The organism is Candidatus Saccharimonadia bacterium, assembly GCA_035544015.1.
GTDB lineage: Bacteria > Patescibacteriota > Saccharimonadia > UBA4664 > UBA4664 > UBA5169.
In genome coordinates this window covers 275958-320396 of record DATKIP010000076.1, presented here as the reverse complement: position 1 = coordinate 320396, position 44439 = coordinate 275958, and the positions used below count along the sequence as shown (strand labels likewise).

The following is a 44439-nucleotide window of genomic DNA, read 5'->3' as shown; positions in this document are numbered from 1 at the left end:
TGTTTGGAACACCACCAAGCAAGCTGTAGCCAATATTCAGCGTTCTACCTTTGAAGACACAAAAAAGGCCTTTACCGGCTATATTGCCGGAAGGCTGTTTAAATATGGTTTATGACGGTTTTGTTTTGAGAGGGCTATAGCTCATGAGCTGGCTCATTGGCTGGCCTACCGCTGGATCGGCTCCCGGGCGGTGATCTATTTCGCCGGCTTTGGGGCTGTTACCGTGCCTCTCGACCCGGAACGGATTGAGTACCGGTCCGACTGGGAGCAGTTTGTGCTGTTTTTCTCGGGTTCGCTCACGAGCTTCGGGCTCGCGATAGGCGGATTGGCGTGGCAGGCCGGCCATGCGGGCGATGCCAACGGCAAGCTCTTTGCCGGGATGAACCTGGCGGTAGGTGCCTTCAACCTCATCCCGTTCGGGCGGTCGGACGGCGACAGGGCGCTAACGGCCGTCTGCGATGGCTTGAATGAGCGCGACGGTGCGCTCATGGCTGCGGCCGTTTGCGTCGCCGCCGTCTACGGTTTCGGCACGGTGGCGGCACATGCCCACCTTCCCACCATAGTAGTACGGCCCGTCCTCGCGGCACTTGTCATCATCGCCGCTTGGCGAATCATGAGGCCGAGGGACCCTGACGCCTGGCAGGACCCCTCGGTCATGAGTCGAGCCCGAGCGCTCGCTTGCGGCGTCGCCCTGGTGTTGCTTCTGGGGGCTAGCGGCGTCCTCAGCCGTTTCGTGTAAGTGAACGTCCCCTCATCCCTTCGACAAGGAGGTGCCCCCATCCGGGAACTCGAAGTCTGCGCTCGCGCGGCGGAGAGTCTCCCGGATGGGGCTTTCTGTTTTTTTGGGTAGCAGGGAACTGGCTATTTGTGGATCTGGTTGTACAGGTCCAGCGGCATGATGTGGTTGTCGTCGTAGAAGCCTTTTTTGGTGGAATCGGGAGCGTCGGCGGGGTCGGACTGAGTTTTGAAGACGCTCATGACCTCGCTCGCACCGGCCAGGGGGTCGGTCCCCTCTTGGACGTAGCCGGGGCTGGCAGTGACGAAGACGACATGATCGCCGGCATGTAGGTCTTGGGCGGACACGGCGTTACCCTGGCGGTAGAAGGTGGTGCCGGCGGTGAGAGCGAGGGATTTTTGGTTTAGCTGACCGCCCCAGGGGTAGTCGAACGTGACCGTGCTTCCGTCGATCGACTTGATGGTGCCGATGTGCGTATCGGCAGCTGCGGTAGCATGGTTTTGGCGGTAGAAATCCACCACGGCGTCGTACTCGCACTCGGCCAGCAGTTGATGCTGGAGCTGGTCTGCGGAAATGTGCGGGTCGTCCAAGATCTTAAACTGCACGTGGCTGCGGTCGGGACTGTCGACGCCTGGAGGCAGGCTGCCCTTGCATTGCGAGAGATCGACCGAGAAAACCGAGGCGGTTTGCTTAACGGTAACATCGCCGTTAAACCAGTTATTCAGCGCGTAGGCTCCGGTGGTGCCGGTGGCGATGATGGCCAAGGCTAGCACGGCGCCTGGGGCGGTGCGGAGGAATGTTACGGATTTCATGGAGAGGGGTTCCTTTAAGAAGGTTAGGAGTTGTTGCTTGGAGACGGCCCGCCGCTTGGCGGTAATGGCGTGGCGCACGATGCGGGCGGTAAAGTCGGCGCGGAGGGGGCGGCGGGGCTCCGAGAGCGGCGCCGTGCGGGTGTTGTGATGGCTCATGAGAGCACCTCCTTTAGTTGTTTTTTGGCGCGGCTCATCCAGCCCTTCACTGAGCCGACCGAGGTGCCCATATGGAGAGCGATCTCGCGGTAGGTTTTGCCCTGCCAGTAGTGCATGGAGACCACGGTGCGGTATTGCAGAGGCAGAGCGCCGACGGCGTCGTGGAGTTGCTGGTAGAAGGCCAGGTCTTCGGCGCCGGGGAGATCGCTCACTACTCGCTCGAGCTCGTCGTCGTCCAGGCGGACATCGCGGCGCTTGCGCAGGCGCATGAGGGCCAGGTTGGTGGCGATTTTGTAGAGCCAGGTGCTGAAGCGGAACCGAGAGTCGTAGCGGTCGAGATGGACAAAGGCTTCGATGAACGCTTCGTGAGCGACATCTTCGGCTTCATCCTCGTCGCGCATGAGTCGGAAACAGTGACGGTACAATCCTTCTTTGTAACGGTCGATGAGCGCCCCGTAGGCCTCTTCGTCGCCGTCCAATATGTGAGCGATGAGCTCTGGTTCGTTCTGTTTCATACTTGGTATATGCATGGGGGTGGCGAAAGGTTACGGGTTTATCATATAATGCTGGCGGATCGTGAGATTTACATTCTATGTAAACGATGGTATCGTAGCGCGGTTCACGTCCAGCTACGCCTCTGGAGGCAGCTATGATCGGCGCAGAAGGCGTCAAGGCAGAAGACGTCAAGGTTCTGCTTGCCAACCACATGTCCACGCCCCCTGCGGGCATGAACGTGGTGGAGGTCACTCGCGACTACCCGCCGGGCTACCGATCCGGCTCTGAGCCCTGCCCGACCCACTGGCTCGTGCGACACCGTGACTGGCCGTCGGACCGCGAGTCTTATGGCGTGGCGGTCAATCCCGACGCGACCGGAGTCCGGATCGACCACGCACTCCCATCCTGGGAGCTCCGTGACAAATTGGGATTGCCGCACTCAGACTGACACGATCGCACCCCGAGAGGACGTGAGGTAATGATCATGGCGAGGCCCGCAACGGTGAAGACGCTGAGCGCACGATGGATGCGCCGTTGCGTCGGCCTGGTGGTCGGCCCCGATGCTGATTTAGCGCCGCTGCTGGACGCCACCGCCGGCCGGCGCCTGAGCTACTCTCGCCTGAGGCAGGCGGCAACAACATTCGTTGAAGCCAACCCCGAAACGCCCGGCGCCTTGACCATCATGAACCTGATGGTGCCCATCTGGGCCCGACCCAAGCTGTGGTTTTTGAACTTTTGTGCCTGGCTGGGTACTCTAGTGGAGTAGCCGATCGGCGAAGTTCAACGGCCCATTCATGCCCTCGACTGACAGATAGGCCCCCGCCGGCCGCTGCGGTCGGGGGCCTATCCTTTTGTGGCTGAAAAAGGAAGGGCGCGATCGGTGGGCGGGTAGTTAGTGGTGGTCGCGGATCCGCTGGAGTTGGGTATGGAGCGCGATGCGCTCCTCGGAGGGCAGGGTTGTCACGTCGAGGACGCGGTAGGGTGACCAGGTGTCGCGGCCGGTGAGCCAACCTGCGATGGTCGACCTCAGATACGACCGGACCAGTATGCCATCTTCCGTGAGACCGGTGGCGTGAGCCATGAGGTCGGAGTCGAGGAGACTCCAGACCACCACGGGCTCGCCGGGGATGCCGTCGACCTGGCAAGGCCTTCCGGCGCGCGCGACCTCGTTCTGCACCTTCTTGAGATGCTCGGCCGTTTGGCGGGCGTCGGCGAGGAGGGCCTCTTGGGAGCTAACCTCCTGGGCCGCGTTCGCTGCCGCAATGCTGTCGCTAACGGTACTCATGACACTCCTTGATCGGGGTGGTGGTAATTCGTAGGGCAAATTACTAATACATAGTATATAATATACTATGAAATAAAGCAAGTTTTGGGGACCCTGAGTCTCAAAACCCCAGCCTCACTTCGGATGGCTCGGTGATTTTTGACATTTTTTGTCATTTTTTCCCTATGCATGCGAATGGGCTCGTCGGGGCGAGGAAAATTCCGGAAGTTTTGAAACTCAGGTTTGGGGGTCACGCCGGCGTATTGCGCAGCGACTCCCACAAATGCCAAGACGCCACCGTGCGATACGGCCGCCAGGCGTCGGCGAGGCGGTCGAGCTCGGCGCGGGGTGGGACGGCGGCGAGGCCGTAGAGGCGGACGATGGCGCGCTGGAGGCCGACGTCGTCGGGGGCGAAGACGTCGAGACGGCCGAGGGTGAACATGAGGAACATTTGGGCGGTCCAGACGCCGATGCCTTTGACGCCCACGAGTTCGTCTATTACGGCTTCGTCGGGCAGCTGGTCAAGGTGGTCGAAGACGGCGGCGTCGCGCACAAAGTGCTCGGCGAGGTCGTGGATGTAGCCGGCTTTGGAGCGCGAGAGGCCGAGCGCGCGGAGGTCGTCGGGACTCATCGCGATGACTCGGGCGGGGTCGAGGTCGGTGGCGGCTTGGATGCGGGCGAGGATGGAGGCGGAGGCGGCCACGGAGATTTGCTGGCTCACAATGGAGCGAACGAGGTTGCCGAAATAGGCGCCTGCGCGGAGGCGGTTGAGCGGGGCCTGCGTGGCGATGACGGCGCCGAGCACTGGATCGAGCCGCTGGAGCTCGGCCTCGGCGGCGGCGATTTGGGCGGGTGTGGTCATTTCAATCCCCGAATAATTTCGAGCAGCGCTCCAGGTGTTTCGGCCAGGGCGTCCGGCGCAAAAGACCGCAACGCCTCTGCGCCGTTATAGCCCCACCCAACGGCAATGCAGCTCATGCCGGCCTGGCGCGCGGCTTCGATGTCGCGAGTTTCGTCCCCTACGTAGACACAGTCGGCTCTATCGAGCGACGCTTGTTGGGGTAATTTTTTCAGACCCTTGGCCTTACCCATTAAGCCGATATTGCCATAAATCCGGTCGATATTATTACCTAGCTGATATTTCTTCAGGAAGGTAGCAATGTTTTCTTCACTATTGGTACTGAGAATATACAGGGAGTATTGCGACGATAGCTCCCGAAGAGCCTCCGGGAGGCCATCGAAGGCCTGCACCCGCTCCATTCTGGCGCTCATTTCACGTCGTCCCTTCAGCATGAGTCGTGGTATCTGCCAGGGTTTGATGCCGAGCTTTTTAATAACCTCTCGGGTGGAGGATTGGCGCAGGTCTTCGATTTGGGCTGCCGTTAGTGGTTGTGTGCGCCGTAACAGCACCATCATCACTTCTATAAACATATCGAAGCTATCGGCAATCGTTCCGTCAAAATCAAAGATGATGGCTTTCATCTTAGGAATATATACTTAATTGCTCTAAACGCAAAACCGTCCCGGCGCCGCGAAGGGTCGCGGCGCCGGGACGGGGTGGTTCAGAACTCCTGGCCGAACATCTGGCGCTCGTCGAAACGGCTGGGGCCGCCGTCGTCGATCTCGACGGTGTAGGGGCGGGCCGGCTGGAGCACCAGGTTGGGGTGTTGCGTGCTGGCCTTCTCGGCGATGCTGGCGAGCAAGCTCACGACCAGGCGCCGCAGGTCCTGCTCGGACGGGCGAGGCTTCATGGCGTCGAACGTGACCACGAGCTTGCGGGCCCCGCCCAGGACCAGGGTGTCGAGGGCCACGGCGCCCGGGCACCGCTTAGCGACCTTGGTGAGGTCGTCCTGGGCGCCGGCGAGCTCGATCTCCAGCGGGAGCTTGAGCTCGAAGGTGGGGACCTTGTAGTCGTTGCCGACACCGCAGTCCACCGGCACGAGCCGCTGGTGGTTGCGGACCGTGAACAGCGGCCGGCCCTCGCAGATGGCGAGGGCCCGGAGGATGAGGACTACCGGGCCCAGGATGAGGTCGATGGTCTCGTCCCCGAGGAAGGCGGGGTTGTCGATCGCGACGACGACCTCGACGCCTTCCAGCTTCACCTCGTAGACCCACTCCGGGTTGAGGCCCAGGATGAGGTTGCCGAGCTTGTCGGCGACCGTCTGGCGCAGACTGGCCTCGTGCTTGAGCCCGGGGGCGTAGAGGCTCAAACGAACCTCGTGGGCGCCACCGCTGGCAACAACCAGGATGATGCTGCAGGGGAATTCCCACTGCATCTGGTCGGGGGTGAGCACGAGGTGCCGCATCATGGCGGCGGGGACGGGTGGGGTGGTACGACGAGCGTCGATCATGGCATGACCTTTCGCTAGAACGGATAGGTATGTGAGTACTCAATGTTCGGGGTTGAACCGAGGCATATTATAACTTTTTGACCTCATTCTGTCAATTTCAGCGTCGGGCGCTGTCGAGCAATTTGATGGTGGCCGCGTTTGACTGGTATTGGACGGCGACGAAGCCGGCGGTTTTGGCAGCTTGGATGTTGGCCGGGCTGTCGTCGATGAAGAGAATCTGACTCGGCGTGTAGCTCAGACGGTAAGCTAGGGCGAGGTAGGCTTCGGGTTTGGTTTTGCCGTAGCCGATTTCGTCGGTGGTGATGATGTCGCGAAAAATGCCTTCGAGTGCCGGCGCAAACTCGGGCAGGGCGTGAAGGCCGCCGCTCGTGAAGAGGTAGGTCGGCACGTAGGCTGACAGCCCACGAAGGTACTCGAGCAGCTCGATGTTGAGGTAAAAATGCTCCCCTACCCGGTAGCCGGGCGTCGCTTCGAGCTCGGCGTGGTGGCGGTTGAGGCTCGCCACGTCGGCGGTTTTGGTGAAAATGAGGACTCGCGAGAAATCGATGACGAGAGCGATGATGTTCATGAGGGTATTATACTCGCATTGTATGTGAACAAAAGCCGAACTAGCGTGCTACAATGGTGCTCATGACACAGAGTGAGGCGTTGGCGATTTTGGAGTCTGGGCAATCGGCGCTGCTGACGGGCGCGGCGGGTACGGGCAAGACGTATGTGCTCAACGAGTTTATTCGGCGCGCCAAGCGGCGAGGATTGAGCGTGGCGGTGACGGCGACCACGGGGCTGGCGGCGACGCATTTGCACGGCACCACGATTCACGCGTGGTCGGGCATTGGGGTGCATGATTATTTTGACCGGCACATGGCGGGCAAATTGGCGCAGTCGCGGCAGGATTTGATGCGGCGGGCGGACGTGCTTGTGATCGACGAGATTAGTATGCTGCACGATTTTCGGCTGGATATGGTGGATGAGGCGCTGCGGACGGTGCGCGAAAGCGAGGCGCCGTTCGGGGGGTTGCAGGTGATTTTGTGTGGGGACTTTTTCCAGTTGCCGCCGGTGAATCGGCGCGATGGTCGGGAGGGCGGATTTGTGATTTTGTCGGAGGCGTGGCAGCGGGCCGGGTTTGCGGTGTGCTATCTGGAAAAACAATATCGGCAAACTGAAGACGAGGCGTACACGGCCATTTTGAACGGGATCCGGGCCGGCGTGCTCACACGCGGACAGCTCGATACGTTGCGGGCGCGCGACGGCAGCCACGACGCGGCCGCCGAGCAGACACGGCTACTGACGGTGAATGTGGATGTGGACAGCGTGAACGCGGCCGAGCTGCGCGGCCTGGCGGGCGAGGTGCACCGCTACGACATGGGGACGCACGGGGGCAAAAATTACGTGGAGCAGCTGCAACGGTCGTGCCTGGCGCCGGCGATACTGGAGCTCAAATTGGCGGCGCGGGTGATGTTCATTAAGAATGCGCAGGACCGGTCGTTTGCGAATGGGTCGCTGGGCACGGTGGTGGGTTTTGAAGAGCGCATGGATTATCCGGTGGTGGAGCTCGTGTCGGGGCGGACACTGACGGTGCGACCGGAAACCTGGGAGCTCATGGACGGCGACAAACGGCGGGCCAGCCTGGAGCAGCTGCCGCTGCGGCTGGCGTGGGCGATTACGGTGCACAAAAGCCAGGGCATGACGCTGGATGCGGCGCGGATTGATTTGAGTCGGGCGTTTGTTGAGGGCATGGGGTACGTGGCGCTGTCGCGGGTACGCAGCCTGGAGCATTTGCGGCTCGACGGCCTCAACGGCATGGCGCTGCGGGTGAGCCCGCTGGCGAAGCAGATCGACGCGGATTTGCGGACCGCCAGCGAGCGGGCGCGGACCGAGTTTGCGACTCAGATTGCGGCCTGGAAGCCCGACGAGGTGAAAGATGTGATGGCGACGGCGGCCGACCCGGGGCTGTTTGAGGCGCTGCGGGCGTGGCGGGCTGAGCAGGCACGGGAGCTGGGCATGCCGGCGTACATCATCGCGCACGACAAGACGTTGGCGGAGCTGGCGGCACGCAAGCCGGCCAGCGAGCAGGAGCTGCTGCGAGTGCCGGGATTTGGCGCGAAGAAGGTGGAGACGTACGGGGCGGGAATTTTGCGCGTGGTGGCCGAGAAGGGCGGCCAAGATTCCTAGCATATGGAGCTATCGCGAAATTACCTCCCTTTTGGGTAGTACCTTTTTGGGAGGTAATTTGGAGGAAGTAGTGGGGCCGGATAGTTAAAAGCTCTGTCGAATGTGGCTCATGGTCCACTCCCAATCGGCGTCGGCTTTTTTGTGCGGGTTGAAGATGCCTTGAGGGTCGAAAATATTCTTGACCTCTTTGAAGTAGCCATACACTTCATCGCCGTAGCTGCGCTGGAGCCAGGGGCCGCGGATCATGCCGTCGTTGTGTTCGCCCGAGAGCACGCCGTGGTATTTGAGAACGAGTTCGTTGGTTTCGGTCATGGCGGGGCGGAGTTTGGCGAGCTCCTTGGGGTCTTCGATTTTCATGAGGGGGATGATGTGGAAGTTGCCGTCGCCCATGTGGCCGGCGATGGTGGCAAAGAGATGGTATTTTTTGATGATTTTGCGCATTTGGGGCAGAAATTCCGGTAGGTATTCGGGGTTTACCACAAGGTCATCGATGAACGGCGCTGTGTGCTTGTCTTTGACTTTTTTGCGCAAGATCTGGAAGCTTTGGCGGCGCATTACCCAGAATTTTTCGGCTTGGGACTCGGTAGGGTCTTCTTCGGTTCCTTCGATTTCGTACACGGCACGCTTGGTAAAGAGCTCTTTGTCGAGGGCCTTCACTTTTTCGCGTACCTCATCGGCCGTTTCGCCGTTGAATTCGATCATTAAGATGAGCTTGGGAATGCCGCGCAGCAGCAAAAAGCCCTCGGGAATGAGGCCAATAATGAGATGAATAAACTTTTTTAGACCGAGCATTTGGAGAAAATACGGCATGAATTTGATCGAGAGCATGAGCGTGACGTCGTCGAACGATTCGAAGGTGGCGGGGTGGTGTTTCATTACCACATTGATGAGCTCGCCGAGGCGGTCGATGTCACGCAAGAAGACCACGAGCACCCCGGAGTGGGGGCGGTGCGGCACGAGCCGGAATTTGATATCGGTGGTGAAACCGAGCGTGCCCTGAGCGCCGACGATGAGTTTGGTGAGGTCGAAGATGCCGGTGTCGCGGTCCCAGACGTCCCAGAGATTGTAGCCGGTGGAGTTCTTGGTGACGTGCGGCTTGGCGGCTTTGATGGCGTCGTAATGCTTGTCGACCAGCGCGAAGGTTTTGCGATAGATCTCGCCTTCGAAGGTGCTTAGCTGCATTTTGACGTCGAGCTGGGCCCGAGTGAGCGGGCCGATGGTGTATTCGTTGCCGTCGGCCAGCACGACCTTGAGCTGCTTGACGAAATTCTCGGTTTTGCCGAATTCGAGGGATTTTTCGCCGCCGGAGTTGTTGTTGACCATGCCGCCGATGGTGCAGAGATCGCGGCTGGCCGGATAGCTGGGCATGAGCGCGCCGTGCTCGAAGGTGGCTTTTTCGAAGTCGCGGTAAAACACGCCGGGCTGGGCGTGGCCTTCGGTGGGCGTAATTTCGGTGATAGCCGTAAAGTGGCGGTTGAAGTCGGCGATGATGGAGTCGTTGACCGCGCCGCCGGACATGTCGGTGCCGGCGCTGCGGGCGGTGAGCGAGAGGTTGGCGAGTTTAGTTTTGTGCTCTTTGGCGTATTTAACGAGGGCTCTGACGTCGGCTGAGTCTTTGGGGTAGACCACGAGCTGCGGCTTGACCTCAAAGAGGCTGGCGTCGTGGGAATAGGTTTCGAGCGTGGCGGGCGCGTCTTCGAGTTCGCCGCTGATGAGACGCGAAAGGTCGTCTTTGATATTCATACCATAAGCATAATCCGTGGCGAACTGTCTGGCTAGAGGCAGGCGGATGGCTGTAGTACGATGTTGGATGTCCAATCCGCGCACGCGCAAGGAGATGGCATGGGTGACGATGGTGGTCGCGTTCGCTTCCACTTTGGAGACGACCCAGATTTCGACTGGACCCGGCCAAGGGCTGCAAGGAGGGCCAGCCGTGGAAGGCGCTCCAGAGTCGTACTGGTCGTTGTGCTACTGCTCGCCAGCACTTACGCGGCACTGAACCGAGGAGGCAGCGACCAAAACTCGGCTATCACCTGTGGCAAGGCCACGGTGCATGCACCAGCTCTCGTGGGTGATGTGGCTACGCGCTACTGCGGCACGCCCCGGGCGAAGCTAGCGGTAACGCCGCGGACGAATCCGGGGCGCAAGCTGCGAAACAGCTGCGTGACCCTGGGGGACGGCACGCTTGCCCCCGCGACGACCTACTGCTTCCCGGACATGACGGGATTCAAGGCGGTCTTCGCGGTAGTACCAGCGAACGCTACGAGAGTCGATCTGACGGTCGTGCCGCAGTATTTTGTGCAACGCATCGGTACCGTCGACTGGATCGTAGCCCTCGGGACGACAAGTTACCTCGTGAGGGCACCATCCGGAAGGGCGCCACTTACCCCGGGAACGATCCGGGTCTGGCGATGGAGCGGCACGGCGTGGGTCCCGAGCTCACCCCCGAAGCTTCAGGGGGTCACTACTGTGCGGAATGACTTCGACGTGTTCTTCCGCCAGATCACCTGAGGCTGCTTGTGGGGCGGCCCTCCTGTCACGGGAGGGCCGCCAGGACCTTGCGCTGAGTAAGTCACTCGGGTTCGACGGCGGTCAGGGTGATGATACCGATAATGGGATAGGTGGCGCTGGTCTGAGCTTTGTAGGTGCCGGTGACGCGGACGCGCTTGCCAAAACCGGCTTTGCTGATGAGCGAACTGCCAGTAGTGGTGTCGTGCAGCGCGTAGTATACGCCCGTGTCGTCTTTGAGCCCGTAGGCGCATTCGTCGGTCTGGGGACCGGTGGTGTTGGTGTGCGGCAGGCAGAGCGACTGGCCGACCACGGTTATGGTCTGCTGGCCGGCGGGGGTTGAAGCCGGCGGACGGCCGGTGATTACCCGGGGTTCGGGGGGACGGTACGTGACGGCGATCAACACAGCAGCTATTACGAGCCCGACCGCGGGTAGAATGACCGACAGCCGATTGCGTCTGAACCAATGTTGGAAGGTAGATTTCATAACCGGTATTATGACATATTTTAGAGCCGAATGAGCTGTTCGCGAGACCGGCCAACCCCCACAAAGCTCAACCGGGCACCGGGCATTGTGGCGGTGATGGCCGCGCAGTAGGCTTTGAGGCTTTCGGGGAGGGCATCATAGGAAGTGACCCCTGCGAGATCGGCGGTGGTCCAGCCGGGAAAGGTTTGGTAGCGGGCATGGCAATTGGCCAATAGATCGGCCTCGGTCTGGAACTGGCTGGCAGCGCCGGCGGCATCTTCGTAGCCGGTGGCGATTTTGAGCTCGCCGAGATCCGCCAACGTATCGACTTTGGTGAGCGCGATGTCGGTGAAGCCGTTGAGGCGGTGGGCGTAGCGGGCGGCTACGCCGTCGAAGTAGCCGATGCGGCGGGGGCGGCCGGTGGTGGTGCCGAATTCTTGGCCGCGCTCGCGAATGGTGGTGGCGAGGTCGTCGTGCAGCTCGGTGGGCATGCCGCCGGCGCCCACGCGGGTTTGGTAGGCCTTGAAGATGCCAATAACCTTGGTGAGTGCGAGCGGTGGCATGCCGGCGCCCACGAGCAACCCGCCGGCGGTGGAGTTGGAAGCGGTGACCATCGGGTAGGTGCCGTGGTCGAGGTCGAGCAGTGTGCCATGGGCGCCTTCGAGCACAAAACGGCTGCCCTTGTGCAGGTGCTCCTCTACGAGGACCTCGGTGTCGCGAATAAACGGCCTGAGCGTGGCCGCGGCCTCGTGTACAAATTCGGCGTAGTAGTCGGCGTGGAGCACCTCGTTGTCGACGCCGAGTTTGGCCCTTTTGGAAGCCAAAATATCGTCGAGTTCGGCCAGCAGGCGGTCGGGGTAGAGCAGCATGCGAGCGTGCAAGCCGATGCGTTCGGCCTTGTCCATGTAGGTGGGGCCGATGCCGCGCTTGGTGGTGTCGATGCGCTTGGCGCCGCGGGCGGCTTCTTGGTGCGAGTCGATGAACCGGTGGTACTCGAAGGCCAAGTGGGATTTGGGACTAATGACGAGATTGTCGAACGACACGCCGCGCTGCGTGAGCTCGGCAATTTCTTTCATGAGCGTTTTGGGATTGAGCGCTACGCCGGCGCCGATGATGTTGAGGGTGCGGGGGTTAAAAATGCCGGCCGGTACGAGGTGGAGACCAAATTTGCCATGGTCGTTGATAACGGTGTGGCCGGCATTATCGCCGCCTTGAGAGCGAATGACGACGTCGGCGGTAGTGGCAAGATAATCGACGATCTTGCCCTTGCCCTCATCACCCCACTGACCACCGATAACCGCTATGACTTCGGAATGTTTCATTATTTTCATTGTACAGGGGCGGGCCAGATATGGCGACTGCGCCGGGCCGGCGGGCGGGCGATGATTGACAAATGGTTTATATATTTGGATAATAAGCTTTGTCCTATGCGTCTATCCAGAGAGGCTGGAAGAACTATGACCAATCCAGATGGCTCTATCGGTAACGGGCTCGGCAGCTCGCTCAGGGGCCTCATAGTGGGGTTGGGGGCGCCGGCAGCAGTTGTGGCCTTGGTCGCGTGGCTGCTTTTCCAGAACCTTCCCCAGATCGGTAGCGGCAAGGGGTCCAGTGCGCCCGTCGAGTGTGGCCAACCCACCACCACCGCCCCACGCGGGGAGACGGTGGCGAATTTCGCCGCCAAAGTCTGCGGACAGCAGCTGAAGGCGCTGAAGCCGACCAACCTGCCGCAGAGCTGCCGCGGTCAGACCGACTACTGCTTCGCCAGCCTGAAGGGCCAGAAAGGCGTGTACGCGGTAGTGCCGGTGCATTCCGGCAAGGCAAATCCGGCGGACGTGCCAAGTTCCTTCGCCCAGCGGGATGGTCCCGGCAACGACTGGATGGTCGTCTTCTCCGGCAACCGGCGGCTTCTGCTGAAGATGCCAAGTGGCGCGGTGAAGCTCACCTTACCGGGTAATCTCTTAGCCTGGAGTTGGTCGGGCACTACCTGGAAAACGGAGCCGGATCCACAGGTTCCGGATCTGTCCGTCAGGCGGGAGGCGTTCGACGCTTTTCTCGATACCTGAGTCCTGGTCACCGATGTGGTGGCCCTCCCCGTGCTATGTCGCCGGGAGGGCCACCGCTGCTTTTTTTTGGGGGTCGTGCTGGGTATGGGTTTATGATGGAAGTATGAATGATGAACTTGTGCGACGGCTCCTACACCGGCCCACCGGGGTCAACAAATACGATTTTGGCCATGTACTGGTGGTAGGCGGGTCCCCGGGGATGGTGGGTGCGCCGCTGCTCGCCGGCGAGGCCGCGCTGCGGGCGGGCGCGGGGCTGGTGACGATTGCGGCGGCGGCTCATGTAACCGACAGGCTGGAGCGCCGGGTGCGCGAGATCATGACGCTGACGCTGCCGGCGGACCCGGCTGAGACGGCGCGGACGGCGGCCGAGTTTGCGGCCGCGCGGCGCGTGACGGCCGTGGTGGTGGGCCCAGGCCTGCGCGCTGAGGCGGCGCCGCTGTGCCGCGCGCTGGTGCCGGTGGTGCGCGTGCCGGTGGTGCTCGATGCCGGCGGCCTTTTGGCCTACCGAGGCCATATTTCGGCGCTGGGTGAACTAGCGCGAGCGAGCCCCGGCATCATCGCGACACCGCACACGGGTGAGTACGAAAAGTTGACCGACAGCACATTGCCCGCTGCTCGGAATGAAATTAAGCGAGCGGTGGCGGACTTTGCGCAGCGCTCCGGACTCATCGTGGTGCTCAAAGGCCACCATAGCCTCATCGCCCGGCCCGATGGTACGGTGCGCGAAAATACCACGGGCAACCCGGGGCTAGCGACGGCGGGCACGGGCGACGTATTGACCGGCATCATTGCCGGGTTGCTGGCGCAGGGCGTGGACGCGGCGCAGGCTGCCGAGGCCGGCGTGTACCTGCACGGGCTAGCCGGCGACAGCGCGCGAACAGCGAAAACCGAGGCCGGAATGGTGGCCTCGGATGTGATCGCGTATCTGCCGGAGGCCTGGCGGAGCCTGGAGCGCTAGCTTTGGGTGTCGGCAGGGCTGTCGGCGCCGCCGGGCATGCCGCCGCCGGGACCCCTGTGACCACCGCGTATACGGCCAGGGCCGATGAGCCATTTGGCGTCAATGTGGTTGGCTTTGGCCCAGTCTCGGGTTTCGCTGCGGATTTTTTGCATGGCGGTGCGGCGGTCAGTCTTGGAGGTTGAAGTGTCGTCGCTCATAGCGGCGTCCATTTCGCCCTGAAGCTTTTTGTGCTCGGCCAGCACGAGGTCTTTTTGAGCACTCGTGAGCTTACCGTCGGTGACGGCCTGCGTGAGGCGCGCCTCGTAATTGGTTTCGTGATTGGCCTGGTTGTCCTGGCGGTTTTGATCAAACACGGCCTGGACTTTGGTTTTATCGAGATGGAACGTGTCGGCGATTTTCTGGACGAGCGAGGTCTGCGGATTGGCTGAGTCGCTGGCGGCCGAGACTTGGGTTACTCCGTAAGCTCCGGCGCTAAAGATAGCGACCGCAGCCATTGGAATGATGATTTTCTTGGATGGAATGTTCATATACTCCCCTTCTGTTCAATCGTTGAACGACCCTAGCATGTCACGGGTAGCTGATAAATCGCTTAGGAGGGCGCAAATAAATTCTCAGCAGACATGGCTATTGCCAAATTATAAAATTAGTTTATAGTATTGCCTCGAGGGACGTTCATCATACACGAATAGAGGTCGGAGCATGGCAAAGACGCTCGTGGCAACGACGCCGGTGCAGCCAGTCCAGCAGAAGAAGCGCAAGCCATGGTGGCACCAAAACCGATGGCCGCAGATTTTCCGCATGGTCCTGCTGGGCAAAAGCCCGATCATCAGCGACACGGAGATCAAGCGGCGGCTCGACAAACTCATCGCGAAGCGGCAGAAGGAGTCGGCTCCGCAAGGACGCTGGAACCTACTGCAGAGGATTCGGCGCGGCCGCGTTTCGCCGGCTCGCAGCCGAGCGCGCGTCGAGGCAGAGCTCGCCAATGAGTTCACCGAGCTCATCAAGGATCGCAGTAAGACGCTCGATGAGATGCGGGACTTTGCGAAGATGGGCTTCGCCGCCGTGTCGGGGCTGGATGCTCTGATCGGCATCATGTTCGTCTTCACCCCGCACCCGCCAAGGCTCGCGGTGCACCTGGCGCTCACGGCGATCACGGGGGTAACCCTGGCAGTGGCGATCCTCACCCGATGCGCGATGCCGCCGCCCAAGGCCCTGTGGACCAACTACGACGAACCTACCGAGTGGATCGGCAAGAAGGTCGATCCGAAAGACCGGCTTCTCGTGCTCTACAAGCTCGTGCACGACCGCAGCGCCATCGCGCAGTTTCTCAAGCGCGCGCTGGTGCTGACGGGGATGCTCGTCATCCTCGGGCTCACGCTGTTTGTGACGTTCCTGTACATCGCGTTCTGAACGCACCCTGCGGCGCCCGCCTTCCGCCACGAGCGGAGGCGGGCGCCGGGAGCCCCTTTAGGGGGTTTTTATTTTTGGTAATGTTAGTGTCCGAAGAAGCCGCGGGCCTGGGTGTCGGGGAGTTGGTAGAGGGCAACGTGGTGCTTCGCGCAGAGTTCGGTGGTTTCGTGGTCGCGGACGGAGCCGGTGGTGGACCAGATAGCTGAGATGCCCGCGTCGATGAGCACCTGGGGGCCGTCGGGGAACGGGAAGAAGCTGTCGGAGTAAGCGACGGCGCCGGTGATGTCGTGCTGGCCGTCGGTGGCGCGTTTGACCGCGAGCTCGCAGCAGCTCACACGGTCTTGCTGGCCGACGCCGTTGCCAATGAGTTGGCCGGATTTGACCAGGGTGATGGTGTTGGAGTTGGAGGTGCTGCCGACGGCCCAAGCCAGGATGAGGTCTTTGGCTTGGTCGCCTGAGAGGGTGCCGGTGGTGGTGAGGTTGGGATCCTTGAGGTCGAGGATGAATGTGTAACCGGGTTGGCGCAGGAAGCCGCCGCGGACGGGGCGGAGGTGCGGGGCTGAGTTGAGGGAATTTTTGCCGATTTTGGCGAGCTCGGGGTTGGCGAGGAAGCGGCATTTGTCGCCTTTGCGACTGAGGTGCGCGATGGCTTCGGGCGTGAATGATGGCGCGATGACGGCGTCGAGGAGGCGGCGGCCGGCAGGTTGGCAGTGAGTGAGGAGGAGCTCGGCGAGGGCTTCGTCGATTTCGAAGTTGGTGCTGACGAGCCCGCCGAAGATGGCGCGGGTGTCGCCGGTGACCATGGCTTTGATGGCGTCGGCGGGCGTTTCGGCCGCGGCGGCGCCGCAGGGGTTGCCGTGCTTGGTGCCGAGGGCGATAGCCGGGACGCGGCCGAAGTTTTGCTCGAAACCGGCGGCGATGTGGGTGATGGTTTGGAGATGACGGTCGAGCTCGGCCAGGTTGTTGTAGCTGGGGGCGGCGCCGGCGACGAGCTCGAAGCGGTCGAGGGCGAGCGGATCGTTTGAATCCGTGGTATGGAGGCCGGCCGGGGTTTGCCAGGCGTTTTCGCCGTATTTGGCGGCTAGGACTTGGGTGCCCACGAGGCCGTCGTGGAGGCCACGGGAGGTGTAGCGGGCCGAAGTGAGCGCATAGTCGGCGACTACGGCTTCGGCCGCGGCGGCGAGGCGGGTGCGGAAGGTGGCGGCGTCGGGTTCGCCGGCCTGGAGCCATTTGAGTACTTCGGTGCGCTGCTGGGGTCGGGCGATGACGATGCGGCGGCCCTTGGCGGCGGAGCGCAGCATGGTGGGGCCGCCGATGTCGGTTTGCTCGATGACGGATTCGGGCGTGGAGCCGGGTTTGGCGATTTCGCCCGAGAGCGGGTAGAGATCGACACATACGAGGTCGATGTACGGCACCCTGAGGCGTTCGAGCTCGGCGCGGTCTTCGGGCGTGTCGCGGGCGAGTAGGCCGGCGTGGATTTCGCGCGAGAGCGTGACCACCCGGTGGCCGAGAATCGCCTCTCCGCCTACGAGCTCGGCTACGTCAGTGACGGGCACGCCGGCGGCAGTGAGCGCCTTGGCGGTGCCGCCCGATGAGTAAATTTGCCACCCGAGTTCGGTAAGGGTCTTGGCAAAGTCGGCAATGCCTGTTTTGTCGTAGACGGAGATGAGGGCGGTGCGTGATTTCAAATTATTCGCCCTGGCTGAATTTTTCAGTGGCTTCGGCCACCCAGGTGTAATTTTGTTTGATTTTACCGAGCTCTTTGGCCTTGGCGGCGGGATCGTCCACGCCGGCGAGGTTGCGGTAAACTTGCTTGTCTTTCATTTGGGACTTGTCGCCGCCGGGCCAGATGCGCCAGGAGTCGTTATCGACCACGTCGGCGATGAATAATTCGTCGGTTTCGGCGTCGCGGCCGGCCTCTATTTTGAGGTCCACGAGGGTTACCTCCTGCTCGGCCCAGGCGGCTTCGAGAACTTCAAAAGCCTGCTTGGTGAGCTCCACCAGGGTAAGGATTTGGGGGGCGTCGAGGTCTTTAAATATGGTTTCGGCCAGGGGCTGTTCGTTCATAAAGCCTTCGCCCAGGGGCTTGCTGGCGGTATAACGCAACAAGCGCCCGGTGACGAAGTCGAAAATCACCAGAGGATCGTGGTTGGGGTCGTCTTTTTCAAAGAATTCCACCACGAGATCGCCGAAAATGGTGCCTTCCTTTACGTCCGGCCGGCGCTTGAGATACGAACCGGTGGCGATGCGGCGGGCGACGAGCTCGAGCGGGATCATCTTAGCTGAGCGGGCTTTGAAGGCGCGGTCGGCGGTGCGTTCAATGAAATGGGTGGCCAGACCTTTGGCTTTGAGAAGGGCAAAAACGTTTGAAGTGGTCTGGTTGGCGGTGATGGCTTTGCCTTCGAGCATATCGTGCTTGGCGCCGTCTCCGGCGGTGATGTCGTCTTTGGATTCAATCGTGACTTTGCCGTCGCCGGCGTCCCAGATGACTTTGGTTTTGCCTTCGGCCAGTTTGACTTGCGCGTCTGCCATTATTTGCTCCCTTCTTTAATGTCGAATTGCGGCTGCTTTTTGGAGGCGGCGAGGAATGTGGCTAGGCCTTCGGTGATGGCGGGGTCGTTTACGGCGAGAATTTGGGCCGTGGCGATGGCGGCGTTTTTGAGCCCGGATTTGCCCACGCCGGCGGTGAGCACGGGCACACCCGGCGGCATGTAGATACACGAGTCGATGCCGTGCTCGTCGAGGGGCACGCCAATGATGGGCTTGGCCATGGTGGTGAGGCCGGCGAGCGCACCTGGAAGCGCCGTGGCCATGCCGGCGACCCCGATGAAGACTTGGGCGCCGTTTTGGACGGCTTCGGTGGCAAAGGTACCGAGCTCTTCGAGGTTACGGTGGGCGCTGCAAACGGATACGGCGCTGGAGATGCCGATGGTGTCTAGGGTTTGGGTCATGCCGGCGGCCTTGACGGCTTCGAGGTCGCTGGCGCTGCCGAGAACGATGTGTACGAGGGTCATGGTTTGTGGCTCCTTCACTAGCTTTCTAGATTATTTTAACCCAACGGCGACACAAGCGGTACCTGGGCAATCGGGCAGGGATGGTTAATCAATCAGAAGCCAAACCACAGTATAATAAGTGAGTATGCAAATCGGACTAAACCAGCTTATTGACCCTGAAATGAAATCTCTTGCAGATGAGAGCAAGCAGTTCTACGAAGCTAGGAAAGCCGCTAAGCCCAATAAAAAGCAGCCTGATTTGACTACTCCTGATGGGCTACAGGAGGCTCGAGATGCCCGTAAACCATCCGACACGCTAACAGACCGTAACATTACTGAAGCAATTGTTGAAGCATATGGCAGAGAAGTTCCTGTACGGATAATTCAGCCGAAGAAAGGTAAGGCGCAAGGTGTATACCTCAATATTCCCGGCGGGGGCTTTTACCTCAACGAGGCTGCGAGAAACGATGTACAAAATGCTTATCTTGCAGATGCTTTAGAAGTGGCGGTAATAAGCGTTGAGTACCGACTAGCACCCGAAGACCCTTGGCCTGCTGCTCCCGATGACTGTGCTACTGTGGCCCATTGGTTGACTGAGCAAGCTGAGCAATTGTTTGGAACAGCACGCCTTATAATCGGCGGTTCTTCAGCAGGCGCAACATTGGCGATGACTACTTTGCTTCGGCTGCGTGATGACAAGCTTTTAGCCCGATTTGTTGGTGCAGTTTTACAATTTGGTGCATATGATTTGAGCGGTCAAACACCAGGTGGGAGGCTATATGCTGACGAGTATTTTATTCAGGCATATGCTGGAAAGATTGTCGACAAAACACAATCTGATATATCACCACTTTATGGCGATTTAAAAGGCTTACCGCCGGCGTTGATAATAGTGGGTACGGCAGATATCTTGATGGAAGATAGCTTTGCTATGGCTGCTAGGCTTTCAGCGGCCGGCAATGAAGTGGATTTACGAGTTTACCCCGAAGCTGCCCATGGCTTTACATCAAGCCCAACTAAAATGGGCAGGGCAGCAATCCAAGACATTATAGATTGGCTCAAGGGGAAATAGTTTATTGAGCTCGTCGTTGCCAAAATTGAGGCCGAGGGGTTTGCGCCTGATACGATCATTGGACTCAGCACGGGTGGGTTTCCGACGGCGGCCGTCCTTGCTAAGCGGCTGGGCATACGTAGCCGGAACGTGATTGGTCTGCCCGTCTACAAGGACGATACTGGCGACTATCATCTCGATGAGTTGGCAACGTTGGGCGATTGCACGGGACGTCGGGTACTAGTAGTGGATGACGCGAGTAAGCGCGGGCTGCTCACGCGCAAGGCGGTTGCTCTGGTTCGGGAGCGCGGAGGTATGGCAAAAAGTTGCGTCTTAATTGCTTCGAATGGTGGTCTTCTGCCGGACTTCGTGGGTGAGACGTGCGACGGAAATCCGCCTCACTTTTTTTGGGAGAATGTATAGTCCGGCGTGTCGCATGGGGAATTTTTGACAATTTTTGTCATTTTTTGCCCAACCAAGGAATCACTTTCGAACCTGTTATTATGCAGATAATGCAAATCCCTGAGAGTGTTACAGAAGCCGAGCTCAGAAACCGTATCGATCGGTCCGCAGTTGGTCTCACCGCGCTTATTGAGCGTGCCCTCGAACAAGCAATTAAATCGCACACCGGTCAACTCCGAGAAGATGGACAACCCTACCTTACTGAGCATATTTACCCCGTCACCACCTTAACTATTAATTTTCTAGCAAACGAGGTGACAGAAGAGTTTGTTGCCAGTGCTTTGCTGCATGATTGCATCGAAGATGACGCCAGTTTTACCAAAGCCGAACTAAGAAGTATTTTTGGAAGCCACATCTGCGAAATTGTTATGTCGCTTTCTAAGCCAAGCGTAGCAGGGCAATTTTCCGAAACTCAGAAGCGCCAGAGAGTCAATGGAGCGTATTTTAAAAACCTTCAATCTGCACCACACGAAGCAAAAATTATTAAGCTTTTAGATAGGATTGATAATCTCCACTGGGCAATGACATTTGGTAAAGAGCTGGTCACGATCTACCTCGATGAAACGAAGAATTTCTATTTGCCTTTTGCGAAGACAGTTGACGCTAGGTTGTATGAGACTATCACTGCACAGACGCTACGGCTGGAAGCAGAGGCAAAGGCTGCTGGTTTTATAGAGTAACTACTGTTGCAGCACTAGAGGTATTACAAAACAGGACAACCCCGCTATACCCTAGCGTGATGGTTCGCTAAAGTACTGCTTCCGGTACATATTTGGCGGCTTCGGGGTGGGCTTCGAGGACGGTGGCGGCGCGGGCGTGGAAGGTGTCGACTTGCTCGCGGGCCAGGCCGGCGAAGCTGAGCGGCTCGGCGTGGATGAGGCTGGTGAGCTCGGCGGCGGTGAGGCCGAGGCGGTCGTCGGCGGCGAGGCGGTCGACGAGGTTGTTGGTGGTGGCGCCGGATTCGCGCATGGCCTTGGCCACGGCCGTGGCGTGCTCCTTGATGGCGGCGTGGGCGGTTTCGCGGCCGACACCCCCCGCGACTGCGGCCATGAGGATTTTGGAGCTGGCTAGGAACGGTAGGTAGGTAGTGAGCTCGGCCGTGATGACGGCCGGGTAGGCGCCAAACGAATCGAGTACGGCGAGCATGGTCTGCACCAGGCCGTCGGCTGCGAAGAAGGCATTGGGCAGAGCGACCCGGCGCACCACCGAGCAGGTGACGTCGCCTTCGTACCATTGGTCGCCGGTGATGGCCGCTAGCTGCGCGTGACTGCCGCCGAGCACAGCGTAGAGGCCGTGGACGCGCTCGCAGGAGCGGGCGTTCATTTTGTGCGGCATGGCGCTGGAACCGGCCTGGCCCTTGGCAAAGCCTTCGGTGGCTTGGCCGTTGCCGGCCATGAGGCGGATGGTGGTGGCGAGGCTTGAGAGCGGCGCTAGCGCGCGGATGAGTGCGTCGACCGCGGCCAGATCGAGCGAGCGCGGGTACACTTGGCCGACGCTGCCGAAGACATGCTCGAAACCGAGCTCGGCGGCGATGTCGGCCTCGAGGGCGCCGACGGCGGCCGGGTCGCCGCCGAGCACCTGCAGCTGGTCGGCGGCCGTGCCCATGGGGCCCTTAATGCCGCGCAGCGGGTACCGCGCCTGCAAATCCTCGAGCGCCTCAATGCCCAGGAGTAACTCCTCGCCGGCGGTGGCGAAACGTTTGCCGAGCGTGGTGACCTGCGCCGGCACGTTGTGGCTGCGGCCGGCCACGGGCAGGTCGCGATACTCGCGGGCGAGGCGGTCGAGGCGGGCCAGGGTGCCCACTAGCCGGCCATGCATCAGGGTGAGTGAGTCGCGAATAGCCGCCTGCTCGGTGTTTTCGGTGACGTCGCGCGAGGTGAGGCCCACGTGGACGAGCTCGTGGCCGGCGAGAGCGTTGAATTCCTCGATACGCGCCATTACGTCGTGGTGGAGCCGCAGCTCGCGGCGGCGAATGGAGGCGAGGTCGACCTGGTCGATCACCTTCTCATAGTCGGCCACGGCTCCGGCAGGCGCATCGTGGCCGTGCTTGATTTGTGAACGCAGCACGCTCAGCCAAAACCGGCGTTCGCGCACCACGCGGGCTTCGTCGGTCCATAATTCGAGCATGGGAACGGACGCGTAGCGGTCGGCTAGGACATTGGGGATGAGGGGGCGGTTAGCGGACACCGAGTGAGTCTCCTTCGTACGTTAGGTTTTTTGGCTTGATGACGACCTTTTTCTGATCTGCGTCTTTGCGGATAGTTCCCGCTAGCCACGCCTTGATGCTATGGCTGGCGGCGACTTCGATGATGCGAGCGACGTCTTCGGGGCGAGCGTACACGGCGAAACCGGCGCCCATATTGAAGTTGCCGTAGGCTTCGGCGTCGTCGACCGGGCCGTGCTCCTGCATGAAGGTGAAGACCGGCTGCGGCTCGGGGATGGTGTCGATTTCGTACACAAACGGCTCGACGGCGCGCATGAGCTTGCGCCAGCCGTGGCCGGTAATGTTGACGGCGTAATGGAGTTTGATGCCCGCCTCCTGCACGTCCTCGATAACGGGGACATAGATATGCGTGGGATCGAGGAGCGCCTCGCCGTAGGTGCGGCCGTCGCTCAAGGTGGCGTCGTAGCCGGTGGACTGGGCGATTTTGCGGGCCAGCGACAGGCCGTTGGCGTGGATGCCGGTGCTGGCAAACATCACGATGGCATCGCCGGCGGCGATGTTGCCGGTGATGAGGCGGTCTTTGGGCTTGATGACGCCCACGGCCGATCCGGCCAGCACCACGGCGTGGGGCTCCACCACGCCGGTGAGCCCGGGCGACTCGCCGCCGCCCCACACGGCGCGCGCCAGGTCGCAGGCGTGCTTCCAGCCGGCCACGAGGCTGGCGGCGCGGGCCTCGTCGGCAAACCAGCGTGTGTCGCCGACGCCGGCGTGCATGGCCACCGAGACCGGCAGCGCGCCGAGCGTGATCATGTCATTGACGATCATGGCGACGGTGTCTTGGGCGATGGCGTCATAATACTGGCGGCCGGTGAGCTCATGCACGGCGTCGGCCACGAGGTTTTTGGTGCCGAGACCCTCCTCGACATGAGCGATGAAGTGGTCGGCGGCCTCAATGAGGTAGGCGCTCTCGCCGCGACTCGATGATAGCTCGGTGAAACCGAGGCGCTGGGCATTGCCGGCGGTCTGGGCGGCCGCCGTCTGGGCGAGGCGCTTAAAGGGGTCGAGGGCGCTATAATCAACGCCGGTGTCGGCGTATTTGAGGCCGGGTTTACTCATACGGGGCTCGCTTTCGTGATTAGGTGGCGGATAGTTTCGGGATACAGCCGGCGCTCCACTTGCTTGATGCGCTCCTGGAGCGATTCGGCCGTGTCGCCGGCCAATACCGGCACGGCTTCCTGGGCCAAAATGGGGCCGTCATCGAGCTTGATGGTGGCGATGTGGATGGTGCAGCCGGTCAATTTGACGCCGTAATCGAGGGCATTTTGCACCGCTCGTTCGCCTGCAAAGGCCGGCAGAAGCGAGGGGTGGGTGTTGAGGATTTTGCCTTCGTAATGGTCAAAAATCGGCTTATCGAGGACGGTCATGAAGCCGGCCATGGCGACAAGATCGATGTGGTGGGCTTTGAGCACGCCGGCGAGGCGGTGTGAATAGGCCAGGCGGTCGAAGCTATGGCCGTAGTTGCTACGTTCGACGAGCTCGACCGGAATCCCGGCATCGGCCGCCAATTTGAGCCCGCGACACTGGCGGTCGGCCACTACCAACGATACCTGGAGGCCGGATTCGAGTATAGCCTCGAGTATCGAGCCCACGCCCGACACCATCACGGCGAGTTTGGTCATTTGTTCCGCAACATTACTTCATAAGTTTAGCGGTTATCGACACCAGATCAAAGTAAGGATTGACGAAGCCCGGCGGATAAACCAAGATACGGCTAAATGATGGGGAGTATGGGTGTACAAGTTTCATCGCCGAGACAAACTGCGGGCGCGTGAATTGAGCCAACTGGAAGCGGCTGGAATCGCGGCGCCGCGGTCAGTACAGGCCGAGTGGGTGTATTACGTGGAGACGGCGCGGCAGCTCAGCGAAGGCGAAATTGGGCAGCTCCAGTGGCTGCTCGGCGAGACATTTGACCCTTGGGGGACGCGCGAGGCGTCTTTTTTGACCGAGCATCCGAGCGTGATCGAGATCGGACCGCGACTGAACTTTGAGACGCCGTGGGCGAGTACCGCGCGCCAGATTTGCCGAGCGGTGGGGCTTGACAGCGTGATCCGGATTGAGCGGGCACGGCGGCTGGGATTTTCGAAGCGGCTGGGGCCGGATGAGCGCGGCCAGCTCGAGGCGGCGCTGGCCGACCGCATGACCCAGCAGCCGTACCATGAGGCGCCGGCCACGCTGGCGGTGAGCGGGGCGCCGGAGCCGGTGCGCACCGTGCCGGTACTGCGCGACGGTATCGAGGCGCTGCGCCGGGCCAACCAGGAATTTGGGCTGGCTATGGATGAGCAGGATATGGCCAGTTACGCGGAATTATTCGTAAATCGGTTGCAGCGTGACCCGACGGATGTTGAGATATTTTCCCTTGGCCAAGCCAATAATGAGCACGCGCGGCACGGGTTTTTTCGGGGTAGCTTGGTGCTTGACGGCCGGCCGCTCGATACGAGCCTCATGAAGATCGTGAAGGCGCCGTGGCGGGCCAACCCGAATAATTCGGTGATCGCATTTCACGACGATAGTTCGGCTATCGAGGGTCGGCGGGTGCATGTGATGGCGCCAGGCCGGCCGGGTGAGGCGAGTCGATTTGTGATCGACGACCGCACGTATCATCCCACGCTCACGGCCGAAACCCACAACTTCCCGACGGGTATTGCGCCGTACCCGGGCGCGGCCACGGGTACCGGCGGGCGGATTCGCGACAATCAGGCGGTGGGGCGGGGTGGCCTAGTGGTGGCGAGCGGGGTGGGCTACAGCGTGGGGAATTTGCACATTCCCGGCTACGAACTGCCCTGGGAGAAAGACGGCGTGGCGCATCCGGAGAATTTGGCTTCGCCGCTCGACATTCTGATCGAGGCTTCGAATGGCGCCTCGGATTACGGTAACTGCTTTGGCGAGCCGGTGCTCTTGGGACACGTGCGGACGTTCGGCCAAACCACGCCGGGCGGCTACCGGGCATGGTTTAAGCCGGTGATGTACAGCGAGGGCGTGGGTATGCTTGATGCGAATCATGCCGAAAAAGGCCTTCCCGAGCCAAGAATGCTCATCGTGCAGGTGGGTGGCCCGGCGTACCGGATCGGCATGGGCGGAGGTGCGGCCAGCTCGCTCATGAGCGGTGACAACTCGGCGGCCCTCGATTTTAATGCGGTGCAACGCGGCGACCCCGAGATGGAGCAGCGGCTGGGGCGCGTGATTCGCACCTGCGTGGAGCTGGGCGCGAGTAACCCGATTGTGTCGGCGCACGATTTAGGCGCCGGCGGCGATTCGAATGCCCTGCCGGAGATTGCCAACCCCGTGGGCGGGCGTATCGAGCTACGCGCGATTCCGGTGGGCGACGCCACGCTGTCGGTGCTGGAAATCTGGGGCAATGAATCGCAGGAGCGCGATGCGCTGCTACTGCGGCCCGAGGATTTGGCGCGGTTTGAGGCAATTTGCGCGCGCGAGAAAGCGCCGGTGGCAGTGGTGGGCGAAATCACCGGTGATGGGCAGCTGGTGGTGCACGATGCGACCGACGATACGACGCCGGTAAACCTGCCGCTTGAGGCTGTCTTGGGTGACTCGGTGGCCAAAACGGTGGAGCTCACCACGCAGCCGCCAGTGCTGCGGCCGCTGAAGTTGCCCGCCGACCTGACGGTGCGCCAGGCGCTCGAGCGGGTACTGCGGCTGGTGAGCGTGGGCTCCAAAAGCTGGCTGACGCGCAAGGTTGACCGGAGCGTGACCGGGCTCGTCGCGCAGCAGCAAGGGGTGGGACCGCTCGAGACCCCGCTGGCGGATTACGGCGTGGTGGCGCATAGCCTCTTTGGCAACAGCGGTACCGTGGTGAGCCAGGGCGAGCGGCCGCTCATTGGGCTGGTCTCGCCGGGCGCGCAGGGCCGCATGACGGTGGGCGAGGCGATTACCAACCTGATGGGCGCGCGGATTTCGGACCTGGGCGATGTGCGGGCCAGCGCCAACTGGATGTGGCCGGCCAAGCTCGAGGGCGAGGGCGCGCGGCTCTATGAAGCGGCGGTCGCCATGAGCGACACCATGACCGCGCTGGGGATGGCGGTGGACGGTGGCAAGGACAGCCTCTCGATGGCCGCTCAAACCCCAGGGGGTATGGTGAAGGCGCCGGGGCAGCTGGTGGTAGCGCCGTATGCGGTGATGCCGGACGTACGCCAAAAAATCACGCCCGATTTTAAGGGTGCGGGCAATGTTTTGATATTGGTAGATTTGAGCGGCGGGCACACACGGCTGGGTGGCTCGGCGCTGGCGCAGGCCTACGGGCAAATCGGCGACGAGGCGCCCGACCTCGATGACCCGGCCGTGCTGGGGCAAGCGTTTGTGAGCGTGCAGGGGCTGATTCGGCGCGGTCGCGTGCGCGCGCTCCACGACCGCAGCGACGGCGGCTTGGTGGTGACGGCTATCGAGATGGCACTGGCGGGTAACCTGGGCCTGGAGCTTGAGCTGCCGGGTGCGGAGGAGCCGCTGGCGGCACTGTTTTGCGAAGAACTGGGCGTGCTGCTCGAAGTGGCGCCGGCCGCGGCCGAGGCAGTGCGGGCTGAGCTCGACAGCGACGGCGTAGCGCACACCACGGTGGGGCGCGTGGGCGAGGCGGGCGCTCCGGTGCGCGTGAGCGCCGGCGGCCACGCGCTGGTCGATGTACCGCTGCACGAGCTGCGCGGGCTCTGGGAAGCCACTAGTAGCCGACTCGACGCGCTCCAGGCCAACCCCAAACTGGTGGCCGATGAGGCGGCGGTGATGGCCGCGCCGCGCGTGAATCCGCGCTGGCATTTGACCTTTAAGCCGGTCTCGCCCTCCGCGGCGACCGTTATTGGGCCGGGATTGGCGGCGCCCAAGGTGGCGGTGCTGCGCGAAGCCGGCACCAACGGCGACCGCGAGATGGCGGCGGCGTTTGTGGCGGCCGGTTTTGAGGCCTGGGACGTTACCATGAGCGATTTGCTAACGGGCAGCGTGGGGTTGGAGCAATTTCGCGGCGTGGCGTTTCCGGGTGGGTTTTCCTTTGGCGACGTGCTCGACGCGGGTAAGGGTTCGGCCGGAGTCATTCGATTTAACCCGGTCCTGGCGGATCAGTTTGCGAGCTTTTATGCCCGCACCGACACGTTTTCGCTCGGCGTATGCAACGGGGCGCAGCTCATGGCACTGTTGGGTTGGGCGCCGTTTGCGCAGCTGCCGGACGACGAGAAGCCGCGGTTTGTGCAGAACGCGTCGGGCCGGTTTGAGTCGCGGCTGGCAACGGTAGAGATTGGACCGAGCCCGGCGATCATGCTCGCTGGCATGGAGGGCTCGCGGCTCGGGGTATGGGTGGCGCACGGCGAAGGCCGGCTGCACGTGCCGACGCCGGAGGTGCTGCGCGATATTCGTGCGGGCAATTTGGCGCCCCTGCGCTTTGTGGAGCCCGACGGCGGGCCGACCACGGCCTATCCGTTTAACCCCAACGGCAGCCCCGAAGGCATCACGGCGCTGTGCTCACCCGACGGCCGCCATCTGGCCATGATGCCGCACCCGGAGCGCATGGCCAATGCGCTATGGCAGTGGCCGTGGCTGCCGACGGAATGGCAGGGGTTTGAGGCGAGTCCGTGGCTGCGGATGTTTCAGAATGCGCGCGCTTGGTGCGAGCGCGAGGATTAGTAAGCGCACTGTTTTTGCTGCAGGAAAAGCCCCAACCCTTGTCAACGAACTCTACCTTCTACGTTTAACGATGCAGTGGTTGTCGGGCGTTGCCGGCGGGTTGGGGCTTTTCCTTTCGCCTACCCCGCTTGATTAAACTTTGGGCTTCTTTTCTTTCTTGGGTCCCTTGGGCTTTTTGGCCTCCCGGTTGCTTTTGGTGCCTTTATCTTTGCCTTTACCCATGATGCCCTCGCTTTTGTAATGCTTGCACTTTAGCACAAGAAGTCGTTGCCAGGGCGATGGGCTGTTTATTATCATAGAAGGCATGCGATATAAACTTCTATCTTTTTTTGGATTGTTATTGGTGGCAGCACTGCCGGCGTCAGCGGGGGCGGCGAATTTGTGGCCGGGGTTTGGGGACGGCGGGCAACCGGCCAAGGTGGCGGTGGTGGCTAGCATTGATGATGCTAAGGATTATGTGAAGGTCCGAGCCGACTACGCCTCTGGGCGAACGGGCAAGCCGGTAACGGCGGTGGAGGTGATCGTGAACGGATCGACGCGCCAGGTGCAGATGGTGCCCCCGGCCACGGCGAGCACGACCACGGTGACAGTGCCCTTGGCGCCGTTTTATAACGATATGCACACCCAGAGGCTGAAGATTGAGGCCAAGATTTATAGCAGCCATAACCATGAGGTGGCCCGTTCTCGCGCTGTGATCGTGACGTTGCCGGACCGGGTGGTTTGGGCTCCTGACCCGATCGCAGTGGAGGGGCTGGCGGGGACGGACACGAGCCTGGAACTGACGCTGACATCGAAGGTGGCATTGAGCAAGGTGAGCCTGAGGGCGACAGGCGAGCTCGCGAAGCTGGTGGCGGTAGAGGCCGACGGGCTGACGGACATTGCGGCTGGCGTGGCGTACGTGCTGCCGGCCACGGTGACAGTGCCGGACAAACGGTCGGGCGGCAAGTACACGGGCACGATCGAGGTGCGGTCGGACGGGCGGGTGATGGCGCGCGCGAGCATGAAGGTGACGGCCCGGGTGGCGACCAGCAACGTGGTCCCGTCCACCAGCGCCCTGCCGTCGGAGGCGCGCATCGCATCGCTACGGGGCGTGGATGTGGCCAAGGATGAGCTCATCGTGGGGCTAGGCCTCGGGCTGGTCAACGCCGACCAGCGCATCAAGGACATTGCCTCGCAGACGCACGCGGTGATCATGGGGTCGGTGCCGAGCCTGCACTTGTATCAGCTACGCTACCAGGTAGCGAGCTTGGATCAGCTGGAGGCAATCCGCGGGCAGGTGGCTGGGCTTGCCGATGTGCAGTTGGCGTCGCCAGACCCGGTGTCGGCAGCTGAGGCGGCGATTCCCGATGACCCCAAATTTAACTCCTGGGATGAGGCTCACCCGGCCGGCAACAATTGGAGCTGGGAGTACATTAAGGCGCCGAGTGCCTGGGACATTACTACGGGCAGTCCGAATGTGCGCATGGGGGTGATCGATGCGCGGTTTAATTCGAAGCATGAGGATTTGGTGGGCAACATCGTGGCGACCAAGGGCTATCGATCGGAGACGAATGCCATCACCGACGCAATCCACGGCAGCATGGTGGCGGGGCCGATCTGTGCCAGCGGCAACAATGGCAAGGGCATTGCCGGGATGAACTGGCGTTGTGCGCTCTCCAACTACTCGGTGGGCTTTACCCATGGAGAGGCCAATGAGCAAGACAGCCGGCGCAGCGCGATCCGGGCGGTGGAAATGATGCAAGCCGCGGCCAACGATGACATGCAGGTGGTGAATATGAGTCTGCAGTGGATTGATAATAATGACTGCACGAAGCCGGGCAACGCTCAGACCGAGCAGGATGCGCGCTTGTACGACGGTATCTTTAAGTACGGCATTGAGTGGGCCAAGCTCACCGGCAAGGACGTGCTGTGGGTGTTTGCGGCAGGCAATGAATGCCGCGATGTTAAATACTCGGCGCCGGCCAGCATCGTGCGGGACTATCCAGACAATACAATGGCGGTGGCGGCCATCGACCAGACGGGTGGCCTGTGGGATGAGTCGTTCTTGGGGAAACAGGGCGGATCGGACTTTGGTTCGCTCATCACCGTGGCGGCGCCGGGGAAGGACATTTACACCACGTCCGGCACAACGTGTTTTGTGGTCATTACCAATTGCGGACCGCAATATACGACCGCATCGGGAACGTCTTTGGCCGCGCCGTTTGTGAGCGGACTGGCGGGCCTGGTGCTGGCGAAGCATCCAGACATGTCGGCTGGGGAGGTGCGGCAGTGCATTGTGAACGCCGCTAATACGTACGGCAAGCCGGTGCCTGGGCAGAGCTTCCATGTAATTAGCGCGCCGGAAGCGGTGCGCTGCTTTCCACCCAGCTCAGTGCCGTGCGTGTTTGGCGGCGGGCATCTGACGCAATGCGAGAGTACTGATCCGACGGTGACGGTGCAGGCGACGTATCGCGGCGACACGTCGGACTGCACCTATGGTGTGCACGCGGTGTGGGGCGACGGGACGGCGAGCGATTATACCCTGCCGGGCAGTGCTACTGATAAGGTGGCGACTTATGGCAGCCACACCTATAAGCAGCTGGGGCTGTATCACATTAGCTTAACGGGCAGCCTGGTCTCGGGGCTTTGCACAGCGCCGGCTAGCGCTAGTGAGACATTTGCGTTGCTGCCGGAGTAGGGCGATAGGGATTAGCTCCGAGAAAGCTTGGTGATCATGTGGGGTTCGGCGGGCGTGTAAACCTCAGCGATGGTTGAGTAGTGCTCTGTGCATGGGGAATTTTTGACACTTTGTGTCATTTTTTGGCGAGTCTGCGCTACGAACGGCGTACTAGAGAGATTTTTCGAATTCCCATTCGTCGAGCAGGGGGATGCCGCGATCGTCTTGGAGGGGGATCTGGGGTTTGAGCCGGCGCGACTGCGTAAGCGCGTCGAGGTGTACGGCGACGAGCCGGTACCCGTGTTTAGTGTAGAACGCGGCGGCTTCGGGATTGGAGTTGGTGGTGATGAGCCAGGTTTTGTGACAGCCCGCGGCTTTGGCGGCGGATTCTACGGCCGTGATGAGGCTGGCGCCCAAGCCGGTGCCAGGTGGGTCGGCGTTGAGCGAGACAATTTCGCAGGCGTGGGCTGATGTATCGATACTGAAGGTGGCTAGGCCAGCCAGTTCGTCTTGATCAGTGAGCGCAGCCACGCGCGGCAGCGTGGAGGCGTTATGAAGTCGGCCTTTGGATACGATAGATGTGCTGCCCCAATGGCCGGTGAGAAATGCTGCTACTTTGGCCTGAATGGCGGGCGAAGGGGTTGTTTCGACTTGAATGCGAAGGGATGGCATGATCATAGTATAGAAGAACTTTGCTGAGTGCATGACGAGGGGCTGGCCGTCGGGATGTGGCCGTGTGGCCTCATCCCGACGGGTGCCGGAGGTGGTGCTAGTGGTTCGGGGTGTGCGCTGGTGTCGTCGGCGGGTGGTGGACGACGGTTGAGTGAACGGCGGGCCGACCGGGCCGAGAATTGGACGGGGGACCGGCCGAGGAGCTCCGCCACGCGAGGGCGGCCAGCACGATCCCAACACACAGGAGGACAAACCACAAGGACGGCCGGTTGCGGCCGCTTGTGCGCGAGGTGCTGCCCGGCCTACTGAACAGAGTATTCATCTATGTGCCCTTATCTGCTCTACAGAGCGACCAAACCACTGCCGGACCATCCGGCCGGTATGGATTATAAGGGGGAAATAATTTTTTGCAAATGTAGCGTGGTTAGCGGCCGTGAAGGTAGCGCTCGATGAGTTGCGCGGTGGAGCTGTCGTGCTCGGAAGGGTGACCGGCTTGCAGGTCAGTGTAAATGGTTTTGGCCAGGACTTTGCCGAGCTCGACGCCCCATTGGTCGAAGGAATCGATTTGCCAGATGGCGCCTTGGACGAAAATTTTGTGCTCGTAGAGGGCGATGAGCTGGCCGAGGGTGTGGGGGGTGAGCTGGGTGACGAGGAGGGTGTTGGTGGGGTGGTTGCCGGGGAAATTGCGGTGGGGCTCATCCGAGGCTTTGCCGAAGGCGAGGGCTTCGGTTTGGGCCAGGAGGTTGGCCATGAGCTTGGGGTGGTGTTGGCCGAGTGGGTTTAGTGGCTTGGTGAAGCCAATAAAATCGGCGGGGACGAGGTGCGTGCCTTGGTGGATGAGCTGGTAAAAGGCGTGCTGGCCGTTGGTGCCGGGCTCGCCCCAGACAACCGGGCCGGTGGCGTAATCGACTGGTTCGCCGGCCTTGGTGACGGACTTGCCGTTGGATTCCATGTTGCCTTGCTGAAAATAAGCTGGGAAACGGCTGAGGTATTGGTCGTAGGGGAGGATGGCTTCGGTTTCGGCATGGAAGAAATTGGTGTACCAGAGGCCGATGAGGGCCAGGGTGACGGGCAGGTTGTGCTCGAGCGGGGCGGTGCGGAAGTGCCTGTCCATGGCGTGGAAGCCGGCGAGCAGATCGGCGAAGTGGTCGCGGCCGATGGCGACCATGAGCGACAGGCCGATGGCCGAAGTGAGCGAGTACCGGCCGCCGACCCAATCCCAAAAGCCAAACATGTTGGCCGGGTCTATGCCGAAGGCGGTCACCGCTTCGGCGTTGGTGGATACGGCCACAAAGTGCTTGGCCACGGCGGCTTCGTCGTGGAGGGCGGCCAGCAGCCACTCGCGGGCCGATGCCGCGTTGGTCATGGTTTCGTCCGTGGTGAAGGTTTTGGACGCGATGATAAAGAGTGTTTCGGCTGGGTCGAGGCCGCGGGTGGCTTCTACGAGGTGGGTGGCGTCGATGTTGGAGACGAATTTCACCGTGAGATCGCGCTGTGCGTAGAAGCGCAGGGCCTCATAGGCCATTACCGGGCCGAGGTCGGAGCCGCCGATGCCGATGTTGATGACGGTGGTGATGCGCTTGTCCGTGTGGCCGCGCCACTCGCCGGAGCGCACGGCTTCGGCAAAGGCGCCCATGCGGTCGAGCACCTCGTGAACGGCGGGCATCACATCGGCGCCGTCTACCACGAGTGGGCCGGCCGAGGCGGGGCGGCGCAGGGCTGTGTGGAGCACGGCGCGATTCTCGGTGGTATTGATGGGGACGCCGGCGAACATGTCGTCGCGCAGGCGCTCCACGCCGGCCGCGCGCGCCAAATCCACGAGCAGTTCAAGCGTGGTGACCGTGAGCCGGTTTTTGGAATAGTCGGCGAAAATGTCGCCGACTTCGAGGCTGAGTACCTCGGCCCGGCCGGGGCTAGCGGCAAACAATTCGCGCAGGTGCATATCTTTGACGGTAACGTGATGTTGCTCGAGGGACTTCCATTCGGGCAGATTGGTGAGTTTCATGGTTCGATTGTACATGTTTGGTATAATTGTTGTATGCGAAATCCGCTTGAGAGCCAGGCCCAGACCACTCCTACCGAGACGGCTCCGAAACTTTCACCCCTCATGCAGGGCCTCGTGCAGCTGCTGCGCCATCGGTCGCGGCCGACGTGGAGTGGTGTCAAAATTCATGTGCCCGAAATTACGGCCGGGGCGCATTTTTTTTATGAACAAATCCGCAACGCCGTGGAATATCGCGAGCAGCACCTGTTTGTGCGCGGGGCGATCGAGCGGTTTTTGCTGCGCGAGCTCAAGTCGGCCGACACTGACGGCCTGGGGTTTGAGCTCGTAAGTGAGCTCACCAAAACGCGCTACCTGCACAACGACACGGTCACGGACGACGAAGTGGCTTACTTGGATTACCTGGTGGGACGCTACGCCGCCTTACAGCAAGGGGCGCTGAGCCAGGGCGGGGCCGACGAAGAGGCGGTGGCGGCGGCCATCGTGCAGCTGCTCTCGGTGGAACTGGAGCGCGCCTTGCTGCCCAGCCCCAGCGAGGCGGCGATTGTGGAGTTCACTTACGCGTCGTTCATTCGACATGCGGATGTGGCCAAGGAAGACCAGCTGGCGCTCTATGCGGCCGCGCACAAGGCCCTGCTCAAATCTGATATCGCGACGATTCGGTACGGCGTGTTTTCGCGGGCGTTCCCGCGCTGGCTCGAAGACGACGAGCAGCTGGCGGCTGCGGCCGGGCATTTTGCCGAGCTCAATGCGCAGCTGGCCGAGCAAACGGGAGGTACGCGGCCCCACAAAATGTTCCGCCTGGTGCGGCGGCACATCGCGCCGTATCTGATATTGCGCGAGATTATCAAAACCAGCACCGAAGGATTGGAGCAGCTGGCGACTACCCCGACCGTGCTGATGGAAAAAGCCCGCAGCGTGGCCGAGCAACAATACCAAGTGGTGTCGGGCCGGCTGCGGCGGAGCGTGATTCAAGCCGTTATCTTTTTGTTTGTGACCAAAATGGTGTTGGGGATTCTCGTGGAAGTGCCGTATGAGATGTTTGTGTACGGGGCCATTAGCTACGTGCCGTTGGCGATAAATTTGGCTTTCCCGCCGTTTTATATGGCGATGGTGGGCTTTGGTATTAAAATTCCGGGCCAGCGCAATACGACCAAGATTTTGAGCGATCTCAAGCGCATTGTTTACGAATCGGACCAACCGCTGGTGTACTCGCTGCGTACTCGAGGCCGGCGCTCGATGACGCGGCAGGCCTTTAGTTTTGTTTACGGTGTGACCTCACTAGCGACGCTGGCCGGGATTTCGTACTTGCTGCGTCTGGCCGGGTTTAATATCGTGAGCGGGATTATTTTCTTTGTGTTTTTGTCGACCGTTAGCTTTTTTGCCTACCGCATCTCGTATTCGGTGCGGGAGTACGCGGTGATCGAGGAGGAGGCCGGGCTGCTCACGAGTTTTAGCGATTTTTTGCTGACGCCGTTCATTCGCACGGGGCAATGGCTGGCCGAACGCTATAGCCGGATTAATATTTTTACGGCGATTTTGGACATTATTATCGAGACACCGTTTAAGACGCTGCTGCGGATTATTGAGCAGTGGAATGCGTTTTTGCGCGATAAGCGTGACGACGTGCTGCGGTAATTAGGACGTAACGCGATGGCGACCGATAAACGCACGGTAGAATTTTTGGCGGAACAAACCGCGGGCGCGGGCAACATTCGCACACGAGCCATGTTTGGGGAATATGCGCTGTACTGCGACGACAAGGTGGTGGCGCTCATTTGCGACGATCAGCTGTACGTAAAGATCACTTCCGCGAGCCGTCCGTATCTGGACGAGTCGTATGACTACCCGGCCTATCCCGGGGCTAAGCCTTCGATTCGGGTGCCCGAAGATTACTGGGACGATGCGGCGTGGATGGCGAGGTTGATTCGCGAAACGGCGGATAGTCTGCCGGCTAAGAAGGCTTGACCGCGATCACGACCTTGCCCTTGGGTCGGCCGTGCTGGAGGTAGTCGAGGGCGGCGGCGGCCTCGTCGAGCGGAAAGACCTTGTCGACATGGGGAGCGAGGACGCCGGCCTCTACCAGCTTGGTGACGGCGGCTAGGCGCTCGGCGGTCACTTGGGTGTGCATGCCGGCGGTGCGGGCGTGGTGCTCGGCGGCCAGCGCCTCGTTGGGGCGGGCACTCATGGTGACGACGATGCCGCCGGGTTTGATGACGGCAAAGGATTGCTCGTAAACGTCGTCGCCGACGGTGTCGAACACGACGTCGTAGCGGCCGGACTGGGCGGTAAGGGGCTCGGCTTGGTAGTCGAGCGCGGTGTTGGCGCCGAGGCTCAGCACGTAATCCTTGTGCGCACCGGCGGCGGTGGCGGTGACACGGGCACCGAGGTGGGCGGCGATCTGGATGGCCAGGCTGCCGATACCGCCGGCGCCGCCGTGGATCAGAACGGTTTGGCCCCCGGCGAGCCCGGCTACCTCAACGAGCGCTTGATACGCGCTGACGGCCGCGAGCGGGAGGGCGGCGGCCTGGATGAAGTCGAGATTGGCGGGTTTGGGGGCGAGCGAGCCTGACGCTACGGGTGCGTATTCGGCAAACGAGCCGTGGCCGCTGAGGGCGCCGGCCTGTCCGTAGACAGCGGTGCCGGGTGTGAGGCCCTGAACGTTCTCCCCTACTTCAGCCACCACGCCGGCCAGATCACCGCCCAGGGTAGCGGGGAAGGTGAGCTCGGCCATCTGGCGTACCTGGCCTTCGCGAACTTTGAAGTCAAATGGGTTGACGCCGGCGGCGTACACCTCCACCAACACTTGATCGGCCGTAATGGTTGGCCGCGGGGCGTTTGGGTCGGTTTTTACGGCTTCCTGACCGCCATATTTAACGGCCTGAGCTGCTTTCATGGTGCCTCCTCGCTGGTTATTCGGGATATTACTTTAATTAGTATAGTGATTTTTGAGGAGAATTACAGAGGCCTAACGGCGGCGGCGTACAAATCCGGCGGCGGCTACGAGCAGCGCTAGGCTGGCGATCACGAGGGCGGTTTGCGCCATGGCGGCGGACGTGGCGGGGGTGGTGGGACCGGTAGCGAGGTCGTCGATCACCTTGGTGACCGAGTATGGCTTGATATGCTCATCGCCTTTGCCATCGGGGGCCTGGTCCCATGATACGACGGTGCCGTCGGCGTAGGTTTGGTAGGCCTTCCAGGTGAGCGACGTGGGCTGGGCTGGAGCTTGAGCGCTCAAAGCAAACTCGTCGCGCTGGTCGGGCGGGATCTGGCCGCCGGTCCAGGTGATCTCAGTGACGCGGGCATCGTCGCCGGAACCGGTTTTGGCCATGGCGATGGTCCAGCCGGGCTTGACGTTGGGCCTGACAGAGGCGAGGCCGCCGGGTATTACCAGGCGCAACGCGACGGTGGCCGAGTCGCGCTCGTTGGGCACGCCCACGCTAAAGGCTTGGAGCGCGCCCACGCCGACTTGGGCAGGCCCAACGACCACGTGGGCCGATGCGCTCAGGGGTACGAGACTGGCAAAAATGGTGATAATGATGGGCAGTAACGGTTTACGCACGGTGTATCTCCTTTGGTTGTTTAGCGGATCGCGGCTGGCGACTCAGCTGCACCCCCGCAACGGCCAGACCGGCCGCCGCGATCACCATGAGCACGACGAAGCCGGCGACGTAGGGATTGAGGCCAGCGGCGCCCGAGGTTGGCGGGGGGCCGACGCGGACAATGTAGCTAAGCGCAAAGGCCTGAAACGGGGCCGCCCGTGGCCGGCCGGCGAGGCGGATGGTATAGACGGCGGAGGCGCCGAACGTGTACGGCACTACGAATGCTCGCGGGCCGTATTCGGAAGTTTTGGCGGCGAGGGTTTGATCGGTGAGGCGGTGGCCGTCGCGCTCGACGGTGAGGTGGCAGTCGCAATCGGCGGCGGCAAACCGACTGCTAGCGTCGGTCACCGAAAACACGAGGTTGGCCGGCCGGCCGGTAAACGGCTCATCGTAGGGATTAACGTGGAGCAGCGCGGTGATTTGGCCGTCGGACTTCACGACATGAGCGCTCGCTGCCAGCGGCCAGGCCGAGGCCAGCGTCATGGCAGCTCCGGTGGCCCAAACGGCGGCAGTCCGCAGACTGATCATGCGGCGGCCCGTCCGCTGAGGCGGTCGAGAATCGGTAGGGCGCGGGTCAGATCGTGGGCGATGACATGATCGGCGTAGGCCACGATGCCGGGGTGGGGATCGATGGCGATGCTGCAGGCCGCGAATTCGAAAATTCCCTGATCGGCCATGGAGTCGCCGATGGCGACCACATTCTCGGCCGGGATATGCAGGCGCTCCAGGATCACTCGGCAGTCTCGAACCTTGAAGTCGGGACCGGAGTAATCGGCTTCGGTGACCGATCCCATGATGGCGCCGTTCATGGCCGGGCGGCTGCCCACCACGTAATCGGCGCCGAGTCGGCGTTGGTAGATTTCGAGGAACGGCACGGTGCTGCCCGAAGCAATGATGGTGACGATATGATGACGACGAAAATATTCAAACAGCGCCACGGCGCCGGGGCGCAAACAATCATGCTGCTCGGCAAAGGCTTCGAGCTGGTCTATCGACAACCCGGTCAGAAAATTGACGCGCTGAACCAGCCCGTTGAGACCCCGAAGTTTTCCGTTTTGGAACAGTTGGTTGAGCTGTTGGCTTTCGGCCTTTTTGCCGACGGTTTCGGCCAACAGATCGGACATATCGGCAGTGGTAAGCGTTTTGTCGAAGTCTATGATGGCGGCGCGAATATGCATTGGTTCATTATAGAGCACTGATTGCAGGGGTGGTAAAAAAGGCGGCGGGGAAATCGGCGGAGTGCTCGAGCGAGAAATCTTCGTAGACGAGAGCGTATTCAAAGACATAATGAGCCGCCAGTATCGGCGGGGGCACAAAATAAAGCGCCGTGGTGAGGGCATCAGCGAGCAGGGTGGTGTCGGCTACCGCCCAGACCGCGCGAAGGTGGGTGGGTGATGTCCGTGTATGCGGATCGATGATGTGATTGAGGCCCGCCCACGCTCGCCGGTTGCCAGCCGAGCCGCAGAGGCTTTGGTTGCGCAGCTGCGCCACGCCGATGACTTGACCGGCGTCGGCGGGGTGCTCGAGCCCGACGGCCAGGGGATCCGCCTCGAGCGCGCCCTGGTGGGCCATGTCGCCGCCGGCGTCGACGCAATAGGCCGTGATGCCGTGGGTCCGCAGCACGCCGGCCACCAGATCTACCAGGTAGCCTTTGCCGGCGGCGCCCAGGTCGAGGGAGACGGGGCGGGCCAGGGTGAGGTGCGGAAATTCGTAGCGCAACGTGCCGGGCCAGGCCGGCGGGGGTGTGAGGGTGCCGGGGCGCAGGCTGTAGGCGGCGTCGTACCCGGCGGCGGCCAGCAGCCCGCCCACGAGCGGCGTGACGGCGCCGGCGGTGAGGTCGTAGAGCTCGCGGTACAGATCAAATAGCGGCTGCGCGTCGGGCGGCAGCTGGTAGCGGCCGGCGGTGCGGGCCATTGCCGATACGAGCGAATCGGCCCGAAACCGCGAGTAATCGCGATCGAACTGCTCAATGCGCCCAGCGACGGCGCGACGGGCCCGAGCCCAAACGGCCGGCGGCACCACCTGCAGGGCCTCAACGGACCAGCGCGTGCCGATGGCGTCAAATTGCCATTGGCGGGTGGCTGGGCCCGCGACGTTAGGCCTTGGCTTGGGTCTTGATCTTGGCGAGGGCATCATTAAAGCCACCGGACGTTAGTGACGAACCCGAGACACGCGAGAGTTTGATGGAGTCGACATTGCGACCCACCACGAGGCCCTTGTAGCCGCCGAGGAATTTGCCCTGATACAGCCGGCCGGTGGGATTGTTGCCGGTGGTGGTGGCGTTCGAATCGCTCACCAAGCCGCTGACGAGGGTGACGCTAAGGTGAACGGTTTCGAGGCCGCCGGGCGAGTCGTAGCTGCCGTTGGCTGTGTAGGTGCCGTCTTTGTAGGCGGCGCTGGTGGTGGCTGCGGTCGGGGTGGCGTCAGCCGTAGCGGTGGGCGTGGGCGAGGTGGCGCCGCCGATGACTTGGCCGTCTGATTTTGGTGCCAAAAAGGCCACCCCCGCTCCTATCGCAGCTACTATTACCACCAGGCCAAAGACGGCGGCTAGCTTCTGGTTGTTCCTCGGTTTCGGGGTATCCACGGCTACATCCCTCAGGGTCACATGCTTATTCACTATATAATATAAACTGATTATGTGAGGCTTTCCTGAGAGCAACCTGGACGGTGTTCGCTTCTCTTCGGTCGGCAGGTTCACATATGGCCGGGAATGTAGTATAATTGCATTGATCTAGAAACAAGCACCTCGCTTGTCGATTTTGTTTCGCTGTGTTCCCCACGCGGTCTGCATCATCTCATTCCAGAACCATCACTATTATGGGGCTCATCAAGGAGATGATATGTCTGCTAATAAATTGTTTGTAGGATCGCTTGGATACAGCGTAACTGACGAAGAGCTCGCTGAGCTTTTTGCCACTGCCGGTACGGTAGTGTCGGCCAAGGTCATCATTGACCGCGACATGAACCGCTCAAAGGGCTTCGGCTTCGTAGAAATGAGCACCGACGAAGAGGCTCAGAACGCGATCGCTCAGCTGGCCGGTAAAGAACTTGGTGGCCGCGCGATCGTCGTGAACGTCGCCAAGCCAATGACCGAGCGCAGCAGCAACCCCAGCTCTTCGCGCGGCAGCCGCTACTAAGCAGTCGTGAAATTTTTCGTACCGCAGGCCAGGCCTCATGAGGCCGAGACGGTGTATGGGCAGACCCGCGACTTGCTCAAGGAGCAGTTGCGCTGGCCCATCACCGACCGTCGCATTGCGAGCCTGCGGTATGTGCACGACAAAAAAGTTTGCACCGCTACGGTGGGGCAGCTCGAAAATCAAAATCACCGGTACGAGATTGTGGCGATTTATGAATCGTCCCTCTACATCGTCTACACCCGCGCGCCCAATGGGGCCGCGGGTGTAACGATTTTGGTGGCTAAGGAAGAAGTTACTGACGTTGAGGATTTTGACGCCTAATCTTTGGCTCCTCCGGCAATGGTCTGTCCTGGCTCAGCGAACGCTTTCCTTCGTTTAAATTCTATCCTCTTTCTTGTCCGGCGCTGAGGCTGCGGACAGACCATTGCCTGCGGCGCGCTGCTTGAAGGCGGGGGTTTTGTGGGTTGAAAACGCTTATGCTGGGGGAATGCACATAACAACCGGGCGGCGGGACGATTACGATGGCGCTACTTCGTAATGGGTCAGGAGGGTTGGATGGCAGCAATGATGTTGGGAATATTTGGCGATGTGGGACAGGCGGACCGAGCACTGGCCCAGTTGCGTGATTATGGCTACAGTCCGGAACAAACGCGGCGCGTGGATGGTATTGCCGTGGGGCTGCGGGTGCGCGACGAGGTCGTTGCGATAGTGCGGCGCATACTCGAGGGCAATGGTGCGCGCGACATTAGCTTGGTAGACGTGGCCGGCGAAGTCCCGACCGTGCGACTGCCGGTGTTTGGCGAATGGCGGCACGCAGCCGAAGATTACGCTGACGAAATTGACGATAAGGTGTGAGGCCCGAGAGCGGCTACACCTGGTAGGCGCTTGAGCTCGTATCGCCGCCGTGACCGGTCCAGTCGGCGTGCGAGAACTCGCCCCGTGGCCGGTCGGTGCGCTCAAAGGTGTGTGCGCCAAAGTAGTCGCGCTGAGCTTGGATCAGGTTGGCGGGCAGATTAGCTGTGCGGTAGCCGTCGTAAAAAGCGAGCGCGGTGCTCATGGCGGGTACGGGCACGCCGGCGGTCACGGCGTCGGCGACCGTGGCGCGCCACGCCGGCCCGGCCGCCTCGATGGCGGCGGCAAAGAACGGCGTTAGCAGCAGGTTGGTGAGCTGGGGGTCGGCGTCGTAGGCGGCCTTGATGTCGCCCAGGAAACGGCTGCGGATGATGCAGCCGCCGCGCCACATGAGGGCGATGCCACCGTAGTTTAGATTCCAGCCGTACTCAGCGGCGGCCGCGCGCATCAGCATGTAGCCCTGGGTGTAACTGACGATTTTGGCGGCGTAGAGCGCCTGGCGAGCCTGCTCGAGGTAGGCCGCCTGGTCGGCCGGCGGGGGCACGGCGGGGCCTTTGAGCCGGCCGGCCGCCGCGACGCGCTCGTCCTTGAGAGCCGAGAGGCAGCGCGCGAACACGGCCTCGGCGATGAGTGTCACCGGAGTACCTAGCTGCGCCGAATCAATCACCGTCCACTTGCCGGTGCCCTTTTGGCCGGCGGCGTCGAGGATGTGGTCGACCAGCGGCGAGCCGTCGGAGTCTTTGAAAGCGAGGATTTCGGCGGTGATCTGGATGAGGTAGCTATCGAGCTCGGTTTTGTTCCACGCGGCAAAGATTTTGGCCATGGCATCGGCGCTCAGGCCGAGCCGGTCGCGCAACAGCTGATAGGCTTCGGCGATGAGCTGCATGTCGCCGTACTCGATGCCGTTGTGCACCATCTTCACGTAGTGGCCGGCGCCGCCCTCCCCCACCCAGTCGCAGCAAGGGGTGCCGTCTTCGACCTTGGCCGCGATAGCCTGAAAGATCTCCTTAACCTCGGGCCACGCGGCCGGGGTGCCGCCGGGCATAATGGACGGCCCGCGCCGCGCGCCCTCCTCGCCGCCCGAAACCCCGGCCCCCACATACAGCAGCCCCTTGGACTGAGCGTACTCCACGCGGCGGGCGGTGTCGGTAAAGAGCGAGTTGCCGCCATCGATGATGATGTCGCCAGCTTCGAGGTGTGGTAGCAATTGCTCGATGGCCTCGTCCACGGGCGCGCCGGCCTTCACCATGAGCATCACGCGACGTGGCCGCTTGAGGAGTGAGACCATTTCGGCCACCGAGTGCGCGCCCACTACCCGCGTGCCTTTAGCGGGACCGGCCAAAAAATCGTCGATTTTGCTCAGCGTGCGGTTGAACGCCACGACGGTAAAGCCGTGGTCGTTCATGTTGAGAATAAGGTTTTGGCCCATGACGGCTAGGCCCATGACGGCGATATCGGCCTTGGGTTCGGTATTGTTCGGCATACAGCGTGGCGTCCTCGTTTGTGCTTATTGTACCGCATCGGCCCGAGGAGAGTTTTTTAGTTGCGCAGGGTCTTCAGGGCGCCGGCCCAGCGAACGACTTGGTCGAAGATTTTGTTGAGTTGGGCCTCGTGATGCGAGGTGGGTTGAAAGTCTTTCATATTTTCAAAATCAGATCGCAAAAAGAGCATCAGTTGCTCGCGGACATCGGCCAACTGAAGCTCGCTGACGACGCCGCGCAGATGCTCCACGGCCCGGGCGCCGCCCGATGATGAGCCATAGCTCACGAACCCAACCGATTTGTCACGCCACTCGCGCGAGAGGAAATCAATAGCGTTTTTGAGCGCGCCAGGAATGCCGTGATTGTACTCGCCGGTGACGATGACGTAGCCGTCGGCTTCGGCGATTTTTTGAGACCAGCGTTTGGTGTGCTCTTTGGTGTACTGATCGGCGACCGAGGGCGGCACCGGTTCGTCGAGTAAGGGTAGATCATAGTCCTGGACGTCGACCAGTTCGACTTCAAAATCGGTCCGTTTTTGACCCATTTCGTAGGCCCATCGGGCCACCGCCTCACCGGTCCGGCCGGGGCGTGTGCTCCCGAGGATAATCTGAATCTTGAGCATCATGCCCTCCGCTCTCGTTTTTAGTATTTCAAATGTACGAGGATTACTTTACTTTGTAAAGTAACTCAATTTTACTTCTTAAAATGGGCGGCCATGTAAATACCAATGCAGGCGAGCAGTATACCGGCGATCTGCAGCAAGGTGAGCTTCTCGTGCCAAATGAGCCAGCCAAAAAGCGTTCCATAAATGATGAGGGCGATATAGAACAACGGCGTGAAGGCAGACTGGGGTGCGCCGAGACTGTAGGCCTTGATGATGCCGAAGTTTCCAAAGCTAATGAACAGCCCGATGCCGACGGCGATCGAGAGATATTTGGGCGGAAGTTGCAGAGATTTGTTCGGCGACGTCAGAAAAAAGAGCAGCAGCATGACGACGAGGCCTACGAGGGAGGCATAGGCGTTGATCAAAAAGGCTGAGATGTCCTTGGGCAGCAATTTTGACAAAGCCTGATAGCTGACGAATAAGAGCGGCGTCGTGACAGCGAGTATTTTCCAGTCGAGCATGGCTCCTCCGACGTCATCATAGTGGATGGACTCATCGGCGGCAATTGTCGAAATCGGCGGCCGCTGGATAGTCTTTTGGGGCGCGCACCTTGTCAGCCCATCGGCGGCTACCTATAATCGGCGGGTAACCAAATGGTGACACCATGGCAGACCGACACATTCCAACACTGTACGAATGGGCTGGGGGGTCCGAAGCCTTTGAGCGGCTCGTGACGACGTTTTACGATTTGACGCTCCAAGACGAACTATTGCGGCCGTTTTTTGAGCATATGTCGGCGAAGCATAAGCATTATGTGGCATTGTGGCTTATCGAGGTTTTTGGCGGTCCTAAGGTATATTCTGAGGTCTACGGGGCCTTGAAGGGCCATCCGCACATGATTCGGCGGCACCTGGAACTCACGATTCCAGAAGCGGCACGAGTGCGGTGGATTCAGCTCATGCAGCGCGCCGCGGACATCGAGAAGTTGCCCAACGATGCGGAGTTTCGTTCGGCCTTCGTGGCTTATTTTGAGTGGGGCACTCGTATGAACCAGGTGTTTGCGAACGGGGCTCCGGTGCCGGACGAGTCGCCGGTGCCGAGCTGGGGCTGGGGGGAACGAACGCCATATATACCACCCGAGTAGGGCTAGTGTTGGGCGGATTTGTGCTTCGGCGCGCGGCATGAGAAGATTTTGACTATGGAATTTTTACACGACTTGGCACGGACCTATCCGCTGATGCGGGGCGGGGCGATATTGTTTATTTTGGTAGGCTTGGGGATTATTATCGGCGGCTTTGGCCGGCGGCGCTGGATGCTCGGCTGGCTCATCGGCGGGGCCGTGGCGGCGGTGCTGGCGATGGCCGGGCTCTCGATCACCAAGGTGATATTTGCCGGCTTGGGCTCACCGTCACCACTGCATTGGATCATCATGGGCATAGGGTTTGCGGTGGAGTTTTGCCTGGTAAATTACGTGGTGTTTACGATCAAGGATCACGACTCCCGGGAGTTTTGGCTATGGATGCTCGTGGTGGTGGGAGCGCATTTTCTGGTTTTTACCTTTTCGCACGGGCCGTTTGCGGGCGCACTAGGATTGATCTGTATCGCCAATGCGCTGATTGGGCTGAGGCTTAAACGGGTTGATTTTCACGCTTTTTGGATCGTCGACGGCTTCTTGAAGCTGGCGGTGGGCTGC

General features: G+C 61.1%; 48 protein-coding genes (1 of these 48 cut by a window edge). 19 read left to right on the top strand and 29 right to left on the bottom strand.

What is annotated here, in order from left to right:
• Nucleotides 1-223 precede the first annotated feature (223 nt).
• Complete coding sequence (locus tag VMT30_05440) at nucleotides 224-739, top strand: hypothetical protein (protein HVQ44381.1); 516 nt, start codon at nucleotides 224-226, stop codon at nucleotides 737-739.
• A gap of 122 nt (nucleotides 740-861) precedes the next feature.
• Here VMT30_05440 and VMT30_05435 read toward each other — a convergent pair whose 3' ends face one another.
• On the bottom strand, nucleotides 862-1704 hold the full coding sequence (locus VMT30_05435) for a hypothetical protein (GenBank protein HVQ44380.1): 843 nt from the start codon (nucleotides 1702-1704) through the stop codon (nucleotides 862-864).
• Nucleotides 1701-2219, bottom strand: a complete 519-nt coding sequence (locus VMT30_05430; protein HVQ44379.1) for a sigma-70 family RNA polymerase sigma factor — start codon at nucleotides 2217-2219, stop codon at nucleotides 1701-1703. Before VMT30_05430 ends, VMT30_05435 begins: the two co-directional genes overlap by 4 nt.
• A 134-nt stretch (nucleotides 2220-2353) precedes the next feature.
• On the opposite strand from VMT30_05430, the gene VMT30_05425 reads away from it, so the two are divergent.
• Nucleotides 2354-2647 (top strand): hypothetical protein, encoded by a 294-nt coding sequence (locus tag VMT30_05425; protein ID HVQ44378.1) that lies wholly within the window; start codon nucleotides 2354-2356, stop codon nucleotides 2645-2647.
• Between the two features lie 36 nt (nucleotides 2648-2683).
• Entirely contained in the window at nucleotides 2684-2965 is a 282-nt protein-coding gene (locus VMT30_05420; protein HVQ44377.1) for a hypothetical protein, read from the top strand.
• Between the two features lie 126 nt (nucleotides 2966-3091).
• On the opposite strand, the gene VMT30_05415 is transcribed toward VMT30_05420, so the two are convergent.
• The 5 genes from VMT30_05415 to VMT30_05395 all read right to left on the bottom strand — a co-directional run bounded on the left by VMT30_05415 (nucleotide 3092) and on the right by VMT30_05395 (nucleotide 6382).
• Nucleotides 3092-3484, bottom strand: a complete 393-nt coding sequence (locus VMT30_05415; GenBank protein ID HVQ44376.1) for a hypothetical protein — start codon at nucleotides 3482-3484, stop codon at nucleotides 3092-3094.
• Nucleotides 3485-3713: 229 nt separating this feature from the next.
• On the bottom strand, nucleotides 3714-4325 hold the full coding sequence (locus tag VMT30_05410) for a DNA-3-methyladenine glycosylase 2 family protein (protein HVQ44375.1): 612 nt from the start codon (nucleotides 4323-4325) through the stop codon (nucleotides 3714-3716).
• Entirely contained in the window at nucleotides 4322-4945 is a 624-nt protein-coding gene (locus VMT30_05405) for an HAD-IA family hydrolase (GenBank protein ID HVQ44374.1), read from the bottom strand. The genes VMT30_05410 and VMT30_05405 overlap by 4 nt, the downstream gene beginning before the upstream one ends.
• A gap of 80 nt (nucleotides 4946-5025) precedes the next feature.
• Nucleotides 5026-5814: a hypothetical protein gene (locus VMT30_05400; protein ID HVQ44373.1), complete on the bottom strand. Its 789-nt coding sequence runs from the start codon at nucleotides 5812-5814 to the stop codon at nucleotides 5026-5028.
• A gap of 97 nt (nucleotides 5815-5911) precedes the next feature.
• Nucleotides 5912-6382 carry an HAD-IA family hydrolase gene (locus VMT30_05395; protein HVQ44372.1) on the bottom strand — a complete coding sequence of 157 codons (471 nt, stop codon included), beginning with the start codon at nucleotides 6380-6382 and terminating at the stop codon, nucleotides 5912-5914.
• 62 nt (nucleotides 6383-6444) lie between these two features.
• Here VMT30_05395 and VMT30_05390 point away from each other — a divergent pair, with 62 nt between their 5' ends.
• Nucleotides 6445-7986, top strand: a complete 1542-nt coding sequence (locus tag VMT30_05390) for an HRDC domain-containing protein (GenBank protein HVQ44371.1) — start codon at nucleotides 6445-6447, stop codon at nucleotides 7984-7986.
• A gap of 84 nt (nucleotides 7987-8070) precedes the next feature.
• Here VMT30_05390 and VMT30_05385 read toward each other — a convergent pair whose 3' ends face one another.
• Complete coding sequence (locus VMT30_05385) at nucleotides 8071-9861, bottom strand: FAD-binding oxidoreductase (GenBank protein ID HVQ44370.1); 1791 nt, start codon at nucleotides 9859-9861, stop codon at nucleotides 8071-8073.
• A 90-nt stretch (nucleotides 9862-9951) separates the two neighbouring features.
• Between VMT30_05385 and VMT30_05380 the strand changes: the two genes are divergently transcribed.
• Nucleotides 9952-10497, top strand: coding sequence for a hypothetical protein (locus tag VMT30_05380; GenBank protein ID HVQ44369.1), 546 nt, complete (start codon nucleotides 9952-9954; stop codon nucleotides 10495-10497).
• A 61-nt stretch (nucleotides 10498-10558) separates the two neighbouring features.
• Here the strand turns inward: VMT30_05380 and VMT30_05375 are convergent, their stop codons facing one another.
• Both VMT30_05375 and VMT30_05370 read right to left on the bottom strand, forming a co-directional pair.
• Entirely contained in the window at nucleotides 10559-10981 is a 423-nt protein-coding gene (locus VMT30_05375) for a hypothetical protein (protein ID HVQ44368.1), read from the bottom strand.
• Between the two features lie 20 nt (nucleotides 10982-11001).
• The gene (locus VMT30_05370) at nucleotides 11002-12282 is read right to left on the bottom strand and encodes an adenylosuccinate synthase (protein HVQ44367.1); all 1281 of its coding nucleotides are present in this window, start codon (nucleotides 12280-12282) and stop codon (nucleotides 11002-11004) included.
• 135 nt (nucleotides 12283-12417) lie between these two features.
• On the opposite strand from VMT30_05370, the gene VMT30_05365 reads away from it, so the two are divergent.
• Together VMT30_05365 and VMT30_05360 are read left to right on the top strand one after the other, a co-directional pair.
• Nucleotides 12418-13023: a hypothetical protein gene (locus VMT30_05365; GenBank protein ID HVQ44366.1), complete on the top strand. Its 606-nt coding sequence runs from the start codon at nucleotides 12418-12420 to the stop codon at nucleotides 13021-13023.
• 103 nt (nucleotides 13024-13126) lie between these two features.
• Entirely contained in the window at nucleotides 13127-13981 is an 855-nt protein-coding gene (locus VMT30_05360; GenBank protein ID HVQ44365.1) for an NAD(P)H-hydrate dehydratase, read from the top strand.
• Here the strand turns inward: VMT30_05360 and VMT30_05355 are convergent.
• Nucleotides 13978-14508, bottom strand: coding sequence for a hypothetical protein (locus tag VMT30_05355; GenBank protein ID HVQ44364.1), 531 nt, complete (start codon nucleotides 14506-14508; stop codon nucleotides 13978-13980). The genes VMT30_05360 and VMT30_05355 overlap by 4 nt on opposite strands.
• Before the next feature lie 172 nt (nucleotides 14509-14680).
• Between VMT30_05355 and VMT30_05350 the strand changes: the two genes are divergently transcribed.
• Complete coding sequence (locus tag VMT30_05350; protein HVQ44363.1) at nucleotides 14681-15391, top strand: hypothetical protein; 711 nt, start codon at nucleotides 14681-14683, stop codon at nucleotides 15389-15391.
• An 83-nt stretch (nucleotides 15392-15474) separates the two neighbouring features.
• On the opposite strand, the gene VMT30_05345 is transcribed toward VMT30_05350, so the two are convergent.
• From VMT30_05345 to VMT30_05335, 3 genes are read right to left on the bottom strand one after another with little or no spacing between them, the layout of a single operon-like run.
• The gene (locus VMT30_05345) at nucleotides 15475-17079 is read right to left on the bottom strand and encodes a hypothetical protein (protein HVQ44362.1); all 1605 of its coding nucleotides are present in this window, start codon (nucleotides 17077-17079) and stop codon (nucleotides 15475-15477) included.
• Between the two features lies 1 nt (nucleotide 17080).
• On the bottom strand, nucleotides 17081-17923 hold the full coding sequence (locus tag VMT30_05340; GenBank protein HVQ44361.1) for a phosphoribosylaminoimidazolesuccinocarboxamide synthase: 843 nt from the start codon (nucleotides 17921-17923) through the stop codon (nucleotides 17081-17083).
• Nucleotides 17923-18405 carry an AIR carboxylase family protein gene (locus VMT30_05335; protein ID HVQ44360.1) on the bottom strand — a complete coding sequence of 161 codons (483 nt, stop codon included), beginning with the start codon at nucleotides 18403-18405 and terminating at the stop codon, nucleotides 17923-17925. The genes VMT30_05340 and VMT30_05335 overlap by 1 nt, the downstream gene beginning before the upstream one ends.
• A gap of 124 nt (nucleotides 18406-18529) precedes the next feature.
• Here VMT30_05335 and VMT30_05330 point away from each other — a divergent pair, with 124 nt between their 5' ends.
• Together VMT30_05330 and VMT30_05325 are read left to right on the top strand one after the other, a co-directional pair.
• On the top strand, nucleotides 18530-19456 hold the full coding sequence (locus VMT30_05330) for an alpha/beta hydrolase fold domain-containing protein (GenBank protein ID HVQ44359.1): 927 nt from the start codon (nucleotides 18530-18532) through the stop codon (nucleotides 19454-19456).
• Nucleotides 19457-19947: 491 nt separating this feature from the next.
• Nucleotides 19948-20577, top strand: a complete 630-nt coding sequence (locus tag VMT30_05325; protein HVQ44358.1) for an HD domain-containing protein — start codon at nucleotides 19948-19950, stop codon at nucleotides 20575-20577.
• Between the two features lie 67 nt (nucleotides 20578-20644).
• Here VMT30_05325 and purB read toward each other — a convergent pair whose 3' ends face one another.
• Genes purB through purN form a run of 3 tightly spaced genes read right to left on the bottom strand, consistent with a single transcriptional unit; the run spans nucleotide 20645 to nucleotide 23740 of the window.
• Nucleotides 20645-22084, bottom strand: coding sequence for an adenylosuccinate lyase (purB, locus tag VMT30_05320; protein HVQ44357.1), 1440 nt, complete (start codon nucleotides 22082-22084; stop codon nucleotides 20645-20647).
• Nucleotides 22074-23177 (bottom strand): AIR synthase-related protein, encoded by a 1104-nt coding sequence (locus tag VMT30_05315; protein ID HVQ44356.1) that lies wholly within the window; start codon nucleotides 23175-23177, stop codon nucleotides 22074-22076. Before VMT30_05315 ends, purB begins: the two co-directional genes overlap by 11 nt.
• Nucleotides 23174-23740, bottom strand: coding sequence for a phosphoribosylglycinamide formyltransferase (purN, locus tag VMT30_05310; protein ID HVQ44355.1), 567 nt, complete (start codon nucleotides 23738-23740; stop codon nucleotides 23174-23176). Before purN ends, VMT30_05315 begins: the two co-directional genes overlap by 4 nt.
• Nucleotides 23741-23852: 112 nt before the next feature.
• Here purN and purL point away from each other — a divergent pair, with 112 nt between their 5' ends.
• Nucleotides 23853-27740, top strand: coding sequence for a phosphoribosylformylglycinamidine synthase (gene purL / locus VMT30_05305; protein HVQ44354.1), 3888 nt, complete (start codon nucleotides 23853-23855; stop codon nucleotides 27738-27740).
• 132 nt (nucleotides 27741-27872) lie between these two features.
• On the opposite strand, the gene VMT30_05300 is transcribed toward purL, so the two are convergent.
• A complete protein-coding gene (locus VMT30_05300; GenBank protein HVQ44353.1) occupies nucleotides 27873-28178 on the bottom strand; it encodes a hypothetical protein in 306 nt (101 codons plus the stop codon).
• Here VMT30_05300 and VMT30_05295 point away from each other — a divergent pair.
• Nucleotides 28168-30417, top strand: a complete 2250-nt coding sequence (locus VMT30_05295; protein ID HVQ44352.1) for a S8 family serine peptidase — start codon at nucleotides 28168-28170, stop codon at nucleotides 30415-30417. The two genes, VMT30_05300 and VMT30_05295, sit on opposite strands and share 11 nt — an antisense overlap.
• A 150-nt stretch (nucleotides 30418-30567) precedes the next feature.
• On the opposite strand, the gene VMT30_05290 is transcribed toward VMT30_05295, so the two are convergent.
• Nucleotides 30568-31068, bottom strand: a complete 501-nt coding sequence (locus VMT30_05290; protein ID HVQ44351.1) for a GNAT family N-acetyltransferase — start codon at nucleotides 31066-31068, stop codon at nucleotides 30568-30570.
• A 424-nt stretch (nucleotides 31069-31492) separates the two neighbouring features.
• Nucleotides 31493-33073 carry a glucose-6-phosphate isomerase gene (gene pgi, locus VMT30_05285; GenBank protein HVQ44350.1) on the bottom strand — a complete coding sequence of 527 codons (1581 nt, stop codon included), beginning with the start codon at nucleotides 33071-33073 and terminating at the stop codon, nucleotides 31493-31495.
• Nucleotides 33074-33106: 33 nt separating this feature from the next.
• Between pgi and VMT30_05280 the strand changes: the two genes are divergently transcribed.
• The gene (locus VMT30_05280) at nucleotides 33107-34708 is read left to right on the top strand and encodes a hypothetical protein (protein HVQ44349.1); all 1602 of its coding nucleotides are present in this window, start codon (nucleotides 33107-33109) and stop codon (nucleotides 34706-34708) included.
• Between the two features lie 15 nt (nucleotides 34709-34723).
• Nucleotides 34724-35038, top strand: a complete 315-nt coding sequence (locus VMT30_05275; protein ID HVQ44348.1) for a TfoX/Sxy family protein — start codon at nucleotides 34724-34726, stop codon at nucleotides 35036-35038.
• Here the strand turns inward: VMT30_05275 and VMT30_05270 are convergent.
• The 6 genes from VMT30_05270 to VMT30_05245 all read right to left on the bottom strand — a co-directional run bounded on the left by VMT30_05270 (nucleotide 35025) and on the right by VMT30_05245 (nucleotide 39256).
• Nucleotides 35025-35966: an NADP-dependent oxidoreductase gene (locus tag VMT30_05270; protein ID HVQ44347.1), complete on the bottom strand. Its 942-nt coding sequence runs from the start codon at nucleotides 35964-35966 to the stop codon at nucleotides 35025-35027. The two genes, VMT30_05275 and VMT30_05270, sit on opposite strands and share 14 nt — an antisense overlap.
• Before the next feature lie 72 nt (nucleotides 35967-36038).
• Entirely contained in the window at nucleotides 36039-36632 is a 594-nt protein-coding gene (locus tag VMT30_05265; GenBank protein ID HVQ44346.1) for a YcnI family protein, read from the bottom strand.
• Nucleotides 36625-37200 carry a hypothetical protein gene (locus tag VMT30_05260; GenBank protein ID HVQ44345.1) on the bottom strand — a complete coding sequence of 192 codons (576 nt, stop codon included), beginning with the start codon at nucleotides 37198-37200 and terminating at the stop codon, nucleotides 36625-36627. The genes VMT30_05265 and VMT30_05260 overlap by 8 nt, the downstream gene beginning before the upstream one ends.
• Entirely contained in the window at nucleotides 37197-37850 is a 654-nt protein-coding gene (locus VMT30_05255; protein HVQ44344.1) for an HAD family phosphatase, read from the bottom strand. Before VMT30_05255 ends, VMT30_05260 begins: the two co-directional genes overlap by 4 nt.
• A gap of 7 nt (nucleotides 37851-37857) precedes the next feature.
• Nucleotides 37858-38808, bottom strand: coding sequence for an FAD:protein FMN transferase (locus VMT30_05250; protein HVQ44343.1), 951 nt, complete (start codon nucleotides 38806-38808; stop codon nucleotides 37858-37860).
• Nucleotides 38768-39256, bottom strand: coding sequence for a calcium-binding protein (locus VMT30_05245; GenBank protein HVQ44342.1), 489 nt, complete (start codon nucleotides 39254-39256; stop codon nucleotides 38768-38770). Before VMT30_05245 ends, VMT30_05250 begins: the two co-directional genes overlap by 41 nt.
• Before the next feature lie 256 nt (nucleotides 39257-39512).
• Between VMT30_05245 and VMT30_05240 the strand changes: the two genes are divergently transcribed.
• From VMT30_05240 to VMT30_05230, 3 genes are all read left to right on the top strand, one after another.
• Nucleotides 39513-39809 carry an RNA-binding protein gene (locus VMT30_05240; GenBank protein HVQ44341.1) on the top strand — a complete coding sequence of 99 codons (297 nt, stop codon included), beginning with the start codon at nucleotides 39513-39515 and terminating at the stop codon, nucleotides 39807-39809.
• A gap of 6 nt (nucleotides 39810-39815) precedes the next feature.
• On the top strand, nucleotides 39816-40130 hold the full coding sequence (locus tag VMT30_05235) for a hypothetical protein (protein HVQ44340.1): 315 nt from the start codon (nucleotides 39816-39818) through the stop codon (nucleotides 40128-40130).
• Between the two features lie 234 nt (nucleotides 40131-40364).
• On the top strand, nucleotides 40365-40664 hold the full coding sequence (locus VMT30_05230) for a hypothetical protein (protein ID HVQ44339.1): 300 nt from the start codon (nucleotides 40365-40367) through the stop codon (nucleotides 40662-40664).
• Nucleotides 40665-40677: 13 nt separating this feature from the next.
• On the opposite strand, the gene gnd is transcribed toward VMT30_05230, so the two are convergent.
• From gnd to VMT30_05215, 3 genes are all read right to left on the bottom strand, one after another.
• A complete protein-coding gene (gene gnd / locus VMT30_05225) occupies nucleotides 40678-42144 on the bottom strand; it encodes a decarboxylating NADP(+)-dependent phosphogluconate dehydrogenase (protein HVQ44338.1) in 1467 nt (488 codons plus the stop codon).
• A gap of 56 nt (nucleotides 42145-42200) precedes the next feature.
• Nucleotides 42201-42764, bottom strand: a complete 564-nt coding sequence (locus VMT30_05220; GenBank protein ID HVQ44337.1) for an NAD(P)H-dependent oxidoreductase — start codon at nucleotides 42762-42764, stop codon at nucleotides 42201-42203.
• A gap of 71 nt (nucleotides 42765-42835) precedes the next feature.
• Nucleotides 42836-43267: an EamA family transporter gene (locus VMT30_05215; GenBank protein ID HVQ44336.1), complete on the bottom strand. Its 432-nt coding sequence runs from the start codon at nucleotides 43265-43267 to the stop codon at nucleotides 42836-42838.
• A 143-nt stretch (nucleotides 43268-43410) separates the two neighbouring features.
• Here VMT30_05215 and VMT30_05210 point away from each other — a divergent pair, with 143 nt between their 5' ends.
• Both VMT30_05210 and VMT30_05205 read left to right on the top strand, forming a co-directional pair.
• Nucleotides 43411-43890 (top strand): group II truncated hemoglobin, encoded by a 480-nt coding sequence (locus VMT30_05210; protein ID HVQ44335.1) that lies wholly within the window; start codon nucleotides 43411-43413, stop codon nucleotides 43888-43890.
• Between the two features lie 54 nt (nucleotides 43891-43944).
• On the top strand, nucleotides 43945-44439 hold the 5' portion of the coding sequence (locus tag VMT30_05205) for a DUF6609 family protein (protein ID HVQ44334.1). The gene runs 27 nt beyond the window's last position; the window shows 495 of its 522 coding nt (coding positions 1-495); it begins with the start codon at nucleotides 43945-43947; its stop codon lies off the right edge, out of view.

Coding starts and splice junctions, on each gene's coding strand:
- VMT30_05435 (HVQ44380.1), bottom strand. CDS start 1,704: ATGAGCCATCACAACACCCGCACGGCGCCGCTCTCGGAGCCCCGCCGC.
- VMT30_05430 (HVQ44379.1), bottom strand. CDS start 2,219: ATGAAACAGAACGAACCAGAGCTCATCGCTCACATATTGGACGGCGAC.
- VMT30_05425 (HVQ44378.1), top strand. CDS start 2,354: ATGATCGGCGCAGAAGGCGTCAAGGCAGAAGACGTCAAGGTTCTGCTT.
- VMT30_05420 (HVQ44377.1), top strand. CDS start 2,684: ATGGCGAGGCCCGCAACGGTGAAGACGCTGAGCGCACGATGGATGCGC.
- VMT30_05415 (HVQ44376.1), bottom strand. CDS start 3,484: ATGAGTACCGTTAGCGACAGCATTGCGGCAGCGAACGCGGCCCAGGAG.
- VMT30_05410 (HVQ44375.1), bottom strand. CDS start 4,325: ATGACCACACCCGCCCAAATCGCCGCCGCCGAGGCCGAGCTCCAGCGG.
- VMT30_05405 (HVQ44374.1), bottom strand. CDS start 4,945: ATGAAAGCCATCATCTTTGATTTTGACGGAACGATTGCCGATAGCTTC.
- VMT30_05400 (HVQ44373.1), bottom strand. CDS start 5,814: ATGATCGACGCTCGTCGTACCACCCCACCCGTCCCCGCCGCCATGATG.
- VMT30_05395 (HVQ44372.1), bottom strand. CDS start 6,382: ATGAACATCATCGCTCTCGTCATCGATTTCTCGCGAGTCCTCATTTTC.
- VMT30_05390 (HVQ44371.1), top strand. CDS start 6,445: ATGACACAGAGTGAGGCGTTGGCGATTTTGGAGTCTGGGCAATCGGCG.
- VMT30_05375 (HVQ44368.1), bottom strand. CDS start 10,981: ATGAAATCTACCTTCCAACATTGGTTCAGACGCAATCGGCTGTCGGTC.
- VMT30_05370 (HVQ44367.1), bottom strand. CDS start 12,282: ATGAAACATTCCGAAGTCATAGCGGTTATCGGTGGTCAGTGGGGTGAT.
- VMT30_05365 (HVQ44366.1), top strand. CDS start 12,418: ATGACCAATCCAGATGGCTCTATCGGTAACGGGCTCGGCAGCTCGCTC.
- VMT30_05360 (HVQ44365.1), top strand. CDS start 13,127: ATGAATGATGAACTTGTGCGACGGCTCCTACACCGGCCCACCGGGGTC.
- VMT30_05355 (HVQ44364.1), bottom strand. CDS start 14,508: ATGAACATTCCATCCAAGAAAATCATCATTCCAATGGCTGCGGTCGCT.
- VMT30_05350 (HVQ44363.1), top strand. CDS start 14,681: ATGGCAAAGACGCTCGTGGCAACGACGCCGGTGCAGCCAGTCCAGCAG.
- VMT30_05340 (HVQ44361.1), bottom strand. CDS start 17,923: ATGGCAGACGCGCAAGTCAAACTGGCCGAAGGCAAAACCAAAGTCATC.
- VMT30_05335 (HVQ44360.1), bottom strand. CDS start 18,405: ATGACCCTCGTACACATCGTTCTCGGCAGCGCCAGCGACCTCGAAGCC.
- VMT30_05330 (HVQ44359.1), top strand. CDS start 18,530: ATGCAAATCGGACTAAACCAGCTTATTGACCCTGAAATGAAATCTCTT.
- VMT30_05325 (HVQ44358.1), top strand. CDS start 19,948: ATGCAAATCCCTGAGAGTGTTACAGAAGCCGAGCTCAGAAACCGTATC.
- VMT30_05315 (HVQ44356.1), bottom strand. CDS start 23,177: ATGAGTAAACCCGGCCTCAAATACGCCGACACCGGCGTTGATTATAGC.
- purN (HVQ44355.1), bottom strand. CDS start 23,740: ATGACCAAACTCGCCGTGATGGTGTCGGGCGTGGGCTCGATACTCGAG.
- VMT30_05300 (HVQ44353.1), bottom strand. CDS start 28,178: ATGCTAGCCACCACCGCCACCTTGGCCGGTTGCCCGCCGTCCCCAAAC.
- VMT30_05290 (HVQ44351.1), bottom strand. CDS start 31,068: ATGCCATCCCTTCGCATTCAAGTCGAAACAACCCCTTCGCCCGCCATT.
- pgi (HVQ44350.1), bottom strand. CDS start 33,073: ATGAAACTCACCAATCTGCCCGAATGGAAGTCCCTCGAGCAACATCAC.
- VMT30_05280 (HVQ44349.1), top strand. CDS start 33,107: ATGCGAAATCCGCTTGAGAGCCAGGCCCAGACCACTCCTACCGAGACG.
- VMT30_05275 (HVQ44348.1), top strand. CDS start 34,724: ATGGCGACCGATAAACGCACGGTAGAATTTTTGGCGGAACAAACCGCG.
- VMT30_05270 (HVQ44347.1), bottom strand. CDS start 35,966: ATGAAAGCAGCTCAGGCCGTTAAATATGGCGGTCAGGAAGCCGTAAAA.
- VMT30_05260 (HVQ44345.1), bottom strand. CDS start 37,200: ATGATCAGTCTGCGGACTGCCGCCGTTTGGGCCACCGGAGCTGCCATG.
- VMT30_05255 (HVQ44344.1), bottom strand. CDS start 37,850: ATGCATATTCGCGCCGCCATCATAGACTTCGACAAAACGCTTACCACT.
- VMT30_05250 (HVQ44343.1), bottom strand. CDS start 38,808: ATGATGCCCTCGCCAAGATCAAGACCCAAGCCAAGGCCTAACGTCGCG.
- VMT30_05240 (HVQ44341.1), top strand. CDS start 39,513: ATGTCTGCTAATAAATTGTTTGTAGGATCGCTTGGATACAGCGTAACT.
- VMT30_05230 (HVQ44339.1), top strand. CDS start 40,365: ATGGCAGCAATGATGTTGGGAATATTTGGCGATGTGGGACAGGCGGAC.
- gnd (HVQ44338.1), bottom strand. CDS start 42,144: ATGCCGAACAATACCGAACCCAAGGCCGATATCGCCGTCATGGGCCTA.
- VMT30_05220 (HVQ44337.1), bottom strand. CDS start 42,764: ATGCTCAAGATTCAGATTATCCTCGGGAGCACACGCCCCGGCCGGACC.
- VMT30_05215 (HVQ44336.1), bottom strand. CDS start 43,267: ATGCTCGACTGGAAAATACTCGCTGTCACGACGCCGCTCTTATTCGTC.
- VMT30_05210 (HVQ44335.1), top strand. CDS start 43,411: ATGGCAGACCGACACATTCCAACACTGTACGAATGGGCTGGGGGGTCC.